Consider the following 57,671-nt stretch of genomic DNA (forward strand, 5'->3'; position numbering starts at 1 on the left):
GCCCAACCCTTCACACCTCTACCCCGTGGTGCCCCTCGCCTGGGCGCTGCGCAGCGCCGGGCACGAGGTCTGTGTCGCCGCCCACCCGGAGGTGGCCGACGCCATCGCCGCCGTGGGACTCACCGCCGTCCCCCTCGGCGACCCCGCTCTCATGCCTGTCCCCCTCGGGCCGGGCCGGGCCTATACGGCCGAGCGCGCCCAGGTCGCCCGTGTCACCGAGGAGCTGGCGCTCGGCCCCGAAGACCGTGAGCTCTGGGACACTTTCAGCCAGTTCATGTTCCCGGCGATCTGGGACTTCCACCCCTACGGCGCGGCTCCCGACGAGCCGAGCCCCGCCATGGACGCCCTGGTCGCGTTCGCCCGGGAGTGGCGCCCCGACCTGGTGCTCTGGGACCCCTGCTTCCCCGGTGCCGCCGTCGCGGCCCGCGCCTGCGGCGCCGCGCAGGCCCGTTTCATCACGGCGCCGGACTGGTGGGGCTGGTCCGTCGACCGGCTCGCCGAGCGGGCCGCCGCGGCCACGGGACCGTGCGAGGACCCGCTCCTGCGCACCCTCGGCCCGGTCGCCGAGCGCTACGGCCAGAGCCTGGACGACGAGCTGATCCGCGGCCAGTGGACCGTCAGCACCCTGCCCGAGTCGATGAGCATCCCCGTCAGCACCCCGACGGTCCGCGTCCGCTGGGTGCCGTTCTCCAGCCAGACGGTGATGCCCTCCTGGCTGCGCCCGCTGCCGGACCGGCCCCGGGTGGGCCTCTCACTGGGCCTGTCCTGGCGCCGCTATCTGGAAGGCGGCTGGGACCATGTCCCCGCGTTGCTGGACGCGGTCTCCGGGCTCGACATCGAGGTCGTCGCCACCCTCAACGCCAAGCAGCTCGCCGGAGTCGGAGAGCTGCCCGGCAATGTCCGCGCCGTCGACTATGTTCCGCTGGATCAGCTCGTGCCGACCTGCTCCGCCCTCATCCACCACGGTGGCCTCGCCACCTACTCCGCGGCGGTGTCCCTGAACGTTCCGCAGCTCATCACCGACACCCTCACGGCGGACGTCCTGGCGGTCGAGGAGGGCGGCGGCATGGGCGCCACCAAGCACGCGGCGTCCCCCGTCTCCGTGCGCCGGGTCCTCGACGAGGGGGCCGGTCTTGTCCTGGACATCGGCACGCCCTCGGCCGAGGCGATGCGCGAGCGCATCGCGCGCGTCCTGGGCGAGCCGTCCTTCCGGGAGGGCGCGGGGCGGTTGCGTGAGGAGCACCTGGCGATGCCGAGCCCGCACGACACCGTCCCCGTCCTGGAGAAGCTCACCGCGCGGCACCGTCCCTGAGGCCGCCCGTCCGCCCGTCCGCCCCTTCCCCGAGGCCCTTCCCGAGTCCGTTCCCCGAGCCCGTCCAAGAGTCCGTCCGTCCCGGGAGTCAAAGATGATCAATGTGTCCCAGCCGAGCCTGGGCGACGAGGAACTCGCGGCCGTCCAGGAGGTGTTCGCCGGCAACTGGCTGGGGTACGGTCCGCGCTCCGAGGCGTTCGAGGAGCGGTTCGCCCGGTACCTCGGCGTCGAACCCGGGCATGTCCTCTTCCTCAACTCCGCCACCTCCGGGCTGTTCCTCGCCACCGAACTGCTCGGCCTCGGCCCCGGCGACGAGGTCGTCCTGCCGTCGGCCGGCTTCGTCGCCAACGCCAACGCCGTCGTCGCCACCGGTGCCCGCCCGGTCTTCTGCGATGTCGACCCCCGCACGATGAACCCCTCGGTCGCCGACGTCGAGCGGGTCATGACGCCGCGGACGAAGGCGGTGATGCTGCTGCACTACGGCGGGCTGCCCGGCGACATCGCCGCGACGGCCGCACTCTGCCGGGACCGGGGCGTGGCCCTCATCGAGGACGCCGCCTGCTCGGTGGCCTCCTCCGTCGACGGCCGGATGTGCGGGACGTTCGGCGACATCGCGGTCTGGAGCTTCGACTCCAGGAAGATCATCACCACCGGGGACGGGGGCATGCTCCACGTGCGCGACCCCGAGCTGGCCCGCAGGGCACACCGGCTGGCCTACCACGGCATCGCCGAGCGCAGCGCGTTCACCACCGCCGCGCAGGGCACCGACCGCTGGTGGGGGCTGGACGTGGAGTACGTGGGGCGCCGGCTGATCGGCAACGACCTGACCGCCGCCATCGGCCAGGTGCAGCTCAGCCGTCTGCCCGCGTTCGTCGCCCGCCGCGCCGAGCTGACCACGCTGTACGACGAGGCGCTGGCCGGACTCGACGGCGTACGGCTGCCGCCCCGCCCACCCGTGGACCACCGCAGCACGCACTACTTCTACTGGGTGCAGCTCCCCGAGGACCGGCGCGACCGGGTCGCCAAGTCCCTGCTGGCGCGCGGTGTCTACACGACCTTCCGCTATATGCCGCTGCACCGCGTCCCCCTCTACGGCCCGCCCGTGGACCTGCCGGGTACCGACGAGGCATGGGCCACCACGCTGCTGCTGCCGTTGCACCAGGCACTGAGCGACGGCGAGGCACGGACCGTGGCCCGGGAGTTCATCGCGGCGGTGGGGGAGTGCGGGGCCTGAGACACCTCACGGCGGCCTGAGACACCTCACGGAGGCGTGAGACCCCCACGGGGGCGGGGGCGCCGCCCCCGCCCCGCACCACCTCACGCCTCCGGAAGCAGCGTGCTCGCCGCGGAGTACAGTTCGCCGAGGTCCGCGTTCCCGCCCGCCGTGTGCTCCCGTTCGTAGGTCTCCTGGCCGACGGCCGACCTGACCTGTGCGGTCACCCGCTCGACATCGCCCCGCTCCGCAGGGGCCGTCGGGGCGTTCGCCGACTTCCGGGCCGCCGCCGCCGCGCCCAGCAGACGCGCCGCGCGCTCGTGCCGGCCGAGCCGGGCATGGGCCCCCGCCAGCCCCTCCAGGGCGAGCACCGTCCCCCGGGGGTCACCCGCCAGCCGACGGCCGACCTCCAGACCCTCCAGATGCAACTCCAGCGCCGCCCGCACATCGCCCCGCTGCTCCGCGACGAATCCCAGCTCGGGCAGGATCAACGCCAGCGGCAAGGTATCGCCGCGACCCGACCGCTCCCGCGGCAGCCACTCCAGCACCCGCCGCAGCCGCGTCTCGGCGATGTCGAGCTTCCCGGCCTTGCGCGCCGCGATCCCGAGCCCCATCTCGCCGAAGATCTCCCCGGGTTTGAAGCCGTGCTCCCGCGCCAGGTGGATTCCCCGCTCGTGCAACTCCCTCGCCTGCTCGAACTCACCGGTCAGCATCGCCACTCGGCCCAGCCACGACAGCCTGCTGGAGACCTCCGACCACAGACCCAGCTCCTGCGCCGTACGCAGCCCGGTCCAGTGCAGCTCGGCCGCCGCGTCGTAGTGCCCCGCGATCTCCGCCAGATTGCCCAGGGCGTCCGTCGCCTGGAGATGGCCCCAGCGGTCCCCGATCTCCTGGAACAGGGCCGCGCTGCGCTCCCCGTCCCGGCGCAGTGCCGCCAGGTCCCCGCGGACCATCGCGTGCTTGGCACGCGTCCCCAGGGCCGCCGCCGTGCCCCACCGGTCGCCCAGCTCCTCGAAGGTGTCCAGGGCCGAGCCCACCAGCTCCTCGCTGAGCGCGAGATCGCCGAAGTCGCACTCGACGAACCCCAGGAACCACCGGGCGCGTGCCCGGTCCACGGGTGCGTCGCCGCCCTGCCCGAGCGCCTCCGCCGCCCGTCGCCGCGGGCCGTCGTCCGCCGTGTCCCCCGACAGGGCCATGAACCCGGCGTGCCAGGCCAGGGCCACCGCGCGCGCCGCGCTCCCGCCGCCCGCCACCGGGTCCGCGCCGTCCGGTCCCGCACCGCCGCCCGCCGGACCACCGGGCAGCCCGGCCGTCGCGTCCAGGGCCATGCCCAGATGGCTCAGCCCCTCACGAAGACGCCCGCGCAGAAACCAGTACCAGGCCAGCGCGCCGGCGAAGCGCAGCGCCTCCTCATCGGCGCCCTCCGTGCCCGCCGCCGCCTCCCGTACGGCCCCCGCGAGCGCCACCCGCAGATTTCCGTGCTCGACGTCCAGGAGTTCCAGCCAGCGGCGCTGCTCGCCGGTGACCAGCAGGCCGCCCACCCGCTCGGCCAACTGCCGGTAGTGGCGCCGGTGGCGCAGAACGGGCCCGGTGTCCCCGGCCTCGCGGAGCCTCTCCCGGCAGTACTCGGCCACGGACTCCAGCAGCCGGTAACGGGGCCCCTCCGCGGTGTCGGCGGCCACCACCAGCGAGCGGTCCACCAGATGTGCCAGCAGCATGAGAACGTCCTCGGCCGCCACCCCGCCGTCGCCGCCGCACACCTCCTCGGCCGCCTCCAGCGTGCAGCCGTCGGCGTGCACGGCCAGCCTGCGCAACACGGTCCGCTCGGGCCCCGACAACAGCTCCCAGCTCCAGTCGATCATCGCGCGGAGCGTCTGCTGCCGGGGCTCGGCGCCCCGGTACCCGGTGGCCAGCAGCCGGAACCGGTCGTCGAGCCGGGCGAGCAGCCCCGCCACGCCCAGGGCGCGAATCCGGGTGGCGGCCAGCTCCAGGGCCAGGGGTATCCCGTCGAGCCTGCGGCAGACCGCGGCCACCGCCGCGGCGTTGTCCAGGGAGAGTGCGAAACCGGGCAGGCCGTCCCCGGCGCGGGCCACGAAGAGCTGTACCGCGCTGCACCGCTCCAGCACCTCCGGCCGGTGGTCGTCCTCCGGGCCGGGCAGCTCCAACGGCGGTACGGGCCACAGCACCTCGCCCGCCAGCCGCAGCGGCTCCCGGCTCGTCGCCAGGATGCGCAGACCGGGCGCCGCCACCAGTACGTCCCGGGCGAGCGCGGCGACGGACTCCACGAGGTGCTCGCAGTTGTCGAGGACCAGCAGCAGCCGCTTGGCGGCCAGGAAGTCCGCGAGCCGCCCGGCGGGCGAGGCGCCCGCTCCGTACTCCGCCGTGGTCGCCTCGCGCACCCCCAGTACCGCCATCACGGCCTGTGCCACCGACTCGGCCGTGGCCGGGACCCCGGGGGCGCCCAGCGGCGCCAGCTCCACCAGCCACACCCCGTCGGCGAACGCGTCCGGTATCCGCGCGGCCGTCTCCAGCGCGAGCCGTGTCTTGCCCACGCCACCGGGTCCCGTGAGCGTCACCAGACGGCCGGCGGCGAGGAGCGCGCGCACCTCGGCGACGGCGGTCTCCCGCCCGACGAGCGCGGTCAGCGGGGCCGGAAGGTTACCGGCACGCCGGGGGCGTGCCGGACCGGGAACGGGTCCCGGCGCCCCGTCCAGCGCGGGGTCCTGGCGCAGGATCGCGCCGTGCAGAGCGACGATGTCGGCCCCCGGGTCGAGACCCAGCTCCGCGACGAGGAGTTGTCGCAGCTCCTCGTAGGCGGTCAGCGCGTCGGCCTGCCGCCCCGAGCGGTACAGGGCCAGCATGTACGAGGCCCGCAGCCGCTCGCGCAGCGGATGGAGTCCCACCAGCTCGCCCAGTTCACCGGTGAGCGCCTGGTGCCCGTCCAGCGCGAGCAGGGCCTCGGCCCGCTCCTCCAGGGTCGAGAGCCGCTGCTCCTCCAGGCGGGCGATGGCCGGCTGGAGATGGACCTCGTGGGCGAAGTCCGAGAACGCCGCCCCCCGCCACAGCCCGAGCGCCTCGGTCAGCAGATCCGCGCGCTCCCGCGGGTCCGGGGCCGCCCGCCCCCGCTCCACCAGCGCCTCGAACCGGGCGGCGTCCACCGAGTGGCCCGCGGCCTCCAGGGCGTACCCGGTGGCGAGCGACACCACCAGCTCCCGGCCGCCGGGCTCGGCCTCCTCCAGCACCCGGCGCAGCCGGGAGACCTTGATCTGGAGCGCGCCCACCGGGTTGGCCGGGGGAGTGTCGCCCCACAGATCCTGTACGAGACGGTCGGTGGAGACAGGGCGGCCGTCGTGCGCCAGGAGATCGGCCAGCAGGGCACGGATCTTCTGCTCGGGGACCCTGACCGGACGGTGATCCGCGGTCAGGACCGAAAGGGGACCCAGCACACCGAAACGCATGCGTCACGATATCGCGTGGCGGACCGAATGCCGTCCGACAGTGGACCGAAAGCCGCTCCCGGCAAGCTGAAAAGGCATCGGGCAGCCGACCGTTCCCCCGCAGGCTGCCCGATGCCTCCCCAAACGCCGGGCCTCCGCAGCCCGGACCCCCGATGGAGGAACGGAAGGCTCAGTGATGGATACGAGCACCACGGGCGAGGCGCCCGCTCGCGCCGGACAGCGGGAGTGGATCGGTCTGGCCGTGCTGGCCCTGCCGACCCTCCTGCTGTCCCTGGACATCAGCGTGTTGAACCTGGCGCTCCCGCACCTCAGTGCGGACCTGGGCGCCAGCGCCACCCAACAGCTCTGGATCATGGACATCTACGGCTTCATGATCGCCGGATTCCTGATCACCTGGGGCAACCTCGGCGACCGCATCGGCCGCCGCAAGCTCCTGCTGTTCGGTGCCGCGGCCTTCGGCGTCGCGTCCGTCCTGGCCGCCTACGCCAACAGCCCCGAGACGCTGATCGCGGCCCGCGCGGTCCTCGGCATCTCGGGGGCGACCCTGATGCCGTCGCTGCTGGCGCTCATCGGCAGCATGTTCGCCGACCCCAAACAGCGCGGCCTGGCCATCGGCGTCTGGATGAGCTGCTTCATGGGCGGCATGGCCCTGGGACCCGTCGCGGGCGGCGCGCTTCTCGACCACTTCTGGTGGGGCTCGGTCTTCCTGCTCGGCGTGCCGGTCATGCTGCTCCTGCTCGTCCTCGGCCCGATTCTGCTGCCCGAGCACCGCGACCCCGCGGCGGGCCGGACCGACCTGCCGAGTGTGCTGCTCTCCCTCGCCACCATCCTGCCGGTCATCTACGGAGCCAAGAAGCTGGCCACCGACGGCTTCGCCGCCACGTCCCTGCTGGCCCTGCTCGTCGGCATCGCCATCGGCTTCCTCTTTGTCCAGCGCCAGCAGAAGCTGACCAGCCCGCTGCTGGATCTCGGCCTGTTCCGCAACCGCACCCTCAGCTCCGCCCTCGGTGTCGCCCTGCTCTGCTCGGCCACCATGGGCGGTGTGACACTGCTGGTCTCGCTCTACCTCCAGCAGGTCGCCGGGCTTCCCGCACTGGAGGCAGGGCTGTGGCTGGTGCCGTCCTTCGCCCTGGCCATCATCGGCAACCTCGCCGCCCCCGGTCTGGCGCGCCGTATCCGTCCCGCCTACGCCATCGCCATCGGCCTGCTCGTCACGGCAGCCGGGCTGCTGCTGCTCACCCAGGCCGACGCCGACGGCGGAATCGCCCTGGTGGTCATCGGCTACGCGCTCGCCTTCGCGGGCACCAGCCCGATGGGCGTGCTCAGCACCGAACTGGTGGTGGGCTCCGCGCCACCGGAGAAGACGGGTTCCGCCGCCGCCATGTCGGAGACCAACGGCGAGTTCGGCATCGCGATGGGCATCGCCGTCCTCGGCAGCGTCGGCGCGGCCGTCTACCGCCACCGTGTCGAGGACGAGATCCCCGCCGACACCCCGTCCGCCGCCGCCGAGAGCGCCCGCGACAGCCTGCCCGCCGCCTCGGAGGCCGCCGCGGGCCTCCCCGGGGCCACGGGGGACGCCCTGCTCACCGCTGCCCGGGAGGCGTTCACGGGCGGACTGCACATCGTCGCCGTCGCGGCGGCCGTCGCCATGGTGGCCTTCGCCGCGCTCTCCGTCGCCGTACTGCGGCACGTGGGGCCCAGCGCCACCGACGAGGAGCAGCCCGGAGGGACGGAAACGGACGGCGAGCCCGCGCCCGTCCCCACCACGGCCGAGTCCGGCTGACCCGGCGGGAAGGCCCGGCGGGCGAGGCGGGAAGGGAACCGGACGCCGCGGGACGCGGGAGGCGACGCAATCCCGAAGATGCGGAGCCGGGGGCCCCGGTGCCACGCTCGAAGCGGTTCATCCGGTTTCCCTTCACGTGAGAAAGAGGACAAAGTGCTGACAGCGGATACGACGGCACAGACCGTGACCCCGACGCGCGAGGAGCTGGTCAGCAGGGCCTCGGAGGTGGCCGGCACCCTGCGGGAGCACGCCGGGTGGTCGGAGGAGAACCGGCGCCCCCACGACGACACCGTCCAGGCGCTGGCCGACGCGGGCATCTTCCGTATGCGGGTGCCCGCGCGGTACGGCGGCTATGAGTCCGACGCCACGACCCTGTGCGAGGTGGCCGCGGAGCTGGGCCGCGCCGACGGGTCCGCCGCGTGGACGGCGGCTGTCTACTCGATCCCGACGTGGATGACGGGCCTGTTCCCCGACGAGACACAGGCGGAGGTCTTCGCGACCCCCGACGTACGGATCTGCGGGACGCTCAGCCCCACCGCGCAGGCGGTCCCCGCGGAGGGCGGCATCGTTGTCGACGGCCGCTGGGGGTTCATCACCGGGGCTCTGCACGCACAGTGGCAGATCGTCGTGGCCGTGCTGATGGTGCCCGGCGGCGAGCCGGCCCCCGTCATGGCGCTGGTGCCGATGGACGACCTGACCATCGTCGACGACTGGCACACCGCGGGCCTCAAGGGCACCGGCAGTGTCACCACGATCGCCGAGCGGGTGTTCGTCCCGCAGGCCCGGGTGATGCCCATGGGCGCGGTGATCCAGGGACAGTCGGCCTCGCCCACCACCGCGGCGGGGGCCCTGCACCGCGCGCCGCTCCTGCCGGTCGCCTCCGCCTCGTCCGTCGGACCCGTCCTCGGCATGGCCAAGGGCGCGCTGGACGCGTTCCTGCACCGGCTGCCGGACCGGAAGATCACCTACACCTCCTACGGCCGGCAGAGCGACGCCGCGCTCACCCACCTCCAGGTCGCGGACGCCGTGATGCGCATCGACGAGGCGGAGTTCCACGTCCGCCGCCTCGCGGGCCAGGTCGACGCCAAGGCCGCGGAGGCGTCCGAGTGGACGCTGGCGGAACGGGTGCGGGCCCGCGCCGACATGGGCGCGGCATGCCGGCTGGCGAAGGAGGCCGTGGACATCCTGAACACCGCCAGCGGCGCCTCGTCGATCCGCCTGGACGTTCCGATCCAGCGGTTCCAGCGCGACATCCAGGCCGTGTGTCTGCACGCCCTGATGCACCCGGACACCAACGCCGAGCTGTACGGCCGGTTCCTGTGCGGCCTGGAGCCCGACACGCTGTATCTGTAGGAGATCCGGGAGCCGGCCGGAGCCGGTGCGCGAAGAACGGCGGGGCGGCGGACAGGGAATCTGTCCGCCGCCCCGCCGCGTGGACGAGGCGCGCTCACCTGGCGCGGTGCTTCACCTCCTTCCACCAGTCGGCGTGGTCGTGATACCACGCCACTGTCTCCGCGAGCCCGGACGCGAATCCGACCCGCGGCGCGTAGCCGAGCCGTTCGCGGATGCGGGAGTCGTCCAGGGAGTACCGCCGGTCGTGGCCCGCGCGGTCGGCGACGTACCGCACCCGGGACCGGTCCGCGCCGCACAGCCGCAGCAGCTCCTCGGTGACCTCGATGTTCGAACGCTCCCCGCCGCCGCCGATGTTGTAGACCTCACCCGCCCCACCCTGGGTGAGGACGAGGTGGACGGCACGGCAGTGGTCATCGACGTGCACCCAGTCGCGGATGTTCCGCCCGTCGCCGTACAGGGGGAGGTCGAGCCCCTCCATGAGATGGGTGATGAACAACGGGATGAGCTTCTCCGGGTGCTGGTACGGACCGTAGTTGTTGGCACACCGGGTGATCGACACATCCATGCCGAACGCCTGATGATAGGCGCGGGCCAGCAGGTCGGCTCCGGCCTTGGACGCCGCGTAGGGGGAGTTGGGCAGCAGCGGCGAGTCCTCCGTCCAGGAACCCCGTTCGATGGAGCCGTACACCTCGTCGGTCGAGACGTGCACCACCCGCTCGACTCCGGCGTCCCGGCAGGCGCTCAGCAGGGTCTGTGTGCCGCCGATGTTGGTGCGTACGAAAGGATCGGCGGACCGCAACGAGCGGTCGACGTGCGACTCCGCCGCGAAGTGGATCACGGCGTCGTGGCCCGGCAGCAGCTCGCGCAGGAGTCTCCGGTCGCAGACATCGCCCTCGACGAACTCCAGGCGCGGATGCGCGGAGGGCACGTTGTCCCGGCGGCCCGCGTAGGTCAGCGCGTCCAGCACGGTGACCCGGGCGTCGGCGCACCCGGGATAGCCGGGCCCCAGGAGTGTCCGGACGTAGTGCGAGCCGATGAACCCGGCGCCTCCGGTGACCAGCAGCCTCATGCGCGGGCCGCCTTCGTGGCCGCGGTGGCGGAACCACCCGTCCCCGCGGTTCCCCCTGCCGCCGCGGGCGCACGGGAGGCGGTCAGCACCGCCTCGGGGCTGTACAGCGCCCCGCGCGTCCGGGGCAGCTCCGCGAGCGCGGTGCCCTCCAGCACGATCGCGTCCGCCAGGTCGACCGCGCGCAGCCGACAGCCCGCGCCGACGGCCGTGTGCGGGCCGATGAGGCTGTCCTCGACGAGCGCGCCGGGGCCGATGATCGCGGGGCCTGTGATCCGCGAGCGCACCACCCGGGCGCCGGGCGCGATCCGTACCCGCCCCAGCAGTGCGCTGGCCGCGTCCACCGACCCCGCCACACCGCCGGACTCGCCCTCCAGGACACGGCGGTTGGCCTCCAGGAGGTCATCGGCGCGGCCGGTGTCCTTCCAGTAACCGCCGTACTCGCTGCATCCGACGGACGCGCCGTCCTCCAGCAGCCATTGGATCGCGTCCGTGATCTCCAGTTCGCCGCGTGGGCTGGGGCGGATGGCGTCGACGGCCCGGTGCACGGCGGAGGTGAAGAAGTAGGTGCCGACCAGCGCCAGATCGCTGCGCGGACGCGATGGCTTCTCGACCAGACGGCGCACCCCGCCTGCCGCGTCGAGTTCCACGACGCCGAAGTCCCGCGGATCGTCGACCTTGTGCACGACGACCTGGGCGGCGGGCCGTCCGCGCAGGAAATCCGCGGCGACCGGGGCGACCCCGTCGGGCAGGAGATTGTCACCGAGGAACATCGCGAAGTCGTCGTCGCCCAGAAACGGCCGGGCCAGCCGTACGGCGTGGGCGAGACCCGCCGGGCGTTCCTGGCGCAGATAGGTGATCTCGGCGCCGAACCGGGAACCGTCGCCGACTGCGCCGCGGATGGTGTCCGCCCAGCCTCCGACGACCAGCCCGATCCGGGTGATGCCCAACTCCCTGATGTTCTCCAGAACATATTCGAGCACCGGTTTGTTCGCCACCGGAATCAATTGTTTTGGCATGAAATTACTCAGTGGCCGCAATCGGGAACCCGACCCGCCGGCCAAGACCAGAGCCTTCATGGAGTGCCCTCCTCCCTCTGTCGAGGGCGTGTTCGACGGTCCTGGCCCTCATCGTCGCGAGTGGCTTGGGCGGCGCGCATCTCCCAGAATGCGTGCCTGGACGGCAATTCAGAAGATGCGCCCCCTGCCATTTCGCTGCGAAGCTGTTCGAAGACTTCCAGGAGAAGCTGTCCGAGCGGAAGAGGAGAAGGTATGGAAACGGCGAGCGCAGGCCCTTCGGACGCGGACAAGAAAGCTGTGGTATCCCTTCCCGGCAAGATTGTCGCGGCGTGGGCCGCCCATGACGACCAGGCATTCGCGAAGGTGTTCACCCCGGACGGGACCATGATTCTTCCGGGTGTGTTCAAGAAGGGACAGGAGGAGATAGGCGCCTTCATGGCCGAGGGCTTCGCCGGCCCGTTCAAGGGGACACGGGTCACGGGTGAGCCCCTCGACGTCCGGTTTCTGAGCGCCACGTCCGCGCTGCTCATCACGCGCGGCGGCGTTCTGCTGGAGGGCGAGGAGGAAGTGGCGGCGGAGCGCGCCATCCGCGCCACGTGGACCGCGGTCAAGGACCAGGGCCGCTGGCGTCTCGCGGCGTATCAGAACACCCCTGCCTGAGGGGACTGAAGGGACTGAGGGGAACCGCCGAGCCGGCGGGACCCGGTTCCGTGGTCGGCGGCAGGCGAGCACTTTCGCCGCGGGAGCTGTTCGGGCCCTGTGGCCGGACCGTGCCGCCCGCTGCCGACCGGACAGGACATGCCGACCGGGCAGGGCATGACGGCCGGACAGGACATGACGGCCGGACAGGACATGACGGCCGGCGACGGGGAGCGGACCGGGTGAGCCCGCGGTCCGCTCCCCGTCGTCACACGATGTGGACGTCGGGTACGTACAGAATCCACTTGCCGCCCTGCTCGGCGAACCGGTGCTCCTTCGCCATGATCTCCTCCGCGTGGTTCCACGCGAACAGCACGGCGTATTCCGGATACGGATCGGTGAAGTCCTCCGGCGGGCGCACCGGAATGCGCGCTCCAGGGGTGACCAAATGCTGTTTGCCCGGGGTGGAGTCGCAGATGAACGGGATCAGATCGGTGCCGATGCCGCAGTGGTTGAGGATGGTCGCGCTCTTCGACGTGGCGCCGTATCCCACGACCCGCCGCCCGTCCGCGCGCAGCTCGCGCAGCAGCTCCACCAGGTCCCCGCAGATACGCTCGGCGTCGTCGGCGAAGCGCCGGAGCGTCGCGAGGTCGGCCAGGCCCTGCCCCTCCTCGTGGGCCAGCAGCTCCGCCACGGCACCGGCTGTCGGGTGGGTTCCGGGGCGGGCCAGGGTGTAGCGCAGCGAGCCGCCGTGCACCGGCAGCCGTACGGCGTCCACCAGTTCGAGCCCGAAGCGGGCCGCTGCCGCCCGCACCGAAGCCACGGTGAGCAGGTAGTAGTGCTCGTCGTAGATCTGGTCGAACGCGGTGTGCTCGACGATGTCCCCGAGGTAGCGGTCCTCGAAAACGAAGACGCCGTTCCGGGCGAGCAGCACCTCGACGCCCCGGAGCACCGAGTCGAAGTAGGCGAGGTGGCTGATGGTGTTGGCTGAGAAAATCAGATCGGCGGGCCCCTCGGTGCGGCGTACCGACGCTGCCGACTCCTCGTCGAAGAACGCGACGCGCACGTTCACCCCGCGCTGCCGCGCGACCTCGGCCGCGCCCGCTGACGGGTCGATCCCCAGATGCCGCACGCCTGCCGCGTGCACCGTCTCCAGCAGTCCGCCGTCGTTGCAGCCGATCTCCACGACGAACGGTTCGTCCACGGCGGCGAGCCGACCCCTGAGGAAGCCATCGGCCGTCTGTGCGAAATGGTCCCTGATGCGCTGTGATTCCGAGGAGCGGTAGGGGTATCCGGCGTGGAACATCACGCCCCGGGGGACTTCGTTGAGCTGCTGCACCATGGTGCAGGAGCCGCAAATCCCCATCGCGAGACGGTAGAACACCTCGCCGGTCGGGCTGTCGGGTTTCATGAAAGCATTGGAGACAGGTTGGCGCCCGAAGTCGATGAATTCATGCAGAGCACCACCGCAGACGCGGCAGTTGTATTCCTCCGCTTTCCCTCTCCTGTTTTCCTTCATGCACGAATTATGCTGCGATTAATTTTGCCCCGTCATCTTCCGTTGTGCTCTGCACACCTCACACGGGGGCTCGCGTCCAGGACGAGCGCGTCGGCCGGTCCGCCGGGCCCCGGCCGGGCGGCTGACCGGACGCGGATGCGGTTGTCGCGGGGCCGGCACCGAACCGATGGGCATCCTGACGGGAGCGGGCGGCGGGCTCTCCAAAGGTCGATTTTCGGCCATCTGTGCGACCGGGGGCAACGGGGATTGGATCTTCTTTCTCTTCCCGCCGGGAGCGGGCAGCGGGGCCGCTCCTGCTCCTTCACCCCCCGACCCCGCGCAGCAAGGGAGCACTGTGTTCTCCAGCAGGCATCAAGGCCGTGGTGCGGTCACCGTCACCACGGCCCTCGCGACGGCGGCACTCCTCGCCGGAATGACCGGCACCACCGCCGTCGCGCATACCGCCGCCTCCACCGCCTCCACGACCGGTACCGGTCCAGGGCTGCGGTGGGTCACCCTGATCACCGGGGACCGGGTCGGCCTGGACGGCCGGGACCGGGTCGTCTCCGTCGAGCGGGGCGAGGGGCGCGAGAGCACGGCCGTACGGAGCTGGACCGAGCGGGGACGCACCTACGCCGTCCCCGTCGACGCCGAGCGGCTGATCGCCCGAGGCACCCTCGACCGGCGGCTCTTCGATGTGACGAGGCTCGCCGGCCCGGAGAGCCGACGGGCCTACCGCGACGGGCTGAAAGTCATCGTCCAGTACGCGGGGGCCTCGGCGGCCGGTGCCCGGAAGGGGATTCGTGCCGACGCGAAGGTGGCACGGACACTGCCGTCGATCAACGCGGACGCCGTGACCGTTCCGCGCCGGGACCCCGGCGGGCTGTGGTCCACCCTGACGGGAACCGGAGCACGGGCCGGGGGAGCGGGTGCCCGGACCGCGGGGACCGCACCCGGCATCGAACGGGTCTGGCTGGACGCGGTGTACACCCCGAACCTGGACACCAGCGTGGGACGGATCGGCGCTCCGAAGGCATGGCAGTCCGGGTACGACGGCACGGGCGTCACCGTCGCGGTCCTGGACAGCGGGGTCGACGACACCCACCCGGACCTGGCGACACGGGTCGTCGGGGCGGCGAACTTCAGTTCGTCCCCGGACACCAAGGACCGGAACGGGCACGGTACGCACATCGCCTCGACCATCGCCGGGACCGGTGCCAAGTCCGGCGGCAGATACCGAGGGGTCGCCCCCGGGGCCGACATCCTCAACGGCAAGGTCATGGGGGACCACGGCTCCATGGAGTCCGGGGCCATCGCCGCCGTCGACTGGGCCGTCGGCCGGGGCGCCGACATCGTCAGCATGAGCTTCGGCTCCGGCGACGAACCCGAGATCAACCCCCTTGAGGCGCACATCAACCGGGTGACGAAGGAGAAGGGCGTCCTCTTCACCGTCTCCGCGGGCAACGAGGGACCGAACCCCGGCTCCGTCGGCTCCCCGGGCAGCGCGGAAGCCGCGCTCACCGTCGGTGCCGTGGACGACGCCGACCGGGTCGCCCCCTTCTCCAGTGTCGGCCCGCTGCACGACGGGTCGGTCAAGCCGGATGTCACCGCCCCCGGTGTGGGCATCACGGCGGCGTCGGCCCCCGGCAGCACCATCGCCGAGCAGGTCGGCGAGAACCCGCCCGGCTACTTCACCATCGGCGGGACGTCCATGGCCGCCCCGCATGTCGCGGGCGCCGCGGCGCTGCTCAAGCAGCGGCACCCCGGCTGGACGGGCGAACGGCTCAAGGCCGCGCTGACCGCTTCCGCCCAGGACGGCGGGAACTCCGTCCTCCAGCAGGGCACCGGCCGGGTCGCCGTCGACCGCGCCCTCGAACAGACGGTGGTCACCGACGAGACCACCGTCTCCTTCGGCCGCCAGCAGTGGCCGCACACCGACGACCGGCCCGTGACCCGGCAGCTCACCTACCGCAACCTCGGCACCCAGCCGATCACCCTGGACCTGGCCGTCAAGGGGCTCGACGCCCGGGGCGGTCCCGCCCCCGCCGGGTTCTTCACCCTCGGTGCGGACAAGGTCACCGTTCCTGCCGGGGCCACCACCACCGTGCCGTTCACCGCGGACACCCGGACGGGCGGCGACAACGACGGCCTCTACACCGCCGTCGTCACCGCGACCGGCGGCGGCCAGACCGTCCGGTCCACGGCCGCCGTGGACCGCGAGGTCGAGTCCTACGATCTGACCCTCGACTTCGTGGGCCGGGACGGACAGCCCGGCACGGACTTCTACACCCATCTGCTCCAGCTCTCCGGCGCGGGTGACATATCCGAGACCCTCAACGGCAGCGCCACCGGCACGGAGCGGCTCCGGCTGCCGAAGGGCGACTACGCCCTCTTCGCGAGCCAGTCCAACCCGTCCGGCGGCTCGGACCGGCTGGTCCACCCCCGGCTGGAGCTGACGAAGAACACCGCCCTCACCATCGACGCCCGCACCACCAAGCCCGTCGAGATGACCGTCTCCGACCCCCGGGCCCGGATGACCGGCGCCGCCGCGGCCGTCTCCGTCGCCATCGGTGACCGGTCCATGGAGTTCGGCGATCACTTCGCCACCACCTTCGAAGGATTCCGTACCGCGCAACTCGGTCCGGAGCAGCCCACCGGTGTCCGCCTCAGGGACTCCCTCTACGCCCAGTGGGAGCGCGACGCCTCGGTCCAGTACAGCCTCGCCGCCGGAGGCGAGGTGAACCGGCTCTTCACCGGCTACACCAGGAAGTTCGGACCCGCCGACTACGCCAGGGCCACCGTGGTCCTCGGCGCCTCGGCCCAGGGCAGGACGGGACGCACAACGGCGCTGGGCGGGAAGGAACGCTTCGCCTTCGGCTCCGAGCACGCCTTCGCGCTGCCGGGCTCCCGGACCCACTATCTGGCCACGGACGGGAAGGCCGCCCTCTGGTCGCTGTCCGGGGCGCAGCTCGACCCCCAGGGCGGGGAGGAGATCGAGTACACCACCCCGGAACGGGAGTTCCGCCCGGGCACGAGCCACCGGCTGACACTCGGCACCGCCGTCCACTCCCCGCTGATGCAGGGTCGGAACGGTGTCTTCCGCAAGGGGAACCGGCTGGAGTTCGTCGTGCCGCTGTTCTCCGACGGCCGGGGCAATGTCGCCCGGTCCGCGTACTCCTCGGCGAGGACCACCCTCCACCAGGGCACCACCATGATCGCCGAGAAGGCAGATCCGCTGATGGGCTGGGAGTTCTACGCGGTCGGCGCGGAGGACGCCGAATACACCCTGGCCACCTCGGTCACCCGGAGCCGCGACATCTCCGCCGTCGGCACCCGCGTCGACGCCTCCTGGACCTTCCGCAGCGCCAAACCCCCGACGGACACCGAGACGCGCACCGCGCTGTCCACCGTACGGTTCGGCGCCCAGGTGAACGTGGACGGCACCGTTCCCGCGGACCGTACGGCGACCTTCCCGGTGACCGTGCAGGGACCCGCCGCCGGAACGGGCCTGAAGTCCCTCCGGGTCGCGGTCTCCTACGACGGCGGGACGACCTGGCAGCCGACCTCCGTCGACCAGGGCAGGATCACCGTCAAAAACCCTGCGAAGGGAAAGTCGCTCGCGCTGCGCGGTGAGGTCGCCGACACCAGCGGCGGCACGGCGAGCGTGACCGTGCACGACGCGTACATCGGCGGCTAGCCGCCGGTTCGCCACGAAGGGCCCCACCGCCGGGAAGCCGGGCGGTGGGGCCCTTTTGCGGTGGTCGCTCCGGCCGATAGCGTTGACCACCGAGTGCCCGAGTCCCGGACGACGGAGAACCGTCCTGGTCGCAGGTAACGGAAAACAGCATGATCACGTGACAACGTCGCAGGTCACGAAGTATCGGCCCCGCACGCGCGGGGGTCGTCCGAGCCGGTCGACCGCGTCCGAACCGCACGCCTGATCGGCCCCGTATGCGCGGGGCCACCCCAATGACCCGCCGCCCCCCGCAGCGTGACGGTCGACCCCATGACCACCCAAGGGAGCGGACCACCTGAACGCGCGGCCCATGGACCGAGACAGCCACAGCCGCGCTCCCGCTCCGCCTGACGACGATCGCCGCCTCCGCAGGCGCTCTGGTCGACACCGCGGCTGCCCGGCAACCACTCCACCGCCACCCTCGCGGCCTTCTCCGCTACGGAGCCCCGGCCGCTGTGACGACCCTCACACGGCCGGACGGGCCCGCGGCCCGTGGTGATGGACGTGGTGGGCGGGGACCCCCGTGGCTGACGGCCGGTGCCCGCCCGCCACGCAGGCCGTCCCCCATCCCCTCCGGAGGTATCCGTGCGCCGCCTCACCGTTCTGGCCGCGGCCCTGGCCATCGCCACGCCGACCGCGCCCGCAGCCGCCGCACCCGTTCCCGCACCCGATCCCGTTCCCACGGCCGTCGTGAGCTTCTCCGGCTCCAACTGTCCGGAGCGGAGTCTCTGTCTCTACCGCGACGCCAACTACACCGGCGGCGGAATCGCCTTCCGCGGCGGTGACTTCGTCATGAATCTGGGCACCTACGGCGTCAACGACACGATGTCGTCCTGGTCCAACAACGCCTACCGGGACTGCTTCTGGTTCCCGCACGCCGACATGGTGGGCGGGGGCCACGTCATGAGCACGTTCAAGCGGATCAATCTCCCGCCGAACGAGAACGACACCGCCTCCTCGATCCTGTGCTGAGGACGGGCGCGATCAGCCGAACAGATGGGACCCGAGCGGACGCCGCCGGTCGAAGCCGGGAAGGATCAGGAAGCTCGCACTGGCGGTCGTCGTGGTGAAGGGCAGCAGCGCGTCGGACGCGTCCATGCGGCTGAGCGTGGCCGTGAAGGTCCGCAGGTCGTTCTGGAAGCTGATGAAGAGCAGGCCGGGCGGCTCGTCCATGCTGTAGGAACGGCGGAGCATATGGCCGACGCCGACCGTGGTGGGGTTGGCCCGGCGCACATGGGCGTCCACGGGGATCAGATAGCGCCCGTCGGGGGTCTTGGCGCCGAGCCGCGGGCCCGAGGCGGCCGTACCGCCGGAGAGGGGCACACCGCTGGCCCGGCGCCGTCCGAAGACCGCCTCCTGCTCGGCGACGGACAGGGCGGCGAACCGGGGCAGGTCGAGTTCCATGCGCCGCAGGACGGCCAGGGTTCCGCCCGCGACGGCGGGGGGTCCGGCCAGCCACAGGTCGCGTTCCTGCTCGGCGGCCGTGTGCGGGCCCACGATGCCGTCGACGAAACCGAGGAGGTTGCGCGGCGCGGTGAGGCCCTGGGCGACGGGCACCTCCGTACCGCGCCGTCCGGACTGCCGCCAGCGCTCGCGGACGCGGTCGCCGAGCCGGTCCAGGAGCGCGGCGGCGGCGAGCGGTACGAGCAGCGCGTCGTCGGCGCAGATCTGCAACAGCAGATCGCCGCCGCGTGCCCGCGGGGTGATCCGTTCACGGGAGAACCGGGGGAGGTCGGCCGCGCCGGGCAGGGCGGGACCGGCCGTCCGCACCAGGCGCGGACCCACACCGACGGTCACGGTCAGATCGCCCGCGGGCAGGCCCAGCAACCCCGCGCCGGACCCGGCGGTGAGGGTGCGGACGGCCTTGCCGAGGTCGGCCAGCAGGGGGCCGGGCGCCACCCCCGGACCGAGGTCGGCCACCACGGCCAGCAGATTGCGCTGCGCCGTCCGGGGAAGCACGACGCCTGCCTGATGCCGACCCGTCGCCGGAACCGGAACCGGCGTGGGTGCGGACGAAGAGACAGCGGCGGACCGGTCCGGCCGGGCGGCGGAGTCCGGTGAGCACCCGGCGACAAGACCGGCGGCCACCGTGGCACCGGCGACATCGAGGAACGCGCGGCGTGACGGAGGGCGATCGGCGCGATGCATGATGTGCAGAGTGCCACACGCGCCTTCCGTTCGCCGCTCAACTGCCCTATTCCAGCGGGGAATGCGCCGCCGTGCCAGACTGGGATCATGTCTCGATGGGCTCTTCGCACGACGGCGGCGGTACTGGGCGCACTGACGCTGATGGCCGGTTGCAGCGGCGGCAGCGGCGGTGACGGCGACGGATCGGACAAGGGCCGACGCCCGGACGGCGCGAAGGTGACGATCCGTGTGCCCGGCGACGCCCCGACGATCTCGGCGGCGGTGTCCCTCGCCCGCCCCGGTGACCTGGTACTGGTGGCTCCCGGCGTGTACCACGAGTCCGTGAGGGTCGACACGGCCCGCATCACGCTGCGCGGTGAGTCCCGGCAGAAGGTCGTCATCGACGGGCAGCTACGGCGGCCGAACGGGGTGGTCGTCACGGCACCCGGGGTGGCCGTGGAGAATCTGACCGTGCGGCGGAACACGCAGAACGGGGTACTGGTCACCGGCTCGGCGGCGGCGGTCACCGGGCTGCCGGGGAGCGGCGGCTACGACACCGGCGACGAACCCGTCCGCTTTCTGAAGTCGTTCCTCGTCTCGCATGTCACCGCGACCCGCAACGGCCTGTACGGCATCTACGCGTTCTCCGCGCAGAACGGCGTCATCGAGCACTCCTACACATCGGGCGGCGCGGACTCCGGGATCTACGTCGGCCAGTGCAGACCGTGTCGGATCGTCGTGCGGGACAACGTCTCCGAACTCAACGCGGTCGGCTACGAGAACACCAACGCGGGCGGCGACCTGTATGTGGTCGGCAACCGTCTGGTCGGCAACCGCGTCGGACTCACCACCAACTCCGACCACCAGGAGAAACTGCTCCCGCAGCGCGACACCGTCGTCGCGGGCAACCTGATCGCGGACAACCAGCAGCCGCGCACCCCCGAGCAGGCCGACGGCGGCTGGGGCATCGGCATCGGGATCGACGGCGGCAGCGAGAACCGGTTCATCCGCAACCGGATCACCGGCAACACCACCGTCGGACTCATGATCACCGCGACCGCCGATCTGACGGCGGACCGCAACCGGATCACGGAGAACACCTTCACCGCCAATGGTGTCGACGTCGGCTGGACGTTCTCCACCGCCACCCGTGGACGGGGCAACTGCCTGCGGGGGAACACGCTGCGGACGACCGTGCCCGCGGGGCTCGCGGACAGCGCCGCCTGCCCCGTCCCCGCCACGGCACCCACACCCTCCGGCACCTGGCGGAGCCCGACGGCGCCCGCGGGCATCCCGTTCACCGACGTGGCCGCGCCCGGCCCGCAGCCGCAGCTCCCCCGTGCCACCACCACCGGCGCCACCGTCGTGCCGGACGTTCCGGCACTCCCCGACACCGCGGACATCAGGCTGCCGTCGCCCTCGCTGCTCGCCGCCGGTGCGCGGGTACGGACCTCCTGAGCGGCGACCACGGCACCGATGCGACCCGGCGACCACGGCGTTGACGTGATGCGACGGGGCGGGGCTACGGCACCGATGTGACACGGCGCCTACAGCAGCGATATGACAGGGCGATCGGCTACCGCCCCGCCGTGACCCCGCGTACCGGCTGGACGGGGACGTACGGATGCGTGTCGAAGTCGAAGACCACCGGCTGCGACGCGGAGGCGATACCGGCCCGGACCCGGTACATGGTGCCGTCCGGGCCGATCCAGTAGCGCACGGTCGGTGACGTACGGGCCTCGGTCCTGGCGTCCGGCCCGTTCATGATGTCCGTGGGACGGCCGCGCACCCGGTCCCGCCCGACCCACTCGGCGCCGTTCTGCGGCAGCAGCGCGGCGTTGTCCGGCCGGTCGCTGCCGAGGCCGAGCGCGATGATCAGCGAGCTGTCCAGGGACATGCCGGACCTCTGGAGCGGACGCCGGTACCACCCGGACGCGGGTGGCTTCGCGGGTGCGGCTGCCGGGGGGTCGGTCATGGGATGCACGAGGACGGTGGTGCCCGTCCACTGGATCAGTCCGTCGCTGGACGTGTCGCGCCCGGTCCCGCGCACCACCCCGTAACCGGTGTGGGTGCGGTAGTCGATGGACCCGGTGACGACCAGCCCGCCGGTGGTGCTCGGGACGGTGATCGTCACCGCCCTGCCCCCCGCCCGGTAGTTGAGGAACCGTGTGATGGCCAGCCGGTCCACCTCGTCCGCGGTCAGCGCCCGTGGGGAGGCGGGGTCACCGCTGTTGCCGAGGAGGAGGAAGGCACCCACCGCGGCGGCCGCGACAGTGATGACGGCGGCTGCCACCCAGCGCGGCCCCGGCCACCGGCGGCGACCCGTCCCGCGCCCCCGGGCGCCCTGGGTGATGTCGATGCTCCGTGTTCTGATGCTTCGCACGCGGCGCGACTGTAACAGGTCCCGCGGAGGCACCCTCAATGTCCGCGCACCCCGGGACATGATGTTCCGTCAGCTAGTAGGCTCCGGCTGGAATTTGCCGAGCTGGCGCTAGCGTAGGACGAGGTAAAGGAATGCCATGCCATTACGTGGACTGGTGCGGATGGGGCTGTCCGGCCTGTTGCTGGTGGGGGGCGGCACAGGCGCGATCCTGACCGGGGCCGGGCAGGCCGGCGCCGCGGCGACCGACGGCACCCTGACCGTCGAGGTACTGCGGGACTTCTTCGGCACCGGCGTGATCAACGCGACCATGGATGTGCCGCAGCGGGGAATGACGGTCGAGGTCACCGACCCCGAGGGCCATCGCGTCACCGGTGTCACGGACGCCACAGGAAAGGTCATCATCTCACCGTCGGACGAACTGACCGGCGGCCGGTACCGGGTCGATGTCACCGTCCCGGCTCCGTACAGCAACTATCTGCGGGCCGCGCCCGCCTCGACCGCCCCGAACCACTTCGACAGCTTCACGTCGTACGTGGACGTCTCGGACGGCAAGGACGACTCGGTGACCACCGGGGTCTGGAACCCGGCCGACTACGCGCTGCCCGACTCCCGTTACTTCGTACCGGTCCAGAACGGCGCGGGCGGCGCGGACACCCGGGCACTGGTGGCGTTCGGGACGAACGTTCGCGGCAACTGCCCCGAGCAGCAGACATGTCCGGAGGTGATCAACACCCAGGAGCAGGTGGGCACGACCTACGGGCTGGCCTACGACAGGTACCGCAAGCAACTGTTCCAGTCGTCGTTCGCCCGGCGGTACACCCAGTACGGGCCGGACGGCGGTGACGCGATCTACACCGTGCCGACCGACGGCGGCGCCACCAAGCTGTTCGCGAAGGTGCCGGGCGCCACGAAGACACCGCACGACACCGCCAACCTGATCAAGGACGCCGGGTTCGTCGACGTACCGGGCAAGGAGAGCATCGGCGGCCTGGCCCTGTCCGAGGACGGCGAGACCCTGTACGCGGTGAATCTGCTCGGCCGCACCCTGGTCAGCTTCAACGCGACCGGGCCCACGGCCGCGTCACCCAAGGCGATCGTGCCGATCCCCGACCCGGGCTGCGCGGCGGCCGGGGACTGGCGCCCGTTCAGCGTGGCCACCCACAACAACACGCTGTACGTCGGTGGGGTGTGCAGCGCGGAGAGCACACAGCAGCGCACGGACCTGAAGGCCGTCGTCGCCACCTATGACGGCAAGCGGTTCACCACCGTGCTCTCCCAGCCGCTGACCGCCGAGCGCGGCAGCGTCCTCACCAGCAACTCCGGCCGCGACCAGGTCAACCACTGGAATCCGTGGAACACCAACCTGGCCACCTGGGACAACCTCCAGGTGGGCAGCGCGATGATCAACCCGCAGCCGGCGCTGGCCAGTATGGCCTTCGCCCGCGACGGCTCGCTGATCCTCGGTTTCCGTGACCGGTTCATGGACGTCGTGAGCTGGGGCGGACTGGACCCGAGGCCGGGCCCGCCCAATCCGCAGTTCGGCATGTCCGGCGGCGACATCAACATGGCCTGCGCCACGCCCACCGGCGGGTACGAGTGGGAAGGCACCGGAAGCTGCCCCGACCACGCCACGGACCCGCGGGTCGACGGTGTCCAGCCCGGCGCCGTCGTCGAGTACTTCGCGGGTGACTTCTTCCCGAACGGCGGCTCCGCGACCAACCCCGGTCCGCACCAGGAGTCCGCCCTGGGGTCGGTCGCCTACATCCCGCAGCAGCAGTGGATCGTCAGCACCCAGATGGACCCGACCGGCCGGGTCATCACCAACGGAACCGGCTACTACGACGTCGCCACTGGCCTCGGCCCCGGCAACGACCCGGTCAACAACGCGTACGAGTTCATCGGCCCGAACCAGAACGGGTTCGGCAAGGCCGGTGGCCTCGGCGACATCGCGTACGCCGCCGCGAACGCGCCGATCCAGATCGGCAACGTGGTGTGGTTCGACGGCGACCGCAACGGCATCCAGGACCCCGGGCACGTCCTGCTTCCGGGTGCCACGATCAATCTGCTGGACGCCGACGGCAAGCAGGTCGCCACGACCACGACGGACGCCGCCGGTGAGTACTACTTCGGCGGTGTCGGCGCGGAGTACGAGCTGACACCGGGCGCCAAGTACACCGTCCAGTTCGATGTGTGCACGGCGGACACCAGCGAGGTGCCGGGCCAGCCGCCCGCCACCGACCTGCGGTTCACCCTGCCGCGGACCGGTGACGACCGGGTGCACGACTCCAATGTGACCCCGCCGACCACCGACCGGCTGTGCAACGGGTACGCGCCGGTCACCGCACCGGCCAAGGCGGGAGGGGTCGATCACACGATCGACGCCGGCGTGTACATCCCGAAGGAGCCCTCGCCGACACCCACGCCGACGCCGACCCCGACGCCCACGCCGACCGAATCCCCGTCCCCGACACCGACTCCGACCGCCACGCCCACACCGACTCCGACCCTGCCACCGACCCCGACCGTCCCGGCCCCCAACAACCCGGCACCGAACGGCGGCCGGACACCGGGTGGCGGACTCGCCAACACCGGCGCGGCCGGCCTGGGAGAGGCCCTCACCCTCGTCGCCGTACTGCTCGCCGCGGGTGCGGCAGTCGTCCTGATCAGCCGTAAGCGGCGCACCAGGCACCACTGACACCCGAAACCCCCGATGGGCCGGTGCGTCGCACCGGCCCATCGGCATGACCGGCCCCGCTACCGGCCCGCTACTGCGGCCGGAAGGAGCGGATCTGGTACGTACCCGCCAGGTTTCCGTGCCCACCGGCGGGCGTGGAACCGATGCGGCCCTCATAGGACCTGCCCGTGTAGTACTGCTTGCGGTGCCCGGTGCTGTTGGCCACGGACAGCACGTTCCGCTGGGCCCGGATGAAGCTGCAACCGATCGTGTCCGGAATGCTGGCGGTCGCCCAGATGCACCGTTCCCCGGTGTAGTTGGCACCGCTGAAGAGGCAGAAGTACCCCGTGTCGCAGTTGGGAGCCATCGGCGCGGGCGCCGCGGCGACGGCGGAGGGGGCGGCCAGGCCGATCGCGGCCAGGCCCGTGACAGAGGCCATGACCAGGGTGGTCAGGGAGGTACGCATGAAGGAAGTCCTTTCCAGCCGTCTTCCAGGTGCCCACCGCTGCGGCTCCCGGAACGTGTCCATCGGGGAATGTCGCAGCTCCACTGTCACCCGCTCCGGGTGGGCCGGTCTTTAGCCGGGAACGCAGACATCCTGTGCGTTCAGCGCACCGCGCGGGCGGTACTGATCTCAACGATTCCGCCTTCGTGCGCGGTGCGACGGTGCCATGCTGAACGCGCTGACACGTGCGGGGGGTCTTGCGCCGTGCCGGCCGCTCCGTCGCGGTTTCCCGAGGGCCGGCAGGCCCCGCCGTCGCGGGGCGGACCAGGGGAGGGGAGTACCACCATCATGTCCCTACGTTCCGCCTTACACCCGGCGCCGCACGCCGGAGCACGCAGACGGCTGACCGCGTTGCTGGCCACCGGGGCGCTGGTCTGCTCCGGGCTCGCCGCGGTGGCCGCCCCGGCCGCGACCGCCGCCCCGGCGCGGAACACGGCCGCTCCGGTGGCGTACGTCGCCAACAGCGGCTCGGACAACGTATCGGTCGTGGATACGGCCACGCACACGGTCATCGCGACCGTCCCGGTCGGCAACAGCCCCTCCGGGGTGGCGGTGACCCCCGACGGGGGCGCGGTCTACGTCACCAACCGCAGCTCCGACTCGGTCTCGGTGATCGACGCCGCCACCCGTACCGTCACCGCGACCGTGCCCGTCGGCGACAACCCGTTCGGAGTGGTGGCGAGCCCCGACGGGGGCGCGGTCTACGTCACCAACTACCTGTCCGACTCGGTCTCCGTGATCAGCACCGCGACGAACACCGTCACGGCCACCGTCCCCGTCGGCGCGCAGCCGACCAGCGCCGCGGTGGCCCCCGGCGGGGGCCATGTGTACGTCACCAGCACCAACAGCTCCTCGGTCGCGGTGATCGACACCACCACCGACACCGTCACCGCGAGCATCCCGGTCGACAAGCCCAACGGCGTCGCGGTCTCCCCGGACGGCAGCCGCCTCTACGTCAGTTCGCAGAACGAGGCCGTCGCCGCCGTCGTCGACACCGCCACCCGGACCACCGTGGCCACCGTCCCCGTCAGCAACACACCCTTCGGTGTCGCGATCTCCCCGAACGGGTCCCGCGTCTATGTGACCAACATCGGCGGCGACAGCACGTCCGTGATCGACACCGCGACGAACACCGCCGTCGCCACCGTCCCCGTCGGCTCCACCCCGATCGGTGTCGCGGTCTCCCCCGACGGGGGCGCGGTCTATGTCGCCGACAGCAACAGCGGTACCGCGTCGGTGATCGACACGGCCACCGACACCGTCATCGCCACCGTCCCCGTCGGCAGCGAACCGTACGCCGTGGCGTTCACCCCGTCGGCCGCGCCCGCCGCGAACCTGTCCGTGACGGTGACCGAATCGGCCGACCCCGTCGGCCAGGGCGACACCTTCACCTACACCGCCACCGTCACCAACCACGGGCCCGCCCCGGCCACCGCCGCGACCGCTGCCCTCACCCTGTCCGGCGCCGCCCGCGCCATCGTCTCCGCGAGCGCCTCGCACGGGTCGTGCACCATCGCGGCACCGGCCGTCGAGTGCGCCCTGGGCAGGCTCGCCGTCGGCGCCTCGGCCACTGTCACCGTCAGTGTGAGGCCGACCGCGACGGGCACCCTCACCGCCACGGCCACCGCCGCCGCCACCGAGACCGACCCCGTCCCGGCCGACAACAGCGCCACCCAGTCCACCACCGTCGCCACCCCGCCGACCGCGGACCTCGACATCGACGTCACCGCCAAGCCGAACCTGGGCCTCCTGGTGCCCTACCTCACCTACACCCTCACCGCCCGCAACACCGGCCCGAGGGCGGTGACATCGGCCACCGTCACCGCGACCCTGCCGCCCGGCTCCACCGCCACCGCTCTGTCCCCCGGATGCACCACCACAAGCAGGACGGTGACCTGCGTCCACGGCGCGATCGCCAACGGCGCCAGCGCGCACAAGACCTTCCGTGTCCCGCTGCACCTGCTGTCCCTGGGCCAGGTCGGCGTCACCGGAACCCGGACCCTGTCCGCCCCGGCCGACCCCAACCCGGCCAACGACACCGCGACGGCCACCTGCACCGTCCTCTCCATCCTCCTGGCCACCTGCCCCTGAACCGCACTGACCGACGCGTGGTCCACCGCCGCCCCGCCCCGGGTCCGCCCGGGGCGGGGCGGCGCAGTGACGCGGCATCCGCCGATGAGCCGCCGCCCGGAAGAAGGCGGCGAGATCCCGCGACCGTTCTGGCCCCGGCGTTTCAGGGCGGCGTTCCACCCCTGTTGAGCAGTGCCATGTCAGCGGGGGTGGAACGGTTCCACCGTCGCACCGGTGCCCACAGCGCTTGCCGCACCTCCCCGGCCTGCTGAGGCTGGTGATCGCCACGTCGGCCGCTCAGCAGGGGCACACCCCCTGAACCGCAGACGGACGACGACGACGGCGGAGGCGGCGCCGCCTCCGCCGTCACCATCACCACGACTGACGAGGAGCCACCATGGCCCACTCATCCGCCTCACGACCGCGTTCCCTCGCCGTGGCCCTCGCCGCCGCCGGGCTCCTCGTCGGAGGCATCACCTCCGCCCAGGCGGCCCCGGCCAAAGCGGCAGCAGCCCCGAAGAAGTCCGTCGCCGTGGCCGAGGTCCGGACGTTCACCGGCACCGGTATGGGCGTCTCCCCGTCCCAGGCGGTGGACAGCGCGGTCCGGACGACCTACCGGATCGCCCAGGCATACGGCTGGCAGGCGAACCAGTGCCACGTCCACTCGACCGGCGTCAGATCGGTCGGCAGCGGCCTGTACTCCGCGGCGGCCAATCTGTTCTGCCAGCGCTGAACCCACCGATCCGCCACCAGGAACTCCACCCGGGGACCTCGGCACCCATCCGCGGCGGCCCCGCCGCCCGGTCCGCCCGGGGAGCGGTGAACGGGACCCGTCCGACCAGCACGGTCGCCCGGGTCCCGACGGGCACCCGCCCACGCGCCGCGCTCGTCGTCCAGCCCATGAGGGTGCCGTTGACGCCGAGTCCGGCGGTACCCCCGGCGATCCCCCCTCTCCCCTGTGAAGGACGTGTCCGATGACCGATGCCCCCCTGCCCCGGAGACCGCTGGACGGTGAACGGATCGACCGGCGCCTGGCCCGGGTCCGGGCGCTGTACGCGCGGTGGGCCACGCTGCGACCCGGCGACCGGGAGGTGTGGCGCAGCGGGTTTACGCCGCTGACCGAGGCGGAGGTGGCCCGGACCGAAGCCCGGCTGGGACTGCGGCTGCCGGAGAACTACCGCCGCTATCTGCTGGAGTTCGGCGACCCCGGACAGGCGCTGATGTCCTACGCGGGCCGGCCGTTCGAGCGACAGGGCGGCGCCCGCTCCGCCGAACCCTTCCCGCTCGACGGCCCCTGGGCGGGCAGCCCGATCGTGATCACCGCATGGGAGGACGAGGAAGGGGGCGACTTCTTCGAGGACGGGCCCGGTGAGTTCCACGGCTGGCTGGACGATCCGGAAGCCGCCTTCTACGAGCTCCCGGACGGCGCGCAACACCACGACGGCACGCTGCTCCTGGGCGCGACCCGCAGTCACTTCCTGGCCCGGCTGGTGCTCAACGGCCCGTGGGCGGGCACCGTCTGGTTCGACAGCTTCGGCTGTGACGGGGGCCTGATCCATCCGGCCGACGACAGCGACGACCCCTTCCAGGACTACACCCTCGGAGCCTTCTTCGACGCCGGGGAGTGGCGGCCACTCGTGGACCAGCCCTGGTTCCCCGGGCCGGAGGAGGAGATCGAGGACCCGGCCCCGGCGGACTTCCTCGATCTGACGCTGGCCTGGCTGCGCCACCGGGTACGGCAGGCCGAGGCCGAACGGACCTGCGACCTGATCGACGCCGCCACCCTCGCCGAGGCCGCCCGACGCCTGCGGACCCCGCACGCGTTCGGATTCCCGCGCGGACACACCTACGGAAGTTTCGCACCGTACGTCGCCGGGCTGATGCGGGACGAACTGCTCCGCCCGGCCCCGGACCGGGCCCTGGGCACACGGATCGTCGAGCTGGCCCGAGCGCTGCTCGGCCCCGGGAACCTGCCCGTGGCACTGATCCTGGCCGGCCGGTGGCAGGAACTCGCCGATCTCGAACGGAACACCTTCCCGGACGACGGGCGCAGCGCGGTCAACCTGGCGCTGGCCGAGGCGATGCTCGGCACCGCGCCGACGCCCTCGGCCACCGTCCCCACGCGTCCCGGTCCGCAGCGCACGGGCACCGACCGATGGGCGGTGCTCGACACCGTGGCCCGCGTCGACGCCGCCCGGCGGCGGCGGTTCCTGGAGCGGCTGCCCGAGCCGGACGCCGCCGAACTGCGCCCGCTGCTGGCGACCGCCACCCAGCCCGTCGACGCGGCGGCACTCGACGCGGTGCTCGCCGGGGACCTGACCGGCCCGCACCGCGACGCGGCCACCGTCCTGCTGGTGAGAACCCTGCACGCCATGGCCGTGGACGGCGGTCCGGCCACCGCCACGGGCACGGCCACCGGCACGGGCATGGCCGAACGGGTGTGCGCCCTGGCCGTCGCGACCGACCGGGTCGGAGACGTCTTCGACCTGCTGACCGCCGTGACCGGGGGCCGGTGGGCCGACTGGCACGCCGCCCGCGAGGACGGGCAGCGATTTCTCGCCACCCTGCGTCCGCCACGGCCCGTAGCGGAAGCGGCGGTACCGGAGCGGCAGCCGTGAACGACGCACGGCGGGGCGGACCTTCATGGCTCAGCCATGGGCCGTCATGACTTGTTGGTGAGGGTGGTGCGCTGTACCGTCTGCACGATCGCCGGCGGCGAGAGGGGAGCGGAGTGGCGTATGCCCGGCTCGTGGAACGGGTTGGCACGTCGCATCCGGGCGCGCCGTGTGCGACTCCCCTCCCGGAGGGGGCGGGCGTTCGACAGCGCGACGCCCCCCGCCGGCCCGCAGATACCTCTCTCCACAACACGCCCGACTCCGGACGGAGTCGGGACCCCCACATGTGAAGGGACAGCGATGCTGCCTTGCATACGCCTGGCATCGGCCGCCGCCACCGTCGTGGCGGTCGCCCTGACCACGGCACCGGCCGCGAATGCCTTCTCCGCGCCGCATCCGACCGGGGCACAGAGCACGGCGGCGGCCGTGGTGACACTCCGTTATGACGACAGCCGGGCCACCGGCTGGGAGGCGGCGGTCACGGCCGGAGTCGCCTCGTGGAACACGAACGTCGACAACGTGAAGCTGGTCAAGGCATCCCCGGGCACCCGGGCCGACATCCAGTTCGTGGCCACCAGCGGCTGGCCGCAGGCCACCCTCGGCCCGGTCCGGCCGGGAGGCCGGGGCCGGATCGAACTCGGCAGCCAAGCGGTCGCGCTGGGGCACGACAAGACGCGCATCGCCGCGCACGAGATCGGCCACAACCTGGGCCTGTGGGACACCAAGCCCGGCCCGTGCTCCCAGTTGATGTCGGGCTCCAGCGCCGGTGCCACCTGCAAGAACGCCATCCCCGACGCGGCTGAACAGGCACAGGTCGAGGCCGCCTACGCCGCGCGGTCCACCTCTGTCCTCCCGGCCGAAGGCGGTGTGCTGGTCGTGGACGACCAGTAGGCGACGGACCAGGGGCGGTCGCGGCCGGACGCACCGGAGCGCCGGTATCCCTCCAGCCGTGGAAGGCGGTGACCGCTCCGAGGGGGAGTACGCTCCGGGCGCGAGGTCCGGAGCGTGCAAGTCCGCTGTGTGTGTTGACCCTTGCCACACCCACCCTTATGGTCGCTCACCCCAGAGGAATCCAGAAGGACGTCTCTCGTTCACATCAGAGAATGGACCTCCTGTGCCGATCACCAGAACTCGCCTTGCGCTGCCGGTGGGCGCCCTGGTCGCCGCCCTCCTCGTCGCCCCCGGAACCCACCGGGCCGACGCCGCACCCGGCGGCGGCCGTCCCCTCCCGCCCGGGCCCGCCGCCCCCGCCCACTTCACGCACCCCGGCGTCGTGGTCTCCCAACCCCAGCTCGACTTCGCCCGGGGGCGGGTGGCGGCCGCCGCGGAGCCCTGGAAGAGCGCGTTCGACCAGATGACGGGGAGCGGCTACGCCTCCCTCGACCGCGTCCCCAAACCGCGCGCGGTGGTCGACTGCGGACCGGGATCGAATCCGAACAACGGCTGCACCGACGAGCGTCAGGACGCTCTCGCCGCCTACACCACGGCCTTGGCCTGGTACATCACCCGCGACGAGCGATACGCGAAGAAGTCCGTCGAGATCATGGACGCCTGGTCGGCCGTGATCCAGGACCACACCAACAGCAACGCACGCCTCCAGACCGGCTGGGCGGGCTCCTCCTGGTCCAAGGCCGCCGAGCTGGTCAAGCACACCTACACCGGCGGCTGGCCGCAGGCCGGACGCTTCGCGACGATGCTGCGCACTGTCTATCTGCCCGAGGTCATCGGTGGCGCGAACGCCAACGGGAACTGGGAGCTGGTGATGATGGAGGCCGCTGTCGGCATCTCCGTCCACCTGGAGGACAGGGCGTCGTACGACAAGGCCATCGCCAAGTTCCGTACCCGTGCCGCCGCGTATGTCTACCTCTCCTCCGACGGCCCGCTGCCCCGCACCGTGCCGAGTCAGAACCTCGACACCCCCGAGAAGATCATCAAGTACTGGTACGGCCAGGAGCGGTTCGTCACCGGGCTCGCACAGGAGACATGCCGAGACTTCGGGCATACCGGGTGGGGCCTCTCCGCCATGTCGCACATCGCCGAGACCAGCCGCATCCAGGGTGAGGACCTGTACCGCACCGATATCGGCGAGCGGCTGCGGCACGGGCTCGGCTTTCACGCGAAGTACCAGCTGGGCGAGGCGCCGCCGGACTGGCTGTGCGGCGGTTCGGTCAAACGCGGCCTGGGCTCGATCACGGAGATCGGCTACACCGCCATGCACCTCCGCCTCGGCTTCGAGATGCCCGACACCCAGCGCCTCAACCAGCAGAACCGTCCCGCCGGTGCGAACAACTACTTCACCGGCTGGGAGACGCTGACACATGGGGACAATGTGAGCTGAACCGCCGGTCCGCCGGTCCGCCGGTCCGGCCGCCGTGGGCGGGGGCGCTTCGCCGTCGCCCACGGCGGGCACGGGACGCAAGGGTCCTCTGCGCCCGGCCTTCCGCGCCCGTCTCCGGCCGGTGGGCATCCGATACCGGACCACCGCGCACATGGGTCCACGACCTGGCCGCCGGACTCGGCGACCGTGGGGACATGCGCATCGATCGAGCGACGGGGCCCGGCTCCCCGGACGGGGACACCGAGCGGGCTGGGACACCGAGTGGGGCTGGGAGATCGCCCGCCCCCTCGGCGGCGGCTCGCTCGGCGGTGTCTGGATGGGCGGTGTCTGGATGGGCGGCTTCCGGGACCGCGCCACCGCGGGGCTGGACACGCGGGTGCTGCCCCGCCCCGCCGTGACCGTCGTCATCGGTATCGGGGACGCCTCCTTCACCGTCGAGGACGCCACCGGCCACCGGCCCGTGCACAGCAGCGTCGCCCCGCCGGTACCCGGACCGTCCCGGGTCCGCGGCGGGCGCGTCACCTGCGTCGAACTGCGTCTGCCGCCCTGGGCCGTCCCCGCTGTCCTGGGCTTCTCCCCGGGGGAACCCACCGGCTCCCTGGCCCGGCCCGACGACCTGTGGGGGCGGCGGGAGCAGAACCTCCGCGAGCGGCTGGCCTCCGCGCCGGACCGGCCGGAACGCTTCCGGCTCCTGGGCGAGGTGGTGTTGCGTCGGGCCGCGCGGGCGCCTGGAACGGCGCCGGAGGTCGCCGCCGTCTGGAACGGCATCCTGGCCCGGCACGGCCGGATCCGGGTCGACGACCTCGCCGCGGCCTGCGGCTGGAGTCGCGGACGGCCGTGGTCCCGGTTCACCGCCCAGATCGGCCTCACCCCGAGCGTGCCGCGATGCTGGTCCGCCTCGACCGGGCCGCCCGCGCCCTCAGCGCGGGCCGGAACGCCGCCGACACCGCCCTCTCCTGCGGATACACCGATCAGTCCCCTCTCCACCGCGATGTCCTGGCCTTCGCCGGGCGCACCCCCGGCGCCCTCGCCGCCACCGCGAACGCCGCCGACCGACCCCGGGGAACGGGCCCGGTCCGGCGCCCCGGACCCGGCCCCCGCGGTCCCCGTACCACCCCACCGCCACCGAGGAGGAAACCCCTGTGACCCAGCAGAACTCCGATGCCCGAGCGGCCGTACCCGGCACCCCCGCCGACCCCGCGGGCCCGGACAGCACCACCGGACCGCAGCCGCAGCCGGCCACGGGACCGCAGCCGACCACCGGGCCGGGCGGGTCCGCACCCGACGGCCGCATACTGATCAACCAGATCGTCTTCGGGGGCATGGCCGCGCAGACCCTGCGCGCGGCGGACCGCCTGAACGTGGTCGAGCTGATCGGCGAAGGACCGCGCCCGGCCGCAGACGTGGCCGCCGCCGCAGGGGCCGAACCCCGGCACATGACCCGGCTCCTGCGCGCCCTCGCCGGGCTCGGCCTGCTGAAGGAGCACACGCCCGGCACCTTCTCGGTGACCCCCGCGGGCAGGTTCCTCGACCCCCGCCGCCCCGACTCGGTCGCCTCCCTCGTCCGTATGCTCACCGACCCGCTGATGCTGCGCGCCTGGGAACACCTCGACGACAGCGTCCGCACCGGCGACACCGCGTTCGAGGCCGTCTTCGGCACGGACTTCTTCGGCCATCTCGCCCGGAACCCCGAACTCTCCGCCGAGTTCAACGCGGCGATGAGCCAGGCCACCCGGTACGCCGCCGCCGCACTGCCGCACGCCTTCGACTTCAGCCGCTTCACCACGGTCACCGATGTGGGCGGCGGCGACGGAACCCTGCTGGCCGCCGTGCTCGACGCCCATCCGGGCGTCGGCGGCGTCGTCTACGACACGGCCGATGGCCTGGCACAGACCCGGCGGACCCTGCGGCGCCACGGGCTCCTGGAGCGCTGCTCCACGATCGCCGGGGACTTCTTCCAGTCCGTGCCCGGGGGTTCGGACCTCTATCTGATGAAGAGCGTTCTGCACGACTGGCCGGACGACCGGGCCGTCACGATCCTCCGCCACTGCCGCGCGGTACTGCCGCCCGACGGCCGTGTCCTGATCGTGGAACCCGTGCTGCCGGACGTCGTCCCCGAAGCCGTCGGCGCGCCCGGGGCCGCCGTGCGCGGTCTCGTCTATCTGAGCGATCTGAACATGATGGTGAACGTGGGCGGCAGGGAGCGCACCCGCCGGGACTTCGAGGAACTCTGCGGGCGCGCGGGCCTGCGTGTCGTCTCGTCCGCCCCGCTGGCGGGGGCCACCCGGTTCTCCCTCGTCGAGGCGGCCCCCGGCGAGTGACTCCGGCCCCCGGGACGGCTCAGGCGGAACGGATCGCCAGATCCTCCAGGACGGCCATCGCCCGGTCGGCGTCCCCAGCGGGGACGAAGAGGTGGTCGTGGTGGAAACCGGCGACGACATTGCAGCTCAGACCGGCGTCGGCGAGCTCCCGCGAGACGGCGGCGGTCAGCCCGACCGCCTCCAGCGCGGAGTGAATCCGCAAGGTGATCCAACCGGCCACGTAGTCGTACGCCAGCCCCGCCGCGTCCGCCTCCTCGCGCCGCACCACCAGGGTCAGCCCCTCGGGCTCCGCCACGGTCACCACCGGGTGGACGCCGTCGGGCACCCCGGCGGTGACCGTGGTGAACACGAACCGGCCCGGGTTCAGCTCCGGACGCATTCCGCTCAGCAGTTTCCGCAGATCACTCTCGCCAGCCATGGTCCCCACACTACGCACGATCCACCAAAGCCTTCGCGCGGGGGAGGAGTCCCGGCGGGGCAGGTGGAGCGGGCGGGGCGGCGGGGACGTCTCACCGCACCCCCCAGGGGGTGTGTCGGGCTTGTCAAGGGAGCATGAACTCTCCATGACGCCTATAGCCGTCAAATGCTGCTAATACAGGAAATTGAAGCGGAGATATGTCGCTTCGGGCGTGATATCTCCCCGCTGGGAGCGGGCGGGGAATTCATCCGGGACATTGACGTAAATCCGGAGCGGCGGCACGCTCCTCCCCATGCCGAGGAGCGAGCCGACCCCGCTGACCCTCCTGCGCCGCGCCCATGAGGCGCAGGTGCTCGACCTGCTGCGCCGACTCGGCGCGCTGAGCCGTGCCGAGCTGGCCCGGCGTACCGGCCTGTCGCGTACCGCGCTCTCCTCCATCACCACATCGCTGATCACCCGCGCGCTCGTCGTCACCGTGCCCGCACCGGCGGAAGGGCCGCGCGGCCGTGGCCGCCCCGTCGGCCTGCTGCGGCTCGACCCCGCCACCGGGCGGTGCGCGGGCGTCGACCTGGGGCGCGTCCGGGTCCGCGCCGTCGTCGCCAACGCGGCGCACGAGACCATCGCCACGGCCTCCCGCCCCTGCCCGCCCCACGCCTCCTGGCAGCACCGCACGGAGCTGGCCCTGGAACTGCTGGACGAACTCCTCGGCGGCGCCGCCCAAGGACTCGAAGGCATCGGGGTCGGAGTCGTCGGCCCGGTCACGGGAGCGGCCGAACGCGACCTGGGCGTGGCACGCCGCTTCGGCGAGCAGTACGGGGTACCCGTACTGGTCGACAACAACACCCGGCTGGCCGCGCTGGCCGAGACCGTGCACGGGGCAGGCGCGGGCAGCCGCCACGTCGTGTACGTACGGCTGTCGCACGGCGTCGGCGGCGGCGTGGTGGTCGACGGCAGGCTGCTGCGCGGCGCGGGCGGCACCGCCGGTGAGATCGGGCACATCACGGTCGAACCCACGGGGCCGCGCTGCCAGTGCGGCGGCCACGGCTGTCTGGAGCTGTACGCGTCCCTGCCCGCCGTGGCGGCGGCGGGCGGCCCGGAGAACGACGCCGCGGTGGCGCGCGCCGGCCGGCTCACCGGCCGGATGCTCGCCGGGCTGTGCGCCGCGGTCAATCCGGAGCTGCTGATCGTCGGCGGGGAACTCGCCCGCTGCGGGGCGCGGCTGCTCACCCCGCTGAGGACGGAGCTCCGGGCCCGTACCCTGTCCGCGGCCCGCGCCGGAGTGCGGGTCGTCGGCGAGCGGCTCGGTGACGAGGCCGGGGCGCTGGGCGGGATGGTGCTCGTACGCCAGGAGACGCCCGCCCTGTACGGCGCCCCGACGGGGGACGCCGTGGCGCTGTCCATGGCCGACCGGAACGCCGCGTCCGCCGACGGCTGTTGTACCGGGCCGGTGGCGTCCGGTTCCTGTTGAACCTCCCGCCGCCGGTCCGGGACCTGTTCCACCGTTCCGGTCCGGGACCCGTTCCACCCGTTCCAGCGGGCCGCCCGTCCGCAGGAGCCGACCGGGTTCCGGAGCGGTCCGGAGCGGACCGGTCCCTGAAACGGTCCGGAGCCGACCGGTTCCTGGAACGGTCCTGGGCGGCGGACGCCCCGCCGCGCCCCCGGTCCGACCGCACGGCACCGGGCGGCGCCCCGGACTCCGGCGCCCCCGCTCCACGGCCGGACCGCCGTCCGCCGGGCCGCCGTCCGCGGGGCCGATCGCCCCACCTCCCGTCCGACCACCCGCGCACCTCCCTCCTCAGGACACAGAGGCGACCTCTCCATGCCACGAACCGCGTATTCCTCCCCACTGGCCCCAGGAACACCCCCGCGCCCGGCCGACGACCCACCCGCCGGGAGATCCGGCGGGAGATCCGGCGGACACCGACCCGTCCCCGGGGCGACGGCCGCGGCCCGGCTGTCGGGTGCCGTCTCCGTCCTCGCCGGAGTCGGACTCTGGCACCTGGCCACCGTCCTCGGCGCGGTGGGCGTCCCCGGGCCCGCCCCGGTGCTGGCACGCGGCGCGGAGCTGCTGGCCGACGGCACACTGACCACGGACGCGCTGGCCTCGGTACGCCGGGTCCTCACCGGTTTCGCCCTCGGCACCGCCGCCGCGCTGCCCGTCGGCGCGCTGATGGGCTGGTATCCGGTGGCCCGGGCGCTGCTGGAGCCCTGGGTGCAGTTCTTCCGGATGGTCCCGCCCCTGGCGGTCATCCCGCTGACGATCGTGCTGCTCGGCATCGACGAGACCCCCAAGATCACCGTGATCTTCCTCGCGGCGTTCCTGTCGACGGCGGTCTCCGTCTTCCAGGGCGTCCTCACGGTCGACCGGACCCTGATCGACGCCGCCCGGGTGCTCGGCGCCCGCGAGCCGGTGATCTTCGCCCGGGTCGTGGTCCCGGCGACCCTGCCCTTCCTCTTCACCGGCGCCCGGGTCGGCCTCGGAGCATCGTGGTCGACGCTCGTCGCCGCCGAACTCATCGCCGCGCAACAGGGCCTCGGCTACCGGATGCAACAGGCCCAGCTCTACTACGACCTGGAAACGATCTTCGTGGGGATTCTCGCTATCGGCTCGCTCGGACTGCTGATGGACCGTCTGCTGATCGCCGCCGAACGCCGGGCGACGGCCTGGCAGGACAGGAGGGAGGCATGACCGCCACCCCGCCGCCGCTGATCTCGTTCCGGCACACGGCCAAACACTTCCCCGGGCCCGACGGCGGGTTCACCGCCCTCGGCGGAGTCGACCTGCACATCGCCGAAGGCGAGTTCACGGTCCTGGTCGGCCCCTCGGGCTGCGGAAAGTCGACCCTGCTCGGGATCGCCGCCGGCCTGGTCGAGCCCACCGGGGGCGAGGTCCGGATCGACGGCCGACCCGTCCACGGACCCGGCCCCGACCGGGGGGTGGTCTTCCAGCAGTACGCCCTCTTCCCCTGGCTCACCGTCCGGGGGAACGTCGAGTTCGGGCTGCGCACCGCCAAGGTGCCACGCGCCGAACGGCGCCGCAGGGCCCAGTACTTCATCGACCTCGTCGGACTGTCCGACACGGCCGACGCCCTGCCCAAAACGCTGTCCGGCGGGATGAAGCAGCGCTGCGCCATCGCCCGTGCCTACGCCGCCGACCCGCGCATCCTGCTGATGGACGAGCCGTTCGGCGCGCTCGACTCCCTCACCCGCTCACAGCTCCAGGCACGGCTGCTGGAGATCTGGGAGCGGGAGCGCCGGACCGTCCTGTTCGTCACCCACGATGTCGACGAGGCGGTGTACCTCGCCACCCGGGTGGTCGTCATGGCCGCCCGCCCCGGCCGGGTCCACCGCGCCATCGACATCGACCTGCCGTCGCCCCGTACCCCGGCGGTCCGGCTGACCGAGCGGTTCACCGCCCTGCGTACGGAGGTCTGGCGCGCGGTCCATGAACAGGAACCCCGCACCGCGCCGTCCATGGACAGGAAGCACTGAGCCGCAGGAAGCACTGAGCCACAGAGTCCCCGAGCCACAGAGTCCCCGAGCCCGCCGTCCCCTGAGCGGGAAACCCCCGTTCCGCACCCCTCCGGAGAACCGAACCGCGATGTCTCTGTCCTCTGTCTCCCGAATATCCCGCCCCTTCCCGGCGGCCCGGGCCCCCCGGCCGCCGCACCGCCTCCGGTCCCGTCCCCGTCCCCGCCCCCGGTCCCGCCTCGCCGCCGTCACCGCCGCCCTCGCCGTGCTCACCCTGGCCGGATGCTCCGGCGGTGAAGGCGGCAGCGGCGGCGGTGACGGCGGCGGGCGGACCCGTTCGATCGAGTTCGGGTACATCGCCGACTACAACCAGGCCGGTCTGCTCGCCATCGCCCAGAAACGCGGCCTGTGGGCCCGGAACGGCCTGAACGCCTCGTACAAGGTCTTCACCGACGGCCCCACCCAGATCGCCGCACTCGGCGCGGGCGATCTCGACTTCGGCACCATCGGCCCCGGCGCGACCTGGCTGCCCGCGTCGGGCCGGGCCACCGTCGTCGCCGTGAACCAGCTCGGCCGGGCGGACCGTGTCGTCGCCCTCCCCGGCAGCGGGATCACCCGGACCGCCGACCTCAAGGGGAAGAAGATCGCCGTGCCCGAGGGAACCTCCGGCGACATGATCCTCACCCTCGCCCTCGACCGCGCCGGACTGACGAGGGACGACGTACGGATCGTCCCCATGACCCCGCCCACCGCCGTGTCCGCGCTGGCCTCCCGCCAGGTGGACGCCGCCGCACTGTGGTACCCGCTGCTCACCACCGTGGAGAAACGCGTACCCGGTCTGGTGCACCTCGCCGGGAGCGCCGACTTCGCCGACGAGTTCGCCTTCCCCAGCTCCGTCGTGACCGCCCCGGCCACCGCGCGGAAGGAACGCGCCCTGGTCACCGACGTGACCCGGGTACTCCAGGAGGCCAACGACTACCGGCACCGAAACCCCGGGGAATCGGTCGCCATCACCGCCGGGTTCCTCCGTCTCGACCCCGGAACCGTGGCCGCCGACGCACGCAACACCCTGCCGCTGTCCACGGCCGACCTGGTCGCGAAGACCGAGGACGGCACCGTCACCCGCTGGTTCACCGCACTTCAGCGCTTCTTCGTCCGCACCGGAAAGCTCGACGCGGTGACCGACGGCCGGAAGCTCTACACCGGCGATCTCTACACCGAGGCGGCGGCCCGATGACGACCACACCCCTGCCCGCCCGGACGGCCACGGCCCCCCGCTCCGGCCCCACCGGCTCCGCGCCCCGCCGCAACATCCTCTTCCTGATGACCGATCAGCACCGCACGGACACCCTCGGCGCCTACGGTGCCCCCGGCGGGCACACTCCGCACCTCGACGCGCTCGCCGCCTCCGGCACCCGGTTCGACCGCTTCTACACCCCGACCTCCATCTGCACCCCCGCCCGCGCCAGCCTCCTCACCGGCTACGCCCCCTTCCGGCACCGGCTGCTCGCGAACTACGAACGCAACGTCGGCTACCGGGAAGACCTCGCCGACGACCAGTTCACCTTCACCGCGCCCCTCGCCGATGCGGGCTACCGGCTCGGCCTCATCGGCAAGTGGCACACGGGGGTCCGCCGGGTCCCGGCCGACTTCGGATTCGAGGGCCCCTATCTGCCCGGCTGGCACAATCCGGTCACCCACCCCGACTACCTCGCCTACCTGGACGCCCACGACCTCCCGCCGTACGCCGTCACCGACCCCGTCCGCACCCGGCTGCCCGGCGGCGGACCCGGCCCGCTCCTCGCCGCCCGGCTGCGGCAGCCCGTCGAAGCCACCTTCGAGCACTACCTGGCGACGCGGGCGATCGAACTGCTCCACCGCTGGGCCGAGGAGCCCGGGACGGACGGGGAGCACAGGACGAACGGGGAGCCCGGGACGGACGAGGGGCACAGGGCGGACGGGGAGCCCGGGGCGAATGGTGAGCACCGGGGGGACACCTCCCCCCGGCCCTTCTTCCTCGCCGTCCACTTCTTCGGTCCGCACCTGCCCTATCTGCTCCCCGACGCCTACTACGACCTCGTCGACCCCGCCACCGTCGAGCTTCCCGCCTCGCTCGCCGAGACCTTCGAGGGCAAACCACCCGTCCAGCGCAACTACAGCGCCCTGTGGGGCCATGACAGCCTCACCGAGACCGAGTACCGGGGGCTGATCGCCGCCTACCACGGCTATGTCGCCCTCATCGACCTCCAGATCGGCCGAATCCGCCGGGCCGTCGACGAACTCGGGCTCACCGACTCCACCGCCGTCGTCTTCACCGCCGACCACGGGGAGTTCACCGGTTCCCACCGGATGCACGACAAGGGACCGGCGATGTACGAGGACGTCTACCGCATCCCCGGGCTGCTCCAGGTGCCCGGCGCGCCCGCCGGTGTCGCCCGGCGGGAGTTCGCCACCCTCACAGATGTCACCGCGACCCTCCTCGACCTGGCCGGATGCGATCCGGCACCCGCCGTGGACGGCCGCAGCCTGCTGCCGCTCACCGGGGGCGGACCGGCGCCGGAGGACTGGCCGCGGGAAGTCGTCGGCGAGTTCCACGGACACCACTTCCCCTACCCCCAGCGGATGCTCCGCGACGAGCGGTACAAGATCGTGATCAACCCCGAGTCCGTCTGCGAGCTGTACGACCTCGACCGCGACCCCCATGAGCTGCGCAACGCCTGGGACGACCCCGCTCTGCGCGATGTCCGGGACCACCTCGTCCACAGGCTCCACCGGCTGCTGTCCGCACGCGGTGACAACTTCCACCACTGGATGGCCGCCGTGCTCGACGTCGGCGCACCGGCCGGGGACACCTCCCTCGGCTCCTTCGAATCCGCCGCCGGGGCCGCCCGTACCCCCGCCGCCCGGGACCGGGGGCCGGACCGCGCACCGGACTCCGGCGCCGTACCGGACCCGGCCCGTACCCCCGCCCGCGTCCGGGAACCCCGCACCGGGGAACCCCCCGCCCAGAAAGAAGGAGAGGACACCCATGTCACCGCGGCCCCATGACCCCGCCACCCGCCCCACCCGGCGGATCGCGCCCCCACCCGGGGCCGCCGCCGCGCGCGTGCCCGGCCCCGGCCCGCGCCGCAGAACCGTCCTGCGCACGGCGGTGGGCACCGCCGGGGCGACCGCCCTGCTCACCGCCGCCCCCCTCCGCGCGAGCGCCGCGCCCCCGCCCACCGGACCGTTCGCGGTGGCCGGGAGCCATATCGTCTGGTGGTCCCCGGAACAGGGCACGGACACCGCGGTCGTGGCCTTCGCCGCCGGGGAACTCTCGCGCTATCTGCGGCACATCACCGGCGGTGGCCCCGGCGCGTTCCCACCGCGCAGGGTGGACCGGCCCGGCCATGGAGTCGCCCTGCTGCCCCCGCCCGCGGGCCCAGGGGTGCCCGAGGCCCTGGCCGCGGAGGCCGGACGGCTGCTGACGGACCGGGGCGAGGAAGCACATACCGTCCTGGTGACCTCCCCGGGCGCGCTCACCGCGGGCAACAGCGCGCGGGCCGCCCTGTACGCCGTGTACGCGCTCCTCGAAAGGGCGGGCGTCCGCTTCTTCGCACCCGCCCTCCCCGGGTACGGGGGCGGCGGCGAGCACGTGCCGCGCGACACCGCCCTCACCCTGCCCGCCACGGCCCTGCTGGAGGAACCCGCCTGGGCCTGGCGGCGCAAATACGTGGAGGAGGGCACCAGCCACACCCCCGAAGGACTCGTCCACCTCCTGGACTGGATGGCCAAGAACCGGCTCAACACCCTCGTCCACCCCTACGACTACAACCACTGGGGGCACATCACCTGGGACCGGGTCCGCGCCACCGCCGCCCCCGAGGCCGCCCGGCGCGGCATCCTCGTCGAGGTCGGCGGACACGGATACGAGAGCTTCCTCCCCCCGGAACGCCACCCGGCCTTCTACACGAGCGGCGCCAACGTCTTCGACGTCCACGACCCCGCCGCCCTCGACACCTATGTCAGGGCCGTCACCGCCTACCTCACCGAGCGCCCCGAGATCGCCGTCTTCGACTGCTGGCCCCCCGACTCGGCGACCTGGCCCGCCGCCTCCGTCGCCGCGTTCGGCTCGGTCACCGACGCCGAGGCCCATGTGGTCAACACCCTGCGCGTGGCCCTCGCCACCACCCTCCCCTCCGTCCGGGTGGAACGCGTCGCCTACGGGGCCGCCATCGCCCCGCCCACCCCCGGCCGGGGATTCCACCCCCGGGTACTGATCGACTTCGCCCCGTACGAGCGCACCTACCGCCACGCCCTCGACGACCCCGCGTCCGCCGCCAACGCGCCGCTGGCGTCGCTGCTGCGCTCCTGGGCCGCCACCGCCGAAGGCCCCCTCGCGGTCTACGACTACAACCGCCGCTACCGCTGGCGCTCCCTGCCCGTACGGCCGCTGCGCGTCCTGGCCGCCGACGCCCGCTTCTACGCGGCGCTCGGCGCCGACGGCCTCGGCTCGTACTCCGAACCCGCCGACTGGCTGCCCTTCGAGGCGGTCCATCTGTTCTCCGCCCGGCTCGCCCGCGACCCCGGCACCGACCCCGACACCTGGCTGGGGCAGTACCTCGCCGACCGGTTCGGCCCCGCCGCCCGCCACCTCGCCGACTACTACGCCAGGACCACCGCCGACCCCGACGGATTCTCCGACCCCGGGTACGCCGCCGCCGCCGAGAGCGCCTACCGGGAGGCCGCCGCCGCGCTCGACCGGGCCCTGGCCGTCCTCGCCGGCCGCCCCGAGCACCTCCTCGTGGCCCGGCTCCGCTCCCATCTGGAACTCGCCCTGGCCGATGTCGCGATCTCCACGGCCGCCACGGCCGGGGCCCGCGCCACCGCCAGGGCCACCTACCGGACCCTCCTGGAGGAACGCCGCTTCCAGGGCCTGGTGCTCCAGGACATCCGCGCCGTACAGCGCTGGGGCGGCACCCTCGCCCACCGGGACGGGCACCCGCTCTACCGGCTCCCCGCCCACGCCTCCCTCGTCACCGACCGGCTCACGGTGGCCCGGGGCGGCTCCACCACCGTACGGCTGCGCGCCCAGGACATCGACTGGCGCGGCCACACGGTCACCTGGACCGCCGCCTTCCCCCCGGGCCTGACCCCGTCGGCCACCTCGGGAACCCTCACCCCGGCGGGCCCCGCGGACGGCACCCAGCGCCTGACCCTGACCGCGTCCCCGTCCCTGGCCACCGGAGCCCACCAGGCGGTCTTCACCTTCGTCTGCGACGGCGGTCTCCCCCTGCCCCCGGCGCGGCTCACGGTCACGGTCGGCACGGCAGGTGGTTCCGCCGCCCGGACCGGGGAGGAAGCCCCCATGCCATGATCGGGGAACCCGCCCCCGGTCGTCCGTGGTCCAGCACTTCAGCACTGGGGGTTTCATGTGGTCGTGGATGTCCACCGAGAACGTGGCGGCAGCCGACAGAGCCGACTGGTACCACGATGTGATCTCCCGGACGGTGGCTCCCCACGAGCTGACCGTGACGGACCCCTCGGCGTTCCGGGCGCGTTCCGGCGGGATGAGCCTGGGGCGGATCGGGGTGTCGCGCCACTTCCACACGGAGCACAGCTCCCGGCGCACACCGAGGCTGATCCGGCAGGGCGACCCGGAACACTTCGTGCTGGGTGTGATCACCCACGGGGCGAAGAAGATCTCCCAGCACCGCACCGACACCGTGCTCGGTACGGGCGACGGTGTCCTCTTCGACACCTCGCACCCCTACGCCGTGGGAACCCCCGGGACCGGGAGTTCGGGAATGACCTTCCTCCACATACCGCGGACGCTGCTGTCCTTCCACGCCCCCCGGCTCGACACCGTGCTGCCCCAGCGGTTTCCCACCGGTCACGGGCTGGCCGCCATCCTCCGGCACTTCATCGACTCCCTGCACACCCACACCGCGGAATGCACGCCCCAGGAACGCCGGATTCTGGACCGGACGGCCCTGGACCTGGTCACCGGCTTCGTGGCCGAGCAGACGGACACCTGGGCCGGTGCCCCCGCCGACACCCCCCAGCGCGTCCTCCTGCACCGCGTCGACGCCTTCATCGACGACCACCTCGGCGATCCCCGGCTGGACCCCCGGGCCGTCGCCGACCACCACCACATCTCGCTGCGCACGCTCCAGGCGCTGTTCCGCACCCGGGAGGAAGGCATCGCCGCCTCCATCAAGCGCCGCCGGTTGGACCGCTGCCGGGCCGACCTGTCCGCCCCCGGCCAGGCCGGTGTGCCCATCGGCGTCATCGCCGCGCGCTGGGGCTTCGGCCGCCCGGCGGGCTTCAGCCGGGCCTTCCGCGACACCTACGGCATCTCCCCCCAGGAATACCGGAATCAGCAGGCCGCAGAAGGTGCGCGCAGGGCCAACCAGGTCTGCGCTCCTGGCCAACCCGGCGGGTCCCGGGGTGCATAGGCTCTCGATGAGACGCCCTACCGAACAGGGAGGAGCGGGCAGCCCGGACATCCAGGACCAGCCGCCGGCCCCCACCGTTCTCCGTGGAGACCGGCGTTCGGTACGGCGATACGCAGGAGCAGCGCCACCGCGCCCGACCGCGTCGCGGAACCTCTTCGGAAGGATGACCGACCATGCGCATCAAAGCCCTGGCCATCGCCGCCATGGCCGCCGGTACTCTCGCCACGGCCGCCGCACCGGCCTCCGCCGTGGCCAACTGGCAGCCGGTGGACACCACACCGACCTGGGAATGCAGCAGAGAACGTGTCCACCAGGTATCCAACAACATCAAGTTCAAGGTCTGCACCATACGCAATGCCAACAACGACGCCCAGGGCGTCCTGGTCGTCCAGCATTCGGGAACCGCCCCGGCCGTCATCTCGGGCGAGGTCGTGACCAATTTCGGCAGCAACACCGCCTGCGCCGGCTCGCAGCTCAACGCGGGTTTCACCCGAGGGTGCTTCGCCCCCACCGTCCATGTCGGCTCCGGGGGCACCCTCGCCATCAACGCGAGGCTGCGCGTCAACGGTGTGGACCAGTGGTACATCTGACCCCCTGAACGCCTGCGGAACCGGCAGGGCCCCCGCCGCGCGGCGGGGGCCCGTCGGCCCGGGGCGGACGTCCCGGTCAGTAGCCGAACTTCCAGCGCTGGAAGCCGCCTCCGTTCCTCGTGTACGCGTAGACGTTTCCGTTGCGGTCGCTGTCGATCGTGTCGGGCCCGCCGATCGGGCCGCCCCGGCTGACGAAGGTGACGTTGTCCCAGCCCGCGCCGTACGCGAACCACTGCTGAGCGGTGACGGTGGCGCTACAGGGCACGGTGGTGATGTTCGCCGGGTAGCGGAAGGCGGCGCAGCGGTTGGTGGCCACGTTCCTGAGACCGACGATGTCGGCGCTCGGGTCCTTGCCGCGGAGCAGGGGCTCCCACACCTGGTGCGCGTTGCTGCCGACCGGCAAGCTACAGGGCAGCGTGTAGACATCGCCCTGGGCGTTGCTGTCCAGGCAGCGCCCGGTCTCCCAGTTGCGCAGGACGTTGGTGCCGACATAGGCCGCCGTCCGCACACCGTCCTGGCGGGCCGCCGCGGACGCCCCGGCGGTGGGCTGCGATCCCGCGTGGGCCGCGGGGGCCGCCAGGACTCCGCTGACGGTCGCGACGAGCGCCGCGCCCGTGAACAGTGCCCGCTTCGCAGTTCGTATGGCTTTCACTGCCGTCCTTTCCGGAACCGCACGGTCGTGTCCTCCTCGGTCGAGGACGGCGGCCCGTTCCGCCGGGCCGCCGCTGAACAGCTTCGATCCACGGCCACGGCCCATCCAGGGACCGCCGGTCCCTGGATAACCACCGATCGGGGGGCGGCGGGGCCGTACGGTGGTGCCCATGGACAAGCACGGGCTGGCGGCCTTCCTGCGCAACAAGCGTGAGCAGACCCGACCGGAGGACGTGGGGGTGCCGCGCGGGCCGCGGCGCCGCACCCCGGGGCTGCGCCGGGAAGAGGTCGCCGAACTCGCCCATATCTCCATCGACCACTACAACCGCCTCGAACAAGCCCGTGGACGCAACCCCTCACCCCAGGTCCTCCAGGCCATCGCCCACGCACTGCGCCTGTCCGACCAGGAGCGGTCCCATCTGTTCTCCCTCGCCGGGGAGCGGGAGGACGACCGGAGCCGTCTGCCGTCCCGCGCGGTGGCCCCCGCCACCGCCCTTCTGCTGGACCGCCTCACCGACACCCCCGCCCTGGTGGTGGACAACACCTGCCGTGTCGTGGCCTGGAACCGGCTGGCCGGCACCCTGTTCGGCGACTTCTCCGCCCTGCCGACGACGGACCGCAGCCTGCTGCGCGGCATCTTCCTGAGCCCGGACTCGGAGCGCGGCCCGCACGGGCTCTCCGACCCCCGGGGCCTGATGGCCGGTGCCGTCGGCTATCTGAGGGTGGCCACCACCCGCTACCCGGACAGCGCCGAACTGCACGGACTCATCGCCGAACTCCGCGCGGACAGCCCGGCCTTCGCCGAGCTGTGGGACTCGTACCAGCTCCATGTCGACCACCACGCCCGTGAGGTGTTCCGCCATCCGCAGATAGGCGAGATCGAACTGGACTTCGACGTCCTCACGGTGCCCGACCGCGATCAGCAAATGGTGATCTTCACGGCCGAACCGGGCTCCAGCGCCTACCGGAACCTCCAGCTCCTCAACGTCGTCGACACCCAGGACGGATAGCGGTACACCTTGTGGTGGCCGGTGGCCGGTGGCCGGTTCTGGTGCCCGCCCGGCGTGGCCTACCCGTCGTCGACGACCTCGTACTCGCGCATCATCTCGTGGTCCTCGTGGTCGAGGATGTGACAGTGCCAGACGAAGACCCCGGGCTTGTCGAAGACGGCCCGGAGCCGGGTGACCTCTCCCGGCAGGGCGCGGACGGTGTCCTTGGGCCCGTTCTCGTCGGCTCCGGGGGGCCGCCGACTGCCCGTGGCGATGTCCGAGAGCGCCCCGGTGACGGGGTCCTGGACGGCGGTGAAGGGCGCCCGGTCGAGGATCTGGAACTGCACCAGATGCAGATGGACCGGGTGGGCGTCGTCGGTGGTGTTGTAGAACTCCCAGATCTCCGTGGAGTGCAGGGCGGGCGTCTCGGTGACCGGTTCCATCCACTCCAGCATGCCCCGTTCGACCGTCCCCAGCATCGGCTTGGGCCGGTCGTAGCGGTCCATGTGCTCGGTGAGCACCAGCCGCCGGGTCCGCGCCGGAGCGCCCCCGGCCCGGAAGGGCGTCTCGCGCAGCGTCCGGGGCGGTACGGCTTCGGGCACCCGGCGGTCATAGGGCAGGGAGACCCGGAACCGCAGGACCCGGTCGGCGGGCGGAGCCACCGGGTCGCCGTCAGGGAAGGGGACGGGGGCGTCATTGGTGAGGTCGATGAGAGCCCCCTCGTGCCCCCGGAAGTCGACGATCAGATCGGCCCGTTCACCGGGCGCGAGGAGCAACGGGCGGTCCAGCGCGGCCGGGCGGTCCAGGAATCCGCCGTCGGCACCGATCTGGGTGACGGGAACCGGCCGGACCCCGTGGGCCGACAGCCGGTAGAAGCGCGAGTTCGACGCGTTGAGCAGGCGCAGCCGGTACCGGCGCGGCTCCACGTCCAGGACCGGCCAGGCCGCGCCGTTGACCACGATCACCGAACCGAAGAACTCCGGCAGCACCGAGGGCCCGCCGGGCCAGTCGGGCGCCGCGGCGGGGGCGTCGGGAAAGGCGAGGGAGCCGTCGGGGCGGAGGTCGCGGTCCTGGATCGCCAGCTCCACCTCGTACGGCCCGGACGGGAGCGCGCCCCGCTCGATGAGGCTCAGTTCGCGGTCGTCCCGCAGGAGGTAGAAGCCCGCCAGACCCGCGTAGACGTTGAGACGGGTGAGGCCCAGGGTGTGGTCGTGGTACCAGAGGGTGGCGGCTTCCTGGCTGTTGTCGTACGTCGGCCGGGTCCCGGTGAAACGGGGGCCCCTCGCGCCGCCCGGGGTGTACCAGGCGTCGGGGTGGCCGTCGCTCCCGGCGTCGCTGTGGCCGCCGTGGAGATGGACGATCGTGGGAACGCCGTCGTGCTCGATGCTCCGGCCGGTGCCGCTGAACGCCCAGTGGACGGTGGTGTCCAGGGGCAGCAGATGCCGGAACGGCAGCGCGTTGCGCCAGCGCACCCGTACCGGACGGCCGGAGCGGGCCACGAGCGTGGGGCCGGGCCAGGACGGGCGCGCCCCGGCCGGACCGCCGACGGCCCCGAACCCCCACACGGGTGTCCGCAGCCCGAGCCCGGCACCGACGACGTCCTGCGTGACCGGCGCCATCACCAGGGTCCGGCTCCCGCCGTCGGACAGATCGATCCGGGAGGGCCGGGGGAGCGGGGTGACGAAGCGGGGGACGGCCCGGGCGTCCGCGATGGGGGCGAGGTAGCGCGGGTCGCGGACGGCGGGGAGCCCGCCGGGCGGAGCGGCAGCCGCCGTCTGCCCGCCGCCGGACAGCAGTACCGTCCCGGCACCGAGCGGCACCGCGGATAAGAAAGACCTTCTGCGCATGTCCCCACCCTCTCCCGGGTCGCGCCGGGGGCGATACGCACCACGCCGCCCCCGCCCGCGAAGAGAGTACGTGTTCCACCCCTTCGCGGGGTCGCGCCCGGACCCCGCACCGGGACACGGCACCGGGCCCGCCGGGACGCGCGGACGGCCCCCGGCCCGCGGCCCGGTGTGGAACGGCGCAGGTCCGGGCCGGGGGCGGCGGTCAACGGCGAGGCGACCACGCCGATCCGGCCGGGTCGGTCCACGGCCGGGGTCCGCTGCCCGTCCGTTCCGGAGAGTGGAACGGACGGCCGTCGCGCGGTGCCCGCGCGGGGCGCGGAGGCCGCCCCGGACGGCGGGACGGTGAGCCTGCTCGGTGCGGGTGCGGGTGCGGGTGCGGGTGCGGGTGCGGGTGCTGGCGCGAGGGCGGGTGCGGGGAGGGCCGCGCCGCCGGTGCCCCGGCACACCGGTGCCCGGTACACCGACGCCTCGGCGCCTCGGTGTCAGAAAAACTTCTCCGAATCCCGTACAACCCTTCAGCCCCAGTAGTGGTCTTGTGTTCGCCGACCGCCTGGAGTGGGCCCGCGAACATTCCCGGGTGAACAGGGCGGAACGCGACCCCATTGACGTGAGGAGGCCGGGAACCGGCCTCCCGCATGCCGCAGGAGAAGCCCGCATGCAGAAGAAGTTCCGTACGGCCCTGGCCACCGCCACCGCGGTCGCACTGACCGGTGGTGGCCTGGTGGCGATCTCCGCGAGCCCCGCGTCGGCGGCAGGCTCCGGTCTGCACGCCGACTTCAACGGCGACGGCTACACCGATATCGCCGTCGCCGCGTCCGGTGCCACCGTCGCCGGGAAGCCCGGGGCCGGGCAGATCGTCGTCCACTACGGCTCCGCCCAGGGCATCAGCGCCACCAAGCGCGCCCTGATCAGCCAGGACTCACCCGGTGTCCCGGGCGCCGCCGAGGCCGACGACTGGTTCGGAGCCGCCAGCGGCTTCGGCGACTTCAACAAGGACGGCTACGCGGACCTCGCCGTCGGGTCCTACGGCGAGGACATCGGCAGCGACAAGGACGGCGGCAGCGCCGTCATCCTCTGGGGCTCGGCCAAGGGCCTGGACGGGGGCACGGCCATCAAGGACCCCGCGCCGGGCAAGCACGACAACTTCGGCAAGTCCATCGAGACGGCCGACTTCGACGGCGACGGCAGAATCGATATCGCCCTCGGCTCCGACGGCGCCACCGTCGACCGCTACCGGGGCGGCTTCACCAGATCGGGCGGCACCGGCGGCTACGACGGCGTCGGCCTGCCGGTGTACACCGGCAAGTACAACGGCGTCCGCTACCTCACCTCCGGCGATGTGAACGGCGACGGTATCGCCGACCTGATCGCCAACGCCTACAGCACCGCCACCGACTTCAACGCCAACTACTGGGTGCGCGGCACCCGCAGCGGCAATCTGAACGGTGCCGGTGCCGGACTGCTGCCCGCGGGCACCATCACCGCCGTCGGCAAGCTCAACCGCGATAAGTACGCCGATATCGTTATCGGTCTGGAGTGGGACCCCAGCAAGGACTCGGCCGCCGCGGGCCAGCCCACCGCCAAGGGCGGCAAGGTCCTCGTGGTCAACGGCAGCGCGAACGGCCCCGTCCGCGGTGTCTCCCACTCCTTCACCCAGGACACCCCCGGTGTCCCCGGAGTCTCGGAGCAGGGGGACTACTTCGGCGGTGAGCTGGGCCTCGGCGACATCAACGGCGACGGCCACCTCGACCTGGCGATCGGCGCGTACGGTGAGAGGGTCGGCACCTCCCCGTACGCGGCGGGCTCCGTCACCGTGCTCTACGGGACGGCGAACGGTCTCACCACCGCCGGGGCGCAGTCCTTCTCCCAGGAGACCCCCGGAGTGCCCGGCGCGACCGAGAAGGAGGACTACTTCGGCAGCGATGTCAGCCTCGCCGACCTGAACCGCGACGGAAAGGGCGATCTGACCATCGGCGCCAACGGCGAGAACGGCTACGACGGCCTGGTCACCGTGCTCCGTTCCGACGGCAGGAAGATCACCGCCGCCGGAGCGCGCACGCTCTCCCCGGCCGAGGTCGGCATCTCCACCGCCGGTTCCCCGGGCTACGGCATGAACTTCACCGACTGACCCGGCGGGGCGCACCCGCGCTCGCGCGGGACATGCCCGGCCGGTATCGCCGTGGAAGGCCCCGAACGGAGCGTTCGGGGCCTTTTCCTTCGCTCCCCGCCGTTCCCTTTCCCCCGGCGGCCAGCGCTGCCGCCCACGACGCCGTGGCGCGCGATCCCCACCGGCCACCGGGCGGGCCGGGCGGTCCCGGCGGGGGAACAACACGACGGACAGATCTTTCTGACGGGATCCTCATATCGCCGCGCCACGATCCAACCAAGCCGGGCGCCCGGTGCTCCACCGTGCGCCACTCCATTCGTTCCGGCGTTCCTGGCGTTCCTGACGTTCCGACGGCAGCAGCGGTACGTCGGAGAGAGAGGGATTCATGCCGAACCCCACTGCCCACCGCCCCCTCCCGACCGCGCGGGACGGCGTTCCCGCCCGGTCGACGGGTCCGAGGAGGAACGCCCCGCGTCTCGCGGGCGCTCTCGCCGCCGCCACCGCCCTGGTGCTCCTCTCCCTGCCCGCCGCCATGGCGGCCCCGACAGCCCCGACAGCCACAGGACCCACGGACACGCGGCCCGCCCGGGGTGCCGCCTCCGCCGTGGTGCACCCGCTCGCCCCGTCCGCCGCCGACGAGCAGGCGGTACGGGAGTACTGGACGCCGGAGCGGATGGCGGCCGTCCTCTCCGAGCCCCCGTCGGACCGGCCCCCCGCCGACGGCCCCGACGGAGCGGCCTGGCAGGGATCAGCCGCGCTCTCCGCGTCCGTCGGCCGTCTCTTCTTCACCGACCGCGACGGCGAGGACTCCAGTTGCACGGCCACCCTGGTCGCCGCAGGCAACCGCGGCACCGTCGTGACCGCCGCCCACTGCACCCTCGGACACGACCTCCTCGGCGAGAACGCCCGCTGGCACACGAACCAGCTCTTCGTCCCCGGCTACCGCGATGCCACGGCCCCCCACGGCACGTTCGCGGTCCGGCTCGCGTCCGTCCACCCCGAGTGGGTCAGGAGCGGCGAGAACAGCCCGTACGACCAGGCGTTCCTGGCACTCGGCCGCAACGCCGCCGGGCTGCGCGCGGCCGACGCCGCCGGGTCCGTCCAGCGCCTCGGGTACGACCGGCCGGGAGGCCGCCAGGTCCAGCAGTTCGGCTATCCCCGTGCCGCCGCCTACAAGGAGGAGCACCGGGGGCGGCCCGAGTTCACCGGCAAACGGCTCGCCCACTGCTGGGGCACGGCCAGGGAGTTCCTCGGATGGGGCGAGGTGCCCCGGAGCGAGGACCAGTGGGGTGTCCGGTGCGACATGGGCGGCGGCTCCAGCGGTGGGCCCCGGATGGCCGGATTCGACGCGTCGACGGGGAAGGGCACCGTCGTCGGTGTCAACTCCTCGGGAGCGCGCATGACCGCGAACGGCCTGCACTGCGAGCCGCCCGCGGCGGGCTGCCACCGATATCTGGTCGGGCCGCAGCTCACCGCACGGATCACGCACCCGCTGTTCCGGGCGGTCCAGGACTCCTGACCCGCGCCCCGACGCCCGCCCGGCCGGGGTGCGGACGACCGGTCTTCGGCTCGACGCGGACACCGGGCGGGGCGTCCGGATCATCGTGTGTGTCCACCGTGTCCCGCGGCCGTGCCGGAGGCGAGCGGGTCCCACCCGGAGGACATCAGGTCGGCGAGGTCCTGAAGTCCGCTGATGGCCGGCTGGTAGCGGCCGGTGGTCCGCTCCCACTCGTTGTCGCCCCGGACCAGGTCGTGCAGGCCCTCCACGAACCGGCGCACCGCCTCGCGGCCCGCGCCGTCGAGCAGGCAGTCCACGTCCGTGACGGCGCGTTCGACGTCGAGGAAGCGGGCGACCCGTTCCGCCGTCAGGGCGCGCGCCCGCTCGATGGCCTCCGGGCGGTCCAGCCCCTCGTGGTTCTCCAGGACCAGCAGCAGATTGTTGCTCAGATCGCCGTCCGCCTCCTCCTTCTCCGCGGAGCAGAGGTCGTTGGAGATTCCGATCATCTCGGAGGTCAGCGTCCGCAGCTCGACGAGGACGGGGTGGTGCCAGACCATGGCCGGAACCTCGAAGCCCCCGGTCCGCTCGATCAGATCCATGATCACGTGTGACGAGGTCGCGTATCCCCGCTGGCGCACGCAGTAAGCGGCGTCCACGGTCCGCCCGTGGTACCGGGGAACCGATTCCGCGGTGTGCGCGGCGAGATAGCCCGTCCAGTTGTGACGGGCACGGGTGCGCCAGAACGGGCTCATGCCCGTGCAACTCCGCCGCCACAGGTCCCCCAGCGCCCGGCCCACCGGGGACGAGGCGACCGGGCCGGGCTCCGGCACCCCGTACAGGACCTCGGCCAGCCCGGCGCAGACACCGGCCGTGCGGCGGGGGTCGCGGCCGAGCGCGCCGTCGAACTGGTCGTCGAACGGGGCGAAGTACCAGACCATCAGGTCCGTGGCGAGTTCAAGGCCCTCCTGGGTGGCACGCGGGAAGAAGTAGCCCGCCAACTCGTCGAGCTGCCAGGTCACAAAGGTCTCGGCGGTCAGCCCCCGCCGGTCCGCCAGCCCCTGGGCGGCCAGCCAGCCGAGGCAGTGCTCCCGGGCCCCGGCCACACCGGGGTGCTTCCGCAGCGGCCACGGAAGATCGAACACAACATCCTGCGGCATCCCAGCCCCTCCCGGCGTACGGTGGACGGTCCTGTACGCCCCACCCATGTACCCATCTCTGAGCCACCCCACCAGTCCCACAGCACACACGGCTTGAACCGGTCCCCGACGCCCTCGGACGACACGGCCCGCCGCCGGGGCGGCCATCGCGGGACGCGCGTTCCGCTCGTATGTCCGTGATCCGTACGCATGTGTCACAGAACGTCGACAGGGCCAACCGAACCCCCCGGCCTCCCTGTCCTGTGGTGCGGACGGACAGACTCCGTCCGCCGTCCGCACCGACCGAGGAGAGACCCACCGTGCCCAAGACCTCAGCTCCCGCGATCCGCCGTCTCCGTGGCCGGGCCACGGGACTCGCCGTGGCGGGCACGGCCCTCGCCCTCCTCGCCCCCCTCCCGGCGAGCGCGGCACCAGCCCAGGCACCCGCCTTCCCCGCCGACCACGTCTCCGTCCTGTCGTACACCGCCAAGGAGCGCCGCGCCGCCCTCGCCCACTGGACCCCCGCCCGGATCAAGGCCGTGGGCAAGTCCGTGGACCTCGGCCCCACCGGGCCGAAGACCAAGCCCTGGCGGGGCACCCCGCTGAAGACCGTCGGGCGCCTCTTCTTCGTCAACGCGAACGGCGCCGACACCTGGTGCTCCGGCACCGCCGTGAACAGCGCCAACAAGTCCGTCGTCATGACCGCCGCCCACTGTGTGCGCCGGGGCTCCTCCCCCTACAACACCCACATGGACATGGTGTTCGTCCCCGGCTACAGCAAGGGCGCGCAGCCGCACGGCGCGTTCGCGGTCCGCGCCGCCATGACCCCGCGGAGCTGGGAGAACGACTCCGTCAACGACATCGCCGCCCTCACCCTCGACACCGGCGCCACAGGCCGCAGGCTCACCGACGTCGTGGGCGGCCACCCCATCGCCTTCAACCGCCCCGTCGGCGGCACGATCACCGCACTCGGCTACCCCGCCAGCAACCCCCAGCTCGGCGAGGAACTCCTCCACTGCACCGGCACGGCGAAGAAGGAGCACGGGTTGCAGGCCATCCCCTGCGACATGACCGGCGGTTCCAGCGGCGGCCCCTGGTTCGCCGGTCTCGACCCCGCCACCGGCACGGGCACCCTGGTCTCCGTCAACAGCGCGGGGGACGCCTTCCAGGCGACCAAGATGTACGGGGAACTGCTGAAGACCATGGCCAAGAAGGTGTACGACCGCGCCCAGCGCGCCTGACACCGGCTCCGGTCCGCCGCTCCCGGAGCCATCGGTCCACGGCCGCCGAGGACGGGCCGGGACAGGGGAGCGGCGGGGAACCGCGCCGGGCGGGGCCGGTCACCAGGTGACCGGCAGCGCGAGCAGCCCGCCGGTCAACTGACTGTCCCGCCAGCGCAGATCCTGCTCCGGCACCGCCAGGCGCAGCCCGGGGAAGCGGCGGAACAGCAGGTCGAACACGACCTGGAGTTCCAGCCGGGCGAGGGCGGCCCCGACGCAGAGATGGGGTCCGGCGCCGAAGGCGGTGTGCGGGGCCTGGTCGCGGTGGATGTCGAACCGGTGGGGCTCCGGGTAGACCGCCGCGTCCAGGCAGGCCGGGCCGTTGGCGAACAGGACCAGATCACCGGCGCCGATCCGGCCGCTCCCGGTGTCGACGTCGACGACCGCCCACCGCCACACCAGGCCCAGGTCCGGCTGGCTGATCCGCAGCAGTTCCTCCACCGTCGCCGCGAGCAGCCGGGGGCCGCTCAGCATCGCCCGGCGCTGATCGGGGCGGGCGATCAGATACCGCACCCCGGTCCCGATCCGCGTCACCGTGGTCACATGACCGGCGAAGAGCAGCGCGACCGACCACAGCACCGCGAGGTCCTCGTCGATGTGCCCGTCGGCCCGGGCCCGGACCAGATCGGTGAGGACGTCGTCGGCGGGTTCGGCGCGTTTGCGTTCCATCAGCGCGCGCATGTAGTCGTTCAGCCGGAGCAGCGCCTCCCCGACGCGTTCCGGCTCGGACAGGTACACCACGTCCCCGGTCCAGCGCTGGAAGTCCTCGCGGTCGGCGAACGGCACGCCGAGGACTTCGCAGACCACCTCGACGGGCAGCGGCTCGGCGAGCAGGGCGTGCAGGTCCGCCGGAGCGCCCGCGGCCTCCAGCCGGTCGAGCCGCCTGCCCACCAGGGCCTCGATCCGCGGCCTCAGCTCCCGGACGCGGCGCACCGACAGGGAGTTGGCTGTCACGCGCCGCAGCACGCGGAACTCCGTCTCCAGCCGTTCGTGGTCGGTGCCCTGCGGACCGTAGAACTGTCCGGTCGCGGAGAGGACCGGCGCGGAGGGCGGGTCGGGGTGCGCCCGGCCGAAACGGTCGTCCGACAGTATGCGGACCACGTCGTCGTGCCGTGTCACCAGCCAGGCGGGATGTCCGGCGAACGTGCGCACTCGCGCGATGCCGCCGGACACCTGGAGATCGTGGAACTCCGGTGCCGCGGTCGCCGGATCCGTCCGTTCGAACGGCAGTCGCTCGGGCAAGGCCACCAGCTCCCGTCACACGCTGTCCCAGGGGGCGGACTCATCGGTTTCCGGCAGGCCCCTGCCGCGGACGCAGCGTACACCGGCCATGGCCGCGTGGCCGCGAACCCCGGGCGCGGTGGCGTGTGCGGGAGCGGCACCCCACCGGGAACCCCCACCGGCACCCGGGCCGCCGGGGACAGCCGCTCCCGGCGGGGAGGCTCCGATCGGGCCCCTGCTGGGTAGGAGTCCGTCGATTCGCTTCCGGCAGAGAGGACCCATCCATGAACACCTCGGCGGATTTCCCGGGACTCACCTGGACGAAAAGCTCGTACAGCCTGAGCAGTTGTCTGGAGATGGCCCGTCCGGACGATGTCTCGGTCGCGGTCCGTGATTCCAAGGACAGCACCGGACCGCTGCTCCGTTTCACCGCCGGGGGATGGACGGCGTTCCGGTCGGCCATCGGTACCGGTCGGCTCTGAACCGGTGGGGCGCGGACCCGGCTGGGCACAGGCGCCGGGCGCGGACTGATCGGACCGGGTGATCCGGTCCGACGATGCGCTTGTCGCTTGTCGCTTGTCGCTTGTCGCTTGTCGCGGTCCGGACCGCGACAAGCGACAGCCGGTGCGGTGCGCCGTGGATCACCCCACCGGGGCGTGGAGGCGGTCCAGCAGGGCGAGCAGATCGGTCCGTCCGCCGTTCCCGGTGGCGGCGACGGGCCCGGGGTCGTCCCAGTAGGCGGAGGTGGGACGCCCGAGGCGGTCGGTCAGCCAGACGGGACCGGCGGGATGCGCGGACAGCACGGGAAACGTCCGGCCGGGCGCGAGCGCCGCGAGCAGCCGCAGGACCTCGGCCCGCAGCGGGAGTTCCTTGTACTCGTCGGCGCAGACGACCAGGCGGCGTCCGCCCCGGTGCACACCCGCGCCGCGCAGCACCTCGACCGCGTAGCTGGCGTCGTTCAGCGCGGTGGCGTCGGCGGGCGGCACGGTGCGCAGGACGGCCCGCCACACGGGGTCGCCGTCGCGGTCCAGCAGGCGCAGCAGATCGTCGTGGCGGGGCGCCGTGCGGCCGAGGACCGCCTGCCGGTAGTGCCGTCCCAGGGCGTCGAGGCCACGGGTGGGACAGACGATCTCCGCGGTACGGCCGACGGCGGCGAGCCCGGCGCCGAGCCGGGACCGGAAGATCCGGACGAGCCGTGCGTGCCGGGCGTCCACCAGGTCCAGCCAGCGCAGCATGAGCGCCGGGGGGACCAGGCCGTGGGCGAAGGCGTCGGCGAGATAGCCGTAGTACTGCACCCGGGGTATGTCGACGGTGACGGTCAGCGGCACCCGGCGCGGCAGGGCGGCGGCGATCCCGGCGACGGTGCGGGAGGTGGTGAGGATCGTCTGGTACTCGTACAGCGAGAGGCGGTCGTCGGCCTCGATGGCCCGCACGGGTGTGGTGGGGCCGGTGTCGGAGCGGCGCAGCACGGGTACGGTACGGCCGTCGGTGTCCCGCACACGCAGGACTCCGTGCGCGAAGAGGCACACGCCCGTGTTGACATGGACCCCATCGAGTTCGGCCGCCGTGCCGCGCAGGTCCCGTACTCCGTGCAGGTTCAGATACTGGGGCCCACCGCCCATCCGGGCCTCGACGAAGACCTCCTCGTTGCCGGGACCGGTCCTCCGGCACAGCGCCCGGCTCCCCACGAGCGCCGCCCCGGCCCCGAGGAAGCACCCGAGCGCCTCGGTCCGCCGCGCGGCCCGGTCCACCGCGCGGGGTGTGCCGGACGCCCCGGGGTCGGCCCGCCGGAGCCCGAGCACCCCGGGGAAGAGGCCCGTGACGGCGCTGTGCGCCATCGCATGCTGGCGCAACAGCGGCAGTCCGTCCGGCCCTTCGCCCGGGTGCAGGACGAAGACCGATCCGGTGGCCCCGCC

Annotated in this window: 42 protein-coding genes (2 of these 42 cut by a window edge); 29 read left to right on the forward strand and 13 right to left on the reverse strand. The window is 72.7% G+C overall.

All coding sequences use genetic code 11. The annotated features are described in order from the left end of the window. Together CRV15_RS34725 and CRV15_RS34730 are read left to right on the forward strand one after the other, a co-directional pair. Window positions 1–1,312 carry the 3' portion of a nucleotide disphospho-sugar-binding domain-containing protein gene (locus CRV15_RS34725; protein ID WP_003963657.1) on the forward strand. It extends 23 nt beyond the left edge of the window, so the window shows 1,312 of its 1,335 coding nt (coding positions 24–1,335); its start codon lies beyond the left edge, outside the window; the stop codon is at window positions 1,310–1,312. Window positions 1,313–1,406: 94 nt separating this feature from the next. Beyond that, window positions 1,407–2,546 carry a DegT/DnrJ/EryC1/StrS family aminotransferase gene (locus CRV15_RS34730; RefSeq protein WP_003963658.1) on the forward strand — a complete coding sequence of 380 codons (1,140 nt, stop codon included), beginning with the start codon at window positions 1,407–1,409 and terminating at the stop codon, window positions 2,544–2,546. A gap of 83 nt (window positions 2,547–2,629) precedes the next feature. Here the strand turns inward: CRV15_RS34730 and CRV15_RS37625 are convergent, their stop codons facing one another. Then, window positions 2,630–5,983: an AfsR/SARP family transcriptional regulator gene (locus tag CRV15_RS37625; protein WP_003963660.1), complete on the reverse strand. Its 3,354-nt coding sequence runs from the start codon at window positions 5,981–5,983 to the stop codon at window positions 2,630–2,632. A 175-nt stretch (window positions 5,984–6,158) separates the two neighbouring features. Here CRV15_RS37625 and CRV15_RS34740 point away from each other — a divergent pair, with 175 nt between their 5' ends. Both CRV15_RS34740 and CRV15_RS34745 read left to right on the forward strand, forming a co-directional pair. Beyond that, window positions 6,159–7,766 (forward strand): MFS transporter, encoded by a 1,608-nt coding sequence (locus CRV15_RS34740; protein WP_003963661.1) that lies wholly within the window; start codon window positions 6,159–6,161, stop codon window positions 7,764–7,766. A gap of 153 nt (window positions 7,767–7,919) precedes the next feature. Next, a complete protein-coding gene (locus tag CRV15_RS34745; protein WP_009999611.1) occupies window positions 7,920–9,119 on the forward strand; it encodes an acyl-CoA dehydrogenase family protein in 1,200 nt (399 codons plus the stop codon). A 94-nt stretch (window positions 9,120–9,213) separates the two neighbouring features. On the opposite strand, the gene rfbB is transcribed toward CRV15_RS34745, so the two are convergent. Continuing rightward, window positions 9,214–10,188 (reverse strand): dTDP-glucose 4,6-dehydratase, encoded by a 975-nt coding sequence (gene rfbB / locus CRV15_RS34750; RefSeq protein WP_003952577.1) that lies wholly within the window; start codon window positions 10,186–10,188, stop codon window positions 9,214–9,216. Further along, on the reverse strand, window positions 10,185–11,264 hold the full coding sequence (locus tag CRV15_RS34755; RefSeq protein WP_003952578.1) for a glucose-1-phosphate thymidylyltransferase: 1,080 nt from the start codon (window positions 11,262–11,264) through the stop codon (window positions 10,185–10,187). Before CRV15_RS34755 ends, rfbB begins: the two co-directional genes overlap by 4 nt. Before the next feature lie 192 nt (window positions 11,265–11,456). Between CRV15_RS34755 and CRV15_RS34760 the strand changes: the two genes are divergently transcribed. Further along, the gene (locus CRV15_RS34760; protein ID WP_003952579.1) at window positions 11,457–11,864 is read left to right on the forward strand and encodes an SgcJ/EcaC family oxidoreductase; all 408 of its coding nucleotides are present in this window, start codon (window positions 11,457–11,459) and stop codon (window positions 11,862–11,864) included. Between the two features lie 247 nt (window positions 11,865–12,111). On the opposite strand, the gene CRV15_RS34765 is transcribed toward CRV15_RS34760, so the two are convergent. Then, on the reverse strand, window positions 12,112–13,362 hold the full coding sequence (locus CRV15_RS34765; RefSeq protein WP_003952582.1) for a class I SAM-dependent methyltransferase: 1,251 nt from the start codon (window positions 13,360–13,362) through the stop codon (window positions 12,112–12,114). Between the two features lie 334 nt (window positions 13,363–13,696). Between CRV15_RS34765 and CRV15_RS38010 the strand changes: the two genes are divergently transcribed. After that, window positions 13,697–17,038, forward strand: coding sequence for a S8 family serine peptidase (locus CRV15_RS38010; protein ID WP_003952583.1), 3,342 nt, complete (start codon window positions 13,697–13,699; stop codon window positions 17,036–17,038). A gap of 624 nt (window positions 17,039–17,662) precedes the next feature. Further along, on the forward strand, window positions 17,663–18,049 hold the full coding sequence (locus tag CRV15_RS34775) for a peptidase inhibitor family I36 protein (RefSeq protein ID WP_009999616.1): 387 nt from the start codon (window positions 17,663–17,665) through the stop codon (window positions 18,047–18,049). Window positions 18,050–18,061: 12 nt separating this feature from the next. Here CRV15_RS34775 and CRV15_RS34780 read toward each other — a convergent pair whose 3' ends face one another. Further along, window positions 18,062–19,225, reverse strand: coding sequence for a Dyp-type peroxidase (locus CRV15_RS34780; RefSeq protein WP_003963666.1), 1,164 nt, complete (start codon window positions 19,223–19,225; stop codon window positions 18,062–18,064). Between the two features lie 87 nt (window positions 19,226–19,312). Here CRV15_RS34780 and CRV15_RS34785 point away from each other — a divergent pair, with 87 nt between their 5' ends. Continuing rightward, window positions 19,313–20,662, forward strand: a complete 1,350-nt coding sequence (locus CRV15_RS34785) for a right-handed parallel beta-helix repeat-containing protein (protein WP_003963667.1) — start codon at window positions 19,313–19,315, stop codon at window positions 20,660–20,662. A gap of 118 nt (window positions 20,663–20,780) precedes the next feature. On the opposite strand, the gene CRV15_RS34790 is transcribed toward CRV15_RS34785, so the two are convergent. Continuing rightward, window positions 20,781–21,587, reverse strand: coding sequence for a hypothetical protein (locus CRV15_RS34790; protein ID WP_407830116.1), 807 nt, complete (start codon window positions 21,585–21,587; stop codon window positions 20,781–20,783). A gap of 136 nt (window positions 21,588–21,723) precedes the next feature. Here CRV15_RS34790 and CRV15_RS34795 point away from each other — a divergent pair, with 136 nt between their 5' ends. Then, window positions 21,724–24,282, forward strand: coding sequence for an SdrD B-like domain-containing protein (locus tag CRV15_RS34795; protein ID WP_003952589.1), 2,559 nt, complete (start codon window positions 21,724–21,726; stop codon window positions 24,280–24,282). A 70-nt stretch (window positions 24,283–24,352) separates the two neighbouring features. Here CRV15_RS34795 and CRV15_RS34800 read toward each other — a convergent pair whose 3' ends face one another. After that, window positions 24,353–24,727, reverse strand: coding sequence for a peptidase inhibitor family I36 protein (locus tag CRV15_RS34800; protein WP_003952590.1), 375 nt, complete (start codon window positions 24,725–24,727; stop codon window positions 24,353–24,355). A 327-nt stretch (window positions 24,728–25,054) separates the two neighbouring features. Here CRV15_RS34800 and CRV15_RS34805 point away from each other — a divergent pair, with 327 nt between their 5' ends. The 7 genes from CRV15_RS34805 (at window position 25,055) to CRV15_RS34840 (ending at window position 34,110) form a co-directional block, all read left to right on the forward strand. After that, window positions 25,055–26,857 (forward strand): YVTN family beta-propeller repeat protein, encoded by a 1,803-nt coding sequence (locus CRV15_RS34805; RefSeq protein ID WP_003963669.1) that lies wholly within the window; start codon window positions 25,055–25,057, stop codon window positions 26,855–26,857. 376 nt (window positions 26,858–27,233) lie between these two features. After that, on the forward strand, window positions 27,234–27,569 hold the full coding sequence (locus tag CRV15_RS34810) for a hypothetical protein (protein ID WP_003952594.1): 336 nt from the start codon (window positions 27,234–27,236) through the stop codon (window positions 27,567–27,569). A 241-nt stretch (window positions 27,570–27,810) separates the two neighbouring features. Continuing rightward, window positions 27,811–29,454, forward strand: a complete 1,644-nt coding sequence (locus CRV15_RS34820) for an SMI1/KNR4 family protein (RefSeq protein WP_003963671.1) — start codon at window positions 27,811–27,813, stop codon at window positions 29,452–29,454. A gap of 297 nt (window positions 29,455–29,751) precedes the next feature. Further along, window positions 29,752–30,342: a snapalysin family zinc-dependent metalloprotease gene (locus CRV15_RS34825; protein ID WP_003963672.1), complete on the forward strand. Its 591-nt coding sequence runs from the start codon at window positions 29,752–29,754 to the stop codon at window positions 30,340–30,342. Between the two features lie 223 nt (window positions 30,343–30,565). After that, the gene (locus CRV15_RS34830) at window positions 30,566–31,789 is read left to right on the forward strand and encodes an alginate lyase family protein (RefSeq protein WP_003952600.1); all 1,224 of its coding nucleotides are present in this window, start codon (window positions 30,566–30,568) and stop codon (window positions 31,787–31,789) included. Window positions 31,790–32,674: 885 nt separating this feature from the next. Further along, complete coding sequence (locus CRV15_RS36415; RefSeq protein WP_009999624.1) at window positions 32,675–32,935, forward strand: helix-turn-helix domain-containing protein; 261 nt, start codon at window positions 32,675–32,677, stop codon at window positions 32,933–32,935. After that, window positions 32,932–34,110 (forward strand): methyltransferase, encoded by a 1,179-nt coding sequence (locus CRV15_RS34840; RefSeq protein WP_003963673.1) that lies wholly within the window; start codon window positions 32,932–32,934, stop codon window positions 34,108–34,110. Before CRV15_RS36415 ends, CRV15_RS34840 begins: the two co-directional genes overlap by 4 nt. 19 nt (window positions 34,111–34,129) lie before the next feature. On the opposite strand, the gene CRV15_RS34845 is transcribed toward CRV15_RS34840, so the two are convergent. Further along, complete coding sequence (locus CRV15_RS34845) at window positions 34,130–34,528, reverse strand: ACT domain-containing protein (protein ID WP_003952604.1); 399 nt, start codon at window positions 34,526–34,528, stop codon at window positions 34,130–34,132. A 292-nt stretch (window positions 34,529–34,820) separates the two neighbouring features. On the opposite strand from CRV15_RS34845, the gene CRV15_RS34850 reads away from it, so the two are divergent. From CRV15_RS34850 to CRV15_RS34885, 8 genes are all read left to right on the forward strand, one after another. Next, entirely contained in the window at window positions 34,821–35,996 is a 1,176-nt protein-coding gene (locus CRV15_RS34850) for an ROK family transcriptional regulator (RefSeq protein ID WP_003952605.1), read from the forward strand. A gap of 351 nt (window positions 35,997–36,347) precedes the next feature. Continuing rightward, window positions 36,348–37,217 carry an ABC transporter permease gene (locus tag CRV15_RS34855; RefSeq protein WP_003963675.1) on the forward strand — a complete coding sequence of 290 codons (870 nt, stop codon included), beginning with the start codon at window positions 36,348–36,350 and terminating at the stop codon, window positions 37,215–37,217. Next, window positions 37,214–38,020: an ABC transporter ATP-binding protein gene (locus CRV15_RS34860; RefSeq protein ID WP_003952607.1), complete on the forward strand. Its 807-nt coding sequence runs from the start codon at window positions 37,214–37,216 to the stop codon at window positions 38,018–38,020. The genes CRV15_RS34855 and CRV15_RS34860 overlap by 4 nt, the downstream gene beginning before the upstream one ends. Window positions 38,021–38,129: 109 nt before the next feature. Continuing rightward, the gene (locus tag CRV15_RS34865) at window positions 38,130–39,236 is read left to right on the forward strand and encodes an aliphatic sulfonate ABC transporter substrate-binding protein (protein ID WP_003963676.1); all 1,107 of its coding nucleotides are present in this window, start codon (window positions 38,130–38,132) and stop codon (window positions 39,234–39,236) included. Next, complete coding sequence (locus CRV15_RS34870) at window positions 39,233–41,047, forward strand: sulfatase family protein (RefSeq protein ID WP_003963677.1); 1,815 nt, start codon at window positions 39,233–39,235, stop codon at window positions 41,045–41,047. The genes CRV15_RS34865 and CRV15_RS34870 overlap by 4 nt, the downstream gene beginning before the upstream one ends. Next, a complete protein-coding gene (locus tag CRV15_RS34875) occupies window positions 41,028–43,355 on the forward strand; it encodes a DUF4838 domain-containing protein (RefSeq protein WP_003963678.1) in 2,328 nt (775 codons plus the stop codon). Before CRV15_RS34870 ends, CRV15_RS34875 begins: the two co-directional genes overlap by 20 nt. 55 nt (window positions 43,356–43,410) lie before the next feature. Next, window positions 43,411–44,436, forward strand: a complete 1,026-nt coding sequence (locus CRV15_RS34880) for an AraC-like ligand-binding domain-containing protein (RefSeq protein WP_003963679.1) — start codon at window positions 43,411–43,413, stop codon at window positions 44,434–44,436. A gap of 173 nt (window positions 44,437–44,609) precedes the next feature. Next, on the forward strand, window positions 44,610–45,026 hold the full coding sequence (locus tag CRV15_RS34885) for a hypothetical protein (RefSeq protein WP_003952612.1): 417 nt from the start codon (window positions 44,610–44,612) through the stop codon (window positions 45,024–45,026). A gap of 76 nt (window positions 45,027–45,102) precedes the next feature. Here the strand turns inward: CRV15_RS34885 and CRV15_RS34890 are convergent, their stop codons facing one another. Continuing rightward, complete coding sequence (locus CRV15_RS34890; RefSeq protein ID WP_003963680.1) at window positions 45,103–45,678, reverse strand: RICIN domain-containing protein; 576 nt, start codon at window positions 45,676–45,678, stop codon at window positions 45,103–45,105. A gap of 169 nt (window positions 45,679–45,847) precedes the next feature. Between CRV15_RS34890 and CRV15_RS34895 the strand changes: the two genes are divergently transcribed. After that, on the forward strand, window positions 45,848–46,687 hold the full coding sequence (locus CRV15_RS34895) for a helix-turn-helix domain-containing protein (protein WP_003952614.1): 840 nt from the start codon (window positions 45,848–45,850) through the stop codon (window positions 46,685–46,687). A gap of 59 nt (window positions 46,688–46,746) precedes the next feature. Here the strand turns inward: CRV15_RS34895 and CRV15_RS34900 are convergent, their stop codons facing one another. Next, the gene (locus tag CRV15_RS34900; protein ID WP_003963681.1) at window positions 46,747–48,513 is read right to left on the reverse strand and encodes a multicopper oxidase family protein; all 1,767 of its coding nucleotides are present in this window, start codon (window positions 48,511–48,513) and stop codon (window positions 46,747–46,749) included. A gap of 655 nt (window positions 48,514–49,168) precedes the next feature. Here CRV15_RS34900 and CRV15_RS34910 point away from each other — a divergent pair. Together CRV15_RS34910 and CRV15_RS34915 are read left to right on the forward strand one after the other, a co-directional pair. Further along, window positions 49,169–50,641 carry an FG-GAP and VCBS repeat-containing protein gene (locus tag CRV15_RS34910; protein ID WP_003963682.1) on the forward strand — a complete coding sequence of 491 codons (1,473 nt, stop codon included), beginning with the start codon at window positions 49,169–49,171 and terminating at the stop codon, window positions 50,639–50,641. 364 nt (window positions 50,642–51,005) lie between these two features. Next, window positions 51,006–52,139 carry a trypsin-like serine peptidase gene (locus tag CRV15_RS34915; RefSeq protein ID WP_003963683.1) on the forward strand — a complete coding sequence of 378 codons (1,134 nt, stop codon included), beginning with the start codon at window positions 51,006–51,008 and terminating at the stop codon, window positions 52,137–52,139. A gap of 80 nt (window positions 52,140–52,219) precedes the next feature. Here CRV15_RS34915 and CRV15_RS34920 read toward each other — a convergent pair whose 3' ends face one another. Continuing rightward, window positions 52,220–53,275 carry a terpene synthase family protein gene (locus CRV15_RS34920; RefSeq protein WP_003952619.1) on the reverse strand — a complete coding sequence of 352 codons (1,056 nt, stop codon included), beginning with the start codon at window positions 53,273–53,275 and terminating at the stop codon, window positions 52,220–52,222. A gap of 170 nt (window positions 53,276–53,445) precedes the next feature. On the opposite strand from CRV15_RS34920, the gene CRV15_RS34925 reads away from it, so the two are divergent. Then, window positions 53,446–54,495, forward strand: a complete 1,050-nt coding sequence (locus CRV15_RS34925) for a trypsin-like serine peptidase (RefSeq protein ID WP_003952620.1) — start codon at window positions 53,446–53,448, stop codon at window positions 54,493–54,495. A gap of 99 nt (window positions 54,496–54,594) precedes the next feature. On the opposite strand, the gene CRV15_RS34930 is transcribed toward CRV15_RS34925, so the two are convergent. Next, the gene (locus tag CRV15_RS34930; RefSeq protein WP_003952621.1) at window positions 54,595–55,782 is read right to left on the reverse strand and encodes a cytochrome P450; all 1,188 of its coding nucleotides are present in this window, start codon (window positions 55,780–55,782) and stop codon (window positions 54,595–54,597) included. Window positions 55,783–56,039: 257 nt separating this feature from the next. Between CRV15_RS34930 and CRV15_RS34935 the strand changes: the two genes are divergently transcribed. After that, window positions 56,040–56,237 (forward strand): DUF397 domain-containing protein, encoded by a 198-nt coding sequence (locus CRV15_RS34935; RefSeq protein ID WP_003952622.1) that lies wholly within the window; start codon window positions 56,040–56,042, stop codon window positions 56,235–56,237. A 159-nt stretch (window positions 56,238–56,396) separates the two neighbouring features. Here the strand turns inward: CRV15_RS34935 and CRV15_RS34940 are convergent, their stop codons facing one another. After that, window positions 56,397–57,671, reverse strand: the 3' portion of a protein-coding gene (locus CRV15_RS34940) for a hypothetical protein (protein ID WP_003963685.1). The gene runs 51 nt beyond the window's last position; 1,275 of the gene's 1,326 nt are visible here — the last part of the coding sequence; the start codon falls outside the window, past its right edge; the stop codon is at window positions 56,397–56,399.

This window comes from Streptomyces clavuligerus (assembly GCF_005519465.1).
In the GTDB taxonomy this organism is placed as follows: Bacteria; Actinomycetota; Actinomycetes; order Streptomycetales; family Streptomycetaceae; genus Streptomyces; species Streptomyces clavuligerus.

Coding starts and splice junctions, on each gene's coding strand:
- CRV15_RS34730 (WP_003963658.1), top strand. CDS start 1,407: ATGATCAATGTGTCCCAGCCGAGCCTGGGCGACGAGGAACTCGCGGCC.
- CRV15_RS37625 (WP_003963660.1), bottom strand. CDS start 5,983: ATGCGTTTCGGTGTGCTGGGTCCCCTTTCGGTCCTGACCGCGGATCAC.
- CRV15_RS34740 (WP_003963661.1), top strand. CDS start 6,159: ATGGATACGAGCACCACGGGCGAGGCGCCCGCTCGCGCCGGACAGCGG.
- rfbB (WP_003952577.1), bottom strand. CDS start 10,188: ATGAGGCTGCTGGTCACCGGAGGCGCCGGGTTCATCGGCTCGCACTAC.
- CRV15_RS34755 (WP_003952578.1), bottom strand. CDS start 11,264: ATGAAGGCTCTGGTCTTGGCCGGCGGGTCGGGTTCCCGATTGCGGCCA.
- CRV15_RS34760 (WP_003952579.1), top strand. CDS start 11,457: ATGGAAACGGCGAGCGCAGGCCCTTCGGACGCGGACAAGAAAGCTGTG.
- CRV15_RS34765 (WP_003952582.1), bottom strand. CDS start 13,362: ATGAAGGAAAACAGGAGAGGGAAAGCGGAGGAATACAACTGCCGCGTC.
- CRV15_RS34780 (WP_003963666.1), bottom strand. CDS start 19,225: ATGCATCGCGCCGATCGCCCTCCGTCACGCCGCGCGTTCCTCGATGTC.
- CRV15_RS34785 (WP_003963667.1), top strand. CDS start 19,313: ATGTCTCGATGGGCTCTTCGCACGACGGCGGCGGTACTGGGCGCACTG.
- CRV15_RS34795 (WP_003952589.1), top strand. CDS start 21,724: ATGCCATTACGTGGACTGGTGCGGATGGGGCTGTCCGGCCTGTTGCTG.
- CRV15_RS34800 (WP_003952590.1), bottom strand. CDS start 24,727: ATGCGTACCTCCCTGACCACCCTGGTCATGGCCTCTGTCACGGGCCTG.
- CRV15_RS34805 (WP_003963669.1), top strand. CDS start 25,055: ATGTCCCTACGTTCCGCCTTACACCCGGCGCCGCACGCCGGAGCACGC.
- CRV15_RS34810 (WP_003952594.1), top strand. CDS start 27,234: ATGGCCCACTCATCCGCCTCACGACCGCGTTCCCTCGCCGTGGCCCTC.
- CRV15_RS34820 (WP_003963671.1), top strand. CDS start 27,811: ATGACCGATGCCCCCCTGCCCCGGAGACCGCTGGACGGTGAACGGATC.
- CRV15_RS34825 (WP_003963672.1), top strand. CDS start 29,752: ATGCTGCCTTGCATACGCCTGGCATCGGCCGCCGCCACCGTCGTGGCG.
- CRV15_RS36415 (WP_009999624.1), top strand. CDS start 32,675: ATGCTGGTCCGCCTCGACCGGGCCGCCCGCGCCCTCAGCGCGGGCCGG.
- CRV15_RS34845 (WP_003952604.1), bottom strand. CDS start 34,528: ATGGCTGGCGAGAGTGATCTGCGGAAACTGCTGAGCGGAATGCGTCCG.
- CRV15_RS34850 (WP_003952605.1), top strand. CDS start 34,821: ATGCCGAGGAGCGAGCCGACCCCGCTGACCCTCCTGCGCCGCGCCCAT.
- CRV15_RS34855 (WP_003963675.1), top strand. CDS start 36,348: ATGCCACGAACCGCGTATTCCTCCCCACTGGCCCCAGGAACACCCCCG.
- CRV15_RS34860 (WP_003952607.1), top strand. CDS start 37,214: ATGACCGCCACCCCGCCGCCGCTGATCTCGTTCCGGCACACGGCCAAA.
- CRV15_RS34865 (WP_003963676.1), top strand. CDS start 38,130: ATGTCTCTGTCCTCTGTCTCCCGAATATCCCGCCCCTTCCCGGCGGCC.
- CRV15_RS34870 (WP_003963677.1), top strand. CDS start 39,233: ATGACGACCACACCCCTGCCCGCCCGGACGGCCACGGCCCCCCGCTCC.
- CRV15_RS34875 (WP_003963678.1), top strand. CDS start 41,028: ATGTCACCGCGGCCCCATGACCCCGCCACCCGCCCCACCCGGCGGATC.
- CRV15_RS34880 (WP_003963679.1), top strand. CDS start 43,411: ATGTGGTCGTGGATGTCCACCGAGAACGTGGCGGCAGCCGACAGAGCC.
- CRV15_RS34885 (WP_003952612.1), top strand. CDS start 44,610: ATGCGCATCAAAGCCCTGGCCATCGCCGCCATGGCCGCCGGTACTCTC.
- CRV15_RS34895 (WP_003952614.1), top strand. CDS start 45,848: ATGGACAAGCACGGGCTGGCGGCCTTCCTGCGCAACAAGCGTGAGCAG.
- CRV15_RS34900 (WP_003963681.1), bottom strand. CDS start 48,513: ATGCGCAGAAGGTCTTTCTTATCCGCGGTGCCGCTCGGTGCCGGGACG.
- CRV15_RS34910 (WP_003963682.1), top strand. CDS start 49,169: ATGCAGAAGAAGTTCCGTACGGCCCTGGCCACCGCCACCGCGGTCGCA.
- CRV15_RS34915 (WP_003963683.1), top strand. CDS start 51,006: ATGCCGAACCCCACTGCCCACCGCCCCCTCCCGACCGCGCGGGACGGC.
- CRV15_RS34920 (WP_003952619.1), bottom strand. CDS start 53,275: ATGCCGCAGGATGTTGTGTTCGATCTTCCGTGGCCGCTGCGGAAGCAC.
- CRV15_RS34925 (WP_003952620.1), top strand. CDS start 53,446: ATGTCCGTGATCCGTACGCATGTGTCACAGAACGTCGACAGGGCCAAC.
- CRV15_RS34935 (WP_003952622.1), top strand. CDS start 56,040: ATGAACACCTCGGCGGATTTCCCGGGACTCACCTGGACGAAAAGCTCG.